The 55976-nt window shown below is 72.6% G+C and carries 58 protein-coding genes and 1 pseudogene (2 of these 59 cut by a window edge); 31 read left to right on the top strand and 28 right to left on the bottom strand.

All coding sequences use genetic code 11. The features are described from left to right. Positions 1 to 49: the beginning of a LysR family transcriptional regulator gene (locus ACXR2U_RS06100; protein ID WP_458824046.1), read on the bottom strand. The gene continues 878 nt to the left of window position 1, outside the view; 49 of the gene's 927 nt are visible here — the first part of the coding sequence; its start codon is at positions 47 to 49; its stop codon lies beyond the left edge, outside the window. A gap of 72 nt (positions 50 to 121) precedes the next feature. Here ACXR2U_RS06100 and ACXR2U_RS06095 point away from each other — a divergent pair, with 72 nt between their 5' ends. From ACXR2U_RS06095 to ACXR2U_RS06085, 3 genes are read left to right on the top strand one after another with little or no spacing between them, the layout of a single operon-like run. Beyond that, positions 122 to 1057: an EamA family transporter gene (locus ACXR2U_RS06095; protein ID WP_458824044.1), complete on the top strand. Its 936-nt coding sequence runs from the start codon at positions 122 to 124 to the stop codon at positions 1055 to 1057. After that, a complete protein-coding gene (locus tag ACXR2U_RS06090; RefSeq protein ID WP_458824042.1) occupies positions 1054 to 1353 on the top strand; it encodes an MGMT family protein in 300 nt (99 codons plus the stop codon). Before ACXR2U_RS06095 ends, ACXR2U_RS06090 begins: the two co-directional genes overlap by 4 nt. An 18-nt stretch (positions 1354 to 1371) precedes the next feature. Beyond that, positions 1372 to 3075: a dihydroxy-acid dehydratase gene (locus ACXR2U_RS06085; RefSeq protein ID WP_458824040.1), complete on the top strand. Its 1704-nt coding sequence runs from the start codon at positions 1372 to 1374 to the stop codon at positions 3073 to 3075. Between the two features lie 155 nt (positions 3076 to 3230). On the opposite strand, the gene ACXR2U_RS06080 is transcribed toward ACXR2U_RS06085, so the two are convergent. From ACXR2U_RS06080 to glpX, 5 genes and pseudogenes are all read right to left on the bottom strand, one after another. Further along, positions 3231 to 4088 carry a dihydrodipicolinate synthase family protein gene (locus ACXR2U_RS06080; protein WP_458824039.1) on the bottom strand — a complete coding sequence of 286 codons (858 nt, stop codon included), beginning with the start codon at positions 4086 to 4088 and terminating at the stop codon, positions 3231 to 3233. Between the two features lies 1 nt (position 4089). Then, positions 4090 to 5532, bottom strand: coding sequence for a class II fumarate hydratase (locus tag ACXR2U_RS06075; RefSeq protein ID WP_458824038.1), 1443 nt, complete (start codon positions 5530 to 5532; stop codon positions 4090 to 4092). Positions 5533 to 5536: 4 nt separating this feature from the next. After that, positions 5537 to 6436, bottom strand: coding sequence for a helix-turn-helix transcriptional regulator (locus ACXR2U_RS06070; RefSeq protein ID WP_458824037.1), 900 nt, complete (start codon positions 6434 to 6436; stop codon positions 5537 to 5539). A gap of 339 nt (positions 6437 to 6775) precedes the next feature. After that, a pseudogene (locus ACXR2U_RS06065) lies at positions 6776 to 7150 on the bottom strand (YbjQ family protein); the annotation flags it as partial. A gap of 67 nt (positions 7151 to 7217) precedes the next feature. Next, on the bottom strand, positions 7218 to 8246 hold the full coding sequence (glpX, locus tag ACXR2U_RS06060; RefSeq protein ID WP_458824036.1) for a class II fructose-bisphosphatase: 1029 nt from the start codon (positions 8244 to 8246) through the stop codon (positions 7218 to 7220). Between the two features lie 73 nt (positions 8247 to 8319). Between glpX and ACXR2U_RS06055 the strand changes: the two genes are divergently transcribed. Then, entirely contained in the window at positions 8320 to 9837 is a 1518-nt protein-coding gene (locus ACXR2U_RS06055; protein ID WP_458824035.1) for an amino acid permease, read from the top strand. Here ACXR2U_RS06055 and ACXR2U_RS06050 read toward each other — a convergent pair. Beyond that, the gene (locus ACXR2U_RS06050) at positions 9834 to 10559 is read right to left on the bottom strand and encodes a TetR/AcrR family transcriptional regulator (protein ID WP_458824034.1); all 726 of its coding nucleotides are present in this window, start codon (positions 10557 to 10559) and stop codon (positions 9834 to 9836) included. The genes ACXR2U_RS06055 and ACXR2U_RS06050 overlap by 4 nt on opposite strands. A gap of 93 nt (positions 10560 to 10652) precedes the next feature. Between ACXR2U_RS06050 and ACXR2U_RS06045 the strand changes: the two genes are divergently transcribed. After that, complete coding sequence (locus ACXR2U_RS06045; RefSeq protein ID WP_458824033.1) at positions 10653 to 11492, top strand: SDR family oxidoreductase; 840 nt, start codon at positions 10653 to 10655, stop codon at positions 11490 to 11492. A 74-nt stretch (positions 11493 to 11566) separates the two neighbouring features. Here the strand turns inward: ACXR2U_RS06045 and ACXR2U_RS06040 are convergent, their stop codons facing one another. Next, entirely contained in the window at positions 11567 to 11791 is a 225-nt protein-coding gene (locus ACXR2U_RS06040) for an exodeoxyribonuclease VII small subunit (protein ID WP_458824032.1), read from the bottom strand. 99 nt (positions 11792 to 11890) lie between these two features. Between ACXR2U_RS06040 and ACXR2U_RS06035 the strand changes: the two genes are divergently transcribed. After that, entirely contained in the window at positions 11891 to 12310 is a 420-nt protein-coding gene (locus ACXR2U_RS06035) for an SRPBCC family protein (RefSeq protein WP_458824030.1), read from the top strand. After that, entirely contained in the window at positions 12307 to 12741 is a 435-nt protein-coding gene (locus ACXR2U_RS06030) for a MarR family winged helix-turn-helix transcriptional regulator (protein WP_458824029.1), read from the top strand. Before ACXR2U_RS06035 ends, ACXR2U_RS06030 begins: the two co-directional genes overlap by 4 nt. A 30-nt stretch (positions 12742 to 12771) precedes the next feature. Here the strand turns inward: ACXR2U_RS06030 and ACXR2U_RS06025 are convergent, their stop codons facing one another. The 3 genes from ACXR2U_RS06025 to ACXR2U_RS06015 are packed head-to-tail and all read right to left on the bottom strand — an operon-like array spanning position 12772 to position 17214. Beyond that, entirely contained in the window at positions 12772 to 15138 is a 2367-nt protein-coding gene (locus tag ACXR2U_RS06025) for an ATP-binding cassette domain-containing protein (protein WP_458824028.1), read from the bottom strand. After that, positions 15135 to 16340: an exodeoxyribonuclease VII large subunit gene (gene xseA, locus ACXR2U_RS06020; RefSeq protein WP_458824027.1), complete on the bottom strand. Its 1206-nt coding sequence runs from the start codon at positions 16338 to 16340 to the stop codon at positions 15135 to 15137. Before xseA ends, ACXR2U_RS06025 begins: the two co-directional genes overlap by 4 nt. Positions 16341 to 16347: 7 nt before the next feature. Next, positions 16348 to 17214: a hypothetical protein gene (locus tag ACXR2U_RS06015; protein WP_458824026.1), complete on the bottom strand. Its 867-nt coding sequence runs from the start codon at positions 17212 to 17214 to the stop codon at positions 16348 to 16350. 107 nt (positions 17215 to 17321) lie between these two features. On the opposite strand from ACXR2U_RS06015, the gene ACXR2U_RS06010 reads away from it, so the two are divergent. Then, positions 17322 to 18275, top strand: a complete 954-nt coding sequence (locus tag ACXR2U_RS06010) for a 4-hydroxy-3-methylbut-2-enyl diphosphate reductase (RefSeq protein ID WP_458824062.1) — start codon at positions 17322 to 17324, stop codon at positions 18273 to 18275. A gap of 73 nt (positions 18276 to 18348) precedes the next feature. On the opposite strand, the gene ACXR2U_RS06005 is transcribed toward ACXR2U_RS06010, so the two are convergent. Together ACXR2U_RS06005 and ACXR2U_RS06000 are read right to left on the bottom strand one after the other, a co-directional pair. Continuing rightward, positions 18349 to 19128, bottom strand: coding sequence for a DUF6542 domain-containing protein (locus ACXR2U_RS06005; protein ID WP_458824025.1), 780 nt, complete (start codon positions 19126 to 19128; stop codon positions 18349 to 18351). Positions 19129 to 19218: 90 nt separating this feature from the next. After that, positions 19219 to 20337 (bottom strand): DNA recombination protein RmuC, encoded by a 1119-nt coding sequence (locus ACXR2U_RS06000; RefSeq protein WP_458824024.1) that lies wholly within the window; start codon positions 20335 to 20337, stop codon positions 19219 to 19221. Between the two features lie 130 nt (positions 20338 to 20467). Here ACXR2U_RS06000 and ACXR2U_RS05995 point away from each other — a divergent pair, with 130 nt between their 5' ends. From ACXR2U_RS05995 to ACXR2U_RS05985, 3 genes are all read left to right on the top strand, one after another. After that, the gene (locus ACXR2U_RS05995; protein ID WP_458824023.1) at positions 20468 to 21241 is read left to right on the top strand and encodes an SDR family NAD(P)-dependent oxidoreductase; all 774 of its coding nucleotides are present in this window, start codon (positions 20468 to 20470) and stop codon (positions 21239 to 21241) included. An 11-nt stretch (positions 21242 to 21252) separates the two neighbouring features. Beyond that, entirely contained in the window at positions 21253 to 22326 is a 1074-nt protein-coding gene (ychF, locus tag ACXR2U_RS05990) for a redox-regulated ATPase YchF (protein WP_458824022.1), read from the top strand. 272 nt (positions 22327 to 22598) lie between these two features. Continuing rightward, a complete protein-coding gene (locus ACXR2U_RS05985) occupies positions 22599 to 23000 on the top strand; it encodes a hypothetical protein (protein WP_458824021.1) in 402 nt (133 codons plus the stop codon). Between the two features lie 25 nt (positions 23001 to 23025). Here the strand turns inward: ACXR2U_RS05985 and ACXR2U_RS05980 are convergent, their stop codons facing one another. Together ACXR2U_RS05980 and ACXR2U_RS05975 are read right to left on the bottom strand one after the other, a co-directional pair. Continuing rightward, positions 23026 to 23610 carry a MarR family transcriptional regulator gene (locus tag ACXR2U_RS05980; RefSeq protein ID WP_458824020.1) on the bottom strand — a complete coding sequence of 195 codons (585 nt, stop codon included), beginning with the start codon at positions 23608 to 23610 and terminating at the stop codon, positions 23026 to 23028. A 122-nt stretch (positions 23611 to 23732) separates the two neighbouring features. Further along, positions 23733 to 24200 (bottom strand): Lrp/AsnC family transcriptional regulator, encoded by a 468-nt coding sequence (locus ACXR2U_RS05975; protein ID WP_458824019.1) that lies wholly within the window; start codon positions 24198 to 24200, stop codon positions 23733 to 23735. 66 nt (positions 24201 to 24266) lie between these two features. On the opposite strand from ACXR2U_RS05975, the gene ACXR2U_RS05970 reads away from it, so the two are divergent. After that, positions 24267 to 24788 carry a DUF2000 domain-containing protein gene (locus ACXR2U_RS05970; protein WP_458824018.1) on the top strand — a complete coding sequence of 174 codons (522 nt, stop codon included), beginning with the start codon at positions 24267 to 24269 and terminating at the stop codon, positions 24786 to 24788. On the opposite strand, the gene ACXR2U_RS05965 is transcribed toward ACXR2U_RS05970, so the two are convergent. Then, positions 24754 to 25197, bottom strand: a complete 444-nt coding sequence (locus tag ACXR2U_RS05965) for a hypothetical protein (RefSeq protein ID WP_458824017.1) — start codon at positions 25195 to 25197, stop codon at positions 24754 to 24756. The two genes, ACXR2U_RS05970 and ACXR2U_RS05965, sit on opposite strands and share 35 nt — an antisense overlap. Then, positions 25194 to 25430 (bottom strand): hypothetical protein, encoded by a 237-nt coding sequence (locus tag ACXR2U_RS05960; protein WP_458824016.1) that lies wholly within the window; start codon positions 25428 to 25430, stop codon positions 25194 to 25196. The genes ACXR2U_RS05965 and ACXR2U_RS05960 overlap by 4 nt, the downstream gene beginning before the upstream one ends. Positions 25431 to 25657: 227 nt before the next feature. Here ACXR2U_RS05960 and ACXR2U_RS05955 point away from each other — a divergent pair, with 227 nt between their 5' ends. Next, complete coding sequence (locus ACXR2U_RS05955) at positions 25658 to 26122, top strand: SRPBCC family protein (RefSeq protein WP_458824015.1); 465 nt, start codon at positions 25658 to 25660, stop codon at positions 26120 to 26122. Positions 26123 to 26137: 15 nt separating this feature from the next. On the opposite strand, the gene ACXR2U_RS05950 is transcribed toward ACXR2U_RS05955, so the two are convergent. Beyond that, positions 26138 to 27775 carry a copper resistance CopC/CopD family protein gene (locus ACXR2U_RS05950; protein WP_458824014.1) on the bottom strand — a complete coding sequence of 546 codons (1638 nt, stop codon included), beginning with the start codon at positions 27773 to 27775 and terminating at the stop codon, positions 26138 to 26140. Next, a complete protein-coding gene (locus ACXR2U_RS05945) occupies positions 27772 to 28467 on the bottom strand; it encodes a zf-HC2 domain-containing protein (protein ID WP_458824013.1) in 696 nt (231 codons plus the stop codon). The genes ACXR2U_RS05950 and ACXR2U_RS05945 overlap by 4 nt, the downstream gene beginning before the upstream one ends. Positions 28468 to 28601: 134 nt before the next feature. Here ACXR2U_RS05945 and ACXR2U_RS05940 point away from each other — a divergent pair, with 134 nt between their 5' ends. Continuing rightward, positions 28602 to 29141 carry a sigma-70 family RNA polymerase sigma factor gene (locus ACXR2U_RS05940; protein WP_458824061.1) on the top strand — a complete coding sequence of 180 codons (540 nt, stop codon included), beginning with the start codon at positions 28602 to 28604 and terminating at the stop codon, positions 29139 to 29141. 24 nt (positions 29142 to 29165) lie between these two features. Here the strand turns inward: ACXR2U_RS05940 and ACXR2U_RS05935 are convergent, their stop codons facing one another. The 3 genes from ACXR2U_RS05935 to ACXR2U_RS05925 are packed head-to-tail and all read right to left on the bottom strand — an operon-like array spanning position 29166 to position 33370. Next, a complete protein-coding gene (locus ACXR2U_RS05935) occupies positions 29166 to 30707 on the bottom strand; it encodes a fatty acyl-CoA synthetase (RefSeq protein ID WP_458824012.1) in 1542 nt (513 codons plus the stop codon). A 10-nt stretch (positions 30708 to 30717) separates the two neighbouring features. Beyond that, the gene (locus ACXR2U_RS05930) at positions 30718 to 32034 is read right to left on the bottom strand and encodes an MFS transporter (protein ID WP_458824011.1); all 1317 of its coding nucleotides are present in this window, start codon (positions 32032 to 32034) and stop codon (positions 30718 to 30720) included. 46 nt (positions 32035 to 32080) lie between these two features. Beyond that, positions 32081 to 33370 carry a D-arabinono-1,4-lactone oxidase gene (locus ACXR2U_RS05925; protein WP_458824010.1) on the bottom strand — a complete coding sequence of 430 codons (1290 nt, stop codon included), beginning with the start codon at positions 33368 to 33370 and terminating at the stop codon, positions 32081 to 32083. 91 nt (positions 33371 to 33461) lie between these two features. On the opposite strand from ACXR2U_RS05925, the gene ACXR2U_RS05920 reads away from it, so the two are divergent. Genes ACXR2U_RS05920 through ACXR2U_RS05910 form a run of 3 tightly spaced genes read left to right on the top strand, consistent with a single transcriptional unit; the run spans position 33462 to position 36429 of the window. After that, a complete protein-coding gene (locus tag ACXR2U_RS05920) occupies positions 33462 to 34061 on the top strand; it encodes a TetR/AcrR family transcriptional regulator (protein WP_458824009.1) in 600 nt (199 codons plus the stop codon). Next, a complete protein-coding gene (locus ACXR2U_RS05915; protein ID WP_458824008.1) occupies positions 34058 to 35257 on the top strand; it encodes an MFS transporter in 1200 nt (399 codons plus the stop codon). Before ACXR2U_RS05920 ends, ACXR2U_RS05915 begins: the two co-directional genes overlap by 4 nt. Further along, the gene (locus ACXR2U_RS05910) at positions 35254 to 36429 is read left to right on the top strand and encodes a type III PLP-dependent enzyme domain-containing protein (RefSeq protein ID WP_458824007.1); all 1176 of its coding nucleotides are present in this window, start codon (positions 35254 to 35256) and stop codon (positions 36427 to 36429) included. Before ACXR2U_RS05915 ends, ACXR2U_RS05910 begins: the two co-directional genes overlap by 4 nt. An 11-nt stretch (positions 36430 to 36440) precedes the next feature. On the opposite strand, the gene ACXR2U_RS05905 is transcribed toward ACXR2U_RS05910, so the two are convergent. Further along, on the bottom strand, positions 36441 to 36896 hold the full coding sequence (locus ACXR2U_RS05905) for a flavin reductase family protein (protein WP_458824060.1): 456 nt from the start codon (positions 36894 to 36896) through the stop codon (positions 36441 to 36443). An 87-nt stretch (positions 36897 to 36983) separates the two neighbouring features. Here ACXR2U_RS05905 and ACXR2U_RS05900 point away from each other — a divergent pair, with 87 nt between their 5' ends. Beyond that, complete coding sequence (locus ACXR2U_RS05900) at positions 36984 to 37475, top strand: hypothetical protein (RefSeq protein WP_458824006.1); 492 nt, start codon at positions 36984 to 36986, stop codon at positions 37473 to 37475. Positions 37476 to 37516: 41 nt separating this feature from the next. After that, positions 37517 to 39406, top strand: a complete 1890-nt coding sequence (gene typA, locus ACXR2U_RS05895; RefSeq protein WP_458824005.1) for a translational GTPase TypA — start codon at positions 37517 to 37519, stop codon at positions 39404 to 39406. 116 nt (positions 39407 to 39522) lie between these two features. Here the strand turns inward: typA and ACXR2U_RS05890 are convergent, their stop codons facing one another. Further along, complete coding sequence (locus ACXR2U_RS05890; protein ID WP_458824004.1) at positions 39523 to 40506, bottom strand: type IV toxin-antitoxin system AbiEi family antitoxin domain-containing protein; 984 nt, start codon at positions 40504 to 40506, stop codon at positions 39523 to 39525. A 257-nt stretch (positions 40507 to 40763) separates the two neighbouring features. On the opposite strand from ACXR2U_RS05890, the gene ACXR2U_RS05885 reads away from it, so the two are divergent. From ACXR2U_RS05885 to ACXR2U_RS05840, 10 genes are all read left to right on the top strand, one after another. Continuing rightward, positions 40764 to 41882: an aminotransferase class I/II-fold pyridoxal phosphate-dependent enzyme gene (locus ACXR2U_RS05885; RefSeq protein WP_458824058.1), complete on the top strand. Its 1119-nt coding sequence runs from the start codon at positions 40764 to 40766 to the stop codon at positions 41880 to 41882. 2 nt (positions 41883 to 41884) lie between these two features. Continuing rightward, positions 41885 to 42688, top strand: coding sequence for a nitrilase-related carbon-nitrogen hydrolase (locus ACXR2U_RS05880; RefSeq protein ID WP_458824003.1), 804 nt, complete (start codon positions 41885 to 41887; stop codon positions 42686 to 42688). A gap of 61 nt (positions 42689 to 42749) precedes the next feature. Then, a complete protein-coding gene (locus ACXR2U_RS05875; RefSeq protein ID WP_458824002.1) occupies positions 42750 to 43055 on the top strand; it encodes a hypothetical protein in 306 nt (101 codons plus the stop codon). A 298-nt stretch (positions 43056 to 43353) separates the two neighbouring features. Next, complete coding sequence (locus ACXR2U_RS05870) at positions 43354 to 44385, top strand: ABC transporter permease (RefSeq protein WP_458824057.1); 1032 nt, start codon at positions 43354 to 43356, stop codon at positions 44383 to 44385. 106 nt (positions 44386 to 44491) lie between these two features. Further along, the gene (locus tag ACXR2U_RS05865) at positions 44492 to 46234 is read left to right on the top strand and encodes an ABC transporter substrate-binding protein (protein WP_458824001.1); all 1743 of its coding nucleotides are present in this window, start codon (positions 44492 to 44494) and stop codon (positions 46232 to 46234) included. Positions 46235 to 46368: 134 nt separating this feature from the next. Then, entirely contained in the window at positions 46369 to 47379 is a 1011-nt protein-coding gene (locus ACXR2U_RS05860; protein WP_458824000.1) for an ABC transporter permease, read from the top strand. Between the two features lie 10 nt (positions 47380 to 47389). Next, positions 47390 to 48565, top strand: coding sequence for an ABC transporter ATP-binding protein (locus ACXR2U_RS05855; protein WP_458823999.1), 1176 nt, complete (start codon positions 47390 to 47392; stop codon positions 48563 to 48565). Next, positions 48562 to 49746, top strand: coding sequence for an ABC transporter ATP-binding protein (locus ACXR2U_RS05850; RefSeq protein WP_458823998.1), 1185 nt, complete (start codon positions 48562 to 48564; stop codon positions 49744 to 49746). The genes ACXR2U_RS05855 and ACXR2U_RS05850 overlap by 4 nt, the downstream gene beginning before the upstream one ends. Continuing rightward, the gene (gene mshB / locus ACXR2U_RS05845) at positions 49743 to 50624 is read left to right on the top strand and encodes an N-acetyl-1-D-myo-inositol-2-amino-2-deoxy-alpha-D-glucopyranoside deacetylase (RefSeq protein ID WP_458823997.1); all 882 of its coding nucleotides are present in this window, start codon (positions 49743 to 49745) and stop codon (positions 50622 to 50624) included. Before ACXR2U_RS05850 ends, mshB begins: the two co-directional genes overlap by 4 nt. Continuing rightward, on the top strand, positions 50621 to 51118 hold the full coding sequence (locus ACXR2U_RS05840; protein WP_458823996.1) for a hypothetical protein: 498 nt from the start codon (positions 50621 to 50623) through the stop codon (positions 51116 to 51118). Before mshB ends, ACXR2U_RS05840 begins: the two co-directional genes overlap by 4 nt. 9 nt (positions 51119 to 51127) lie before the next feature. Here ACXR2U_RS05840 and ACXR2U_RS05835 read toward each other — a convergent pair whose 3' ends face one another. Further along, positions 51128 to 52132, bottom strand: coding sequence for a GNAT family N-acetyltransferase (locus ACXR2U_RS05835; protein WP_458823995.1), 1005 nt, complete (start codon positions 52130 to 52132; stop codon positions 51128 to 51130). Between the two features lie 154 nt (positions 52133 to 52286). Between ACXR2U_RS05835 and fdxA the strand changes: the two genes are divergently transcribed. Continuing rightward, complete coding sequence (gene fdxA, locus ACXR2U_RS05830) at positions 52287 to 52613, top strand: ferredoxin (protein ID WP_458823994.1); 327 nt, start codon at positions 52287 to 52289, stop codon at positions 52611 to 52613. 23 nt (positions 52614 to 52636) lie between these two features. On the opposite strand, the gene ACXR2U_RS05825 is transcribed toward fdxA, so the two are convergent. Beyond that, positions 52637 to 53503 carry a hypothetical protein gene (locus ACXR2U_RS05825; protein WP_458823993.1) on the bottom strand — a complete coding sequence of 289 codons (867 nt, stop codon included), beginning with the start codon at positions 53501 to 53503 and terminating at the stop codon, positions 52637 to 52639. A 43-nt stretch (positions 53504 to 53546) separates the two neighbouring features. Beyond that, positions 53547 to 54536 (bottom strand): 2,3,4,5-tetrahydropyridine-2,6-dicarboxylate N-succinyltransferase, encoded by a 990-nt coding sequence (gene dapD, locus ACXR2U_RS05820; RefSeq protein ID WP_458823992.1) that lies wholly within the window; start codon positions 54534 to 54536, stop codon positions 53547 to 53549. A gap of 44 nt (positions 54537 to 54580) precedes the next feature. Between dapD and dapE the strand changes: the two genes are divergently transcribed. Beyond that, a complete protein-coding gene (dapE, locus tag ACXR2U_RS05815) occupies positions 54581 to 55672 on the top strand; it encodes a succinyl-diaminopimelate desuccinylase (RefSeq protein WP_458823991.1) in 1092 nt (363 codons plus the stop codon). 24 nt (positions 55673 to 55696) lie between these two features. Here dapE and wrbA read toward each other — a convergent pair whose 3' ends face one another. Continuing rightward, positions 55697 to 55976, bottom strand: partial view of an NAD(P)H:quinone oxidoreductase gene (gene wrbA, locus ACXR2U_RS05810; protein ID WP_458823990.1) — the end only. 341 nt of this gene lie beyond the right edge of the window; the window shows 280 of its 621 coding nt (coding positions 342-621); its start codon lies beyond the right edge, outside the window — the gene reads right to left on this strand; it ends in the stop codon at positions 55697 to 55699.

The following is a 55976-nucleotide window of genomic DNA, read 5'->3' as shown; positions in this document are numbered from 1 at the left end:
TGCCGGTGGCCACGACCTCCCGGACCGCTTCCAGTTGTCGTAGGTCCATGTAGCAACGCTACAACGTCGGTGCAGCAGACTTCGATGGATCTTCACGGACCGGTCGCGGAGACTGGACGCCGTGACCGCACGTGACCGCCTGCTCGCCCTGCTCGTGGCGGCTGTCTGGGGCCTGAACTTCCCGGCGACCCACCTGGCCCTCGAGCAGTTCCCGCCGTTCCTGCTCGTGGCGGTCCGCTTCGCCGTCATCGCGGTGCCGGTGCTGCTGTTCGTGCCCCGCCCGGACGTGCAGTGGCGCTGGCTGCTCGGCTACGGCGTCGGGTTCGGCGTGCTGCAGTTCGCGTTCCTCTACGCCGGCATGGCGGCCGGGATGCCGAGTGGCCTCGCGTCGCTCGTCCTGCAGTCGAGCGCCCCGTTCACGGTGCTGCTCGGCGCGGTGCTGCTCCGGGAGCGCATCACCCGGCGGCAGCTGATCGGCGTCGCGGTGGCCGTGGCCGCGATGGCTTCGATCGGCGCGTTGCGGGCCCAGAGCGCAGCGCTGCTCCCGGTCGTCCTGACCGTCCTGGGCGGTCTCGGCTGGGCGTTGGGCAACCTCGCGAACCGGCAGGCGCGCACCGACCGGCCGTTCGCGCTCATGCTCTGGATGTCGGTGGTCCCGCCGCTGCCGATGCTCGCGCTGTCGCTCGCGTTCGAGGGACCCGGCCGTGACGCCGACGCGTTCCGCACGCTGTTCACGGTGCACGCGCTGCCGGCGCTGGGCGGCCTGCTCTACATCGTGCTGGTGGCGACGCTGCTGGGCTCGGGGATCTGGACCTGGCTGCTCTCGCGCCACGCGTCCGGTCAGGTCGCGCCGTTCTCGATGGCCGTGCCCGTGGCGGGGTTCCTCGGGTCGTGGCTGGTGCTGGGCGAGCGGCCGGACCCGGCCGAGATCGTGCTCGGTGCGGTCGTCGTCACCGCCGTCGTGTGGGGCATGACGCCCCGCCGCGCCCGCCGAGCACCCGACCCTGCGAACCTCGGCGTCACCACGACGCCGGACCTCGCAGAATCGGTGCGGTGAGCGACCCGGTCACCGACTTCGACGAGGCCGTGCTCGACCTCGTCGAGCGCATCCCGCCCGGACGCGTGATGACGTACGGCGACATCGCGGCCCACCTGCAACGCGGCGGCGCGCGCGGTGTCGGAGGGGTGATGGCCCGCCACGGCGACGCCGTCGCCTGGTGGCGGGTGGTGCGGTCGACCGGCCTGTTGCCCGCCCACCTCATGATCGAGGCGCAGCGCCAGTGGCACCGGGAGGGGACGCCGCCCCGGCGCGGCGGTGTCGACCTCGAGACCGCACGGTGGGATCCGGGGTGACGCGCCTACGCTCCGACCGTGGTGCGCAGCAGCGGGTGGTACAGCGGCTCCGACCGTGACGCCTACATCCACCGCGCGTGGATGCGACGCGGCCTGCCCGAGCACGCGTTCGACGGCCGTCCGCACATCGCGATCGCCAACACCGCCTCGGACCTGACGCCGTGCAACGCCCACCTCGACGAGGTCGCCACCAGCGTCAAGCAGGGCGTGTACGAGGCGGGCGGGATCCCGCTGGACCTGCCGGTGGTCTCCCTCGGCGAGACGCTCGTACGCCCCACCGCCATGCTGTGGCGCAACCTCGCCGCGATGGCCACCGAGGAGATGCTGCGGGCCAACCCGATCGACGGCGTGGTGCTGCTCGGGGGGTGCGACAAGACCATCCCGATGCTGCTCATGGCGGCGGCATCGGTCGACCTGCCCGCGGTCGTCGTGCCGGGCGGTCCGATGCTCACCGGCACGTTCCGCGGGCAGCCGCTCGGGTGCGGGACAGACGTGTGGCGGCTGTCGGAGGAGGTCCGCGCCGGCACGTTGTCGCAGGAGCAGTTCATCCGCAGCGAGAGCTCGATGATCCGCAGCCGCGGCCACTGCAACACCATGGGCACGGCGTCGACCATGGGCCTGCTCGCCGAGGCGCTCGGGATGGTGTTCCCGGGTCTGGCCGGCACGCCGGCGCCCGACAGTCGACTGTTGCAGGGTGCACACGAGAGCGGCCGGCTCGCGGTCGAGCTCGTGGCGGCCGACCGCAAGCCCAGTGACGTCATGACGAAGGCCGCGTTCCACAACGCGATCGTGACCCTCGCCGCCATCGGCGGGTCCACCAACGCCGTCGTCCACCTGCTGGCGATCGCGGGCCGGTTAGGCGTGGACCTCACCCAGGACGACTTCGACCGGATCGGTTCGGGCGTGCCGCTGCTCGTCGACCTCCAGCCGGCGGGCCGGTTCCTCATGGAGGACTTCTTCCGCGCCGGCGGCCTGCACGCGGTGTGGCACGAGATCGCCGACCTGCTCGACCCCTCCGCCGTCACGGTCACCGGCGAGCGCCTCGTGGACGGCTTCCTCGACGCCCAGATCTGGGATCCCGACGTCATCCGCTCCCGGGCCGAGCCGCTGCTGCCCGAAGCCGGGATCGCCGTCCTGTACGGCAACCTCGCCCCCGACGGCGCGGTGGTCAAACCCGCGGCGGCGTCGGCGCACCTGCTCGAACACCGCGGCCGGGCCGTCGTGTTCGACTCGGTCGAGGACGTCCGCGCCCGCATCGACGACCCCGACCTCGACGTCGACGCCGACTCGGTGCTCATCCTGCGCGGCTGCGGGCCGAAGGGGTACCCGGGCATGCCCGAGGTCGCGAACCTGCCGCTGCCGCGCAAGCTGCTGGAGCAGGGTGTGCGCGACGTCGTGCGCATCTGCGACGGCCGGATGAGCGGTACCGCCTACGGCACCGTGGTCCTGCACGTCTCACCCGAGGCGGCCGCCGGCGGACCGCTGGCGAAGGTCCGCACCGGGGACGTCGTGGTCCTCGACATCGCGAACCGACGTCTCGACGTCGAGACACCCGGCTTCGAGGACCGCGAACCCGACCCCGCCACGGTCGCGGCCTTCGCCCGCCCCGAGCGGGGCTGGACGAAGCTCTACGTCGAGTCGGTCCAGCAGGCCGACACCGGCGCCGACCTCGACTTCCTCGTCGGCGGCAGCGGCCACGACGTCCCCCGCGAGTCCCACTGACCCGCTGATCCCCTCGCGTCGACGCGCCCCGACCACCACCGGCGAGTGGGCACCTCTCCCCGTGAGTGGGCAGGAATTTCGTGCCACTCGGCGGGGAAGGTGACCACTCGCCAGATCTCTCGGGCTGGTCAGTCGGGGCGCGTAGGTCGGGCGGGTCAGGCGGGGAAGAGCGCGGCGACGGCGGCGGGGTCGACCCGGGCGTCGGGGCCCTGGTGCATCCGGGAGCCGGTGGCGCGGTAGCCCTGGGCGTGGAGGGCGGCCTTGATGCCGGCGGGGGAGCCGTGCAGGACGTCCGCGACCGTCTGCACCCGGGCCGTGGCGGCGGCACGAGCGGTGTCGTCACCGGACTCCACAGCGGTGGCCAGGGCGGCGAAGGCGGCGGGGTCGGCCGCCGACATGCCCGACACCAGCCCACGGCCGCCAACACCCGCGACCGACACCATCTCGGTGTCGGCGCCGGACCACGCGGACGTGCCGGGCGGGAGTTCCGCGACGTACTCGCCGAAGCGCGCCGCGGCCCGGCCCGACAGCTTCGCCCCGGCGAGGCCGGTCCGGCGGGTGAGCTCGGCCAGCACCGCGGGGGCGAGGTCGACGCCGGTGCGGTCCGGGAACAGGTACGCGTAGACCTCGGCGTCACCTGCGGCGTCGACGATCGCACCGAAGTGGGCCAGCAGGTCACCGGCGTCGACGGCGAAGTAGTACGGCGGCAGCGCCGCGAGCCGCCGCACCCCGAGCGTCACCGCCTGCCGGGTCAGGGCCACCGCCTGCGAGGTCGCGGGGGACCCGACGTGCGCGACGACGGTGTCGGGTGTCCACGCCTGCAACGCCAACTCGAACAGCGCGATCCGCTCGGTGTCCTGCAACGCCGGGAACTCACCGGTGGTGCCGGCCACGAACACGCCGTCGACGTGCTCGCGCAGCGCCGTGTGCAACCGCGTCGTCTCACCGGGGTCGATCGCGCCGTCGGCTCCGAACAGCGTGGGGACGGCGGTGAGGACCTCAGGGCGGGTCACGTCACTTCGCCGCGTGGGTCATCGACATGACGTCGAGGACCTGGTCCAGCTGCTCCTCGGTGATCGCGCCGGACCCGACGTGTCCGCGCTCGATGGTGACGGCCTTGATCGTCTTGCGCTCGGCCAGTGCCTGCTTGGCGATCTTGGCGGCTTCGTCGTAGCCGACGTAGTGGTTGAGCGGCGTGACGATCGACGGCGAGGACTCGGCGTACTCGCGGCAGCGGTCGACGTTCGCCTCGATGCCGCTGATGCACTTGTCGGCGAAGACCCGCGACACCGTCGCGAGGATCCGGACCGACTCCAGCACGTTGCGGCTCATGACCGGCAGCATGACGTTGAGCTCGAAGTTGCCGGCGGCGCCGCTCCAGGCGACGGCGGCGTCGTTGCCGACGACCTGGGCCACGACCTGCATGACGGCCTCGCACAGGACCGGGTTGACCTTGCCGGGCATGATCGACGACCCCGGCTGCAGGTCGGGCAGCGCGATCTCCGAGAGCCCCGTGCGTGGACCGGAACCCATCCACCGGATGTCGTTGGCGATCTTGTTGAGGCCGACCGCGACGGTGCGCAGCTGACCCGACAGCTCGACCAGGCCGTCACGGGCGCCCTGGGCCTCGAAGTGGTCGACGGCCTCGGTGAGCGGCAGGCCGGTCTCGGCCGCGATGAGCGCGATGACCTCGGCGGCGAACCCCTCGGGCGCGTTGATGCCGGTGCCGACCGCGGTGCCGCCGAGCGGCAGTTCGGCCACGCGACCGAGCGACGACTGCAGCCGGTCGACCCCGCGCCGCACCTGGGTGGCGTAGCCCGCGAACTCCTGCCCGAGCGTGACGGGCGTGGCGTCCATGAGGTGGGTGCGGCCGGACTTCACGACGTCGGCGAACGCGGTGGACTTCGACTCCAGCGAGGCCGCGAGGTGCTGCAGGGCCGGGACGAGGTCGCGCAGGACGGCCCGGGTGGCGGCGATGTGGATGGCCGTCGGGAACTGGTCGTTGCTCGACAGCGGGTCGTTGACGTCGTCGTTCGGGTGCACGGTGGCGCCCTCACCGAGGGCCTTGGCCGCGAGGGTGGCGAGCACCTCGTTCATGTTCATGTTGCTCGACGTGCCGGACCCGGTCTGGAAGACGTCGATCGGGAACTGGTCGTCGTGGTCACCACGGGCGACGGCGGTGGCCGCCGCGGCGATGGCGTCGGCCTTGGCGGCGTCGAGCTTGCCGCGCTTGGCGCGGACCCGGGCGCCCGCGCCCTTGACCAGCGCGAGGCCCGCGATCAGCTCCCGCTCGATCGGCTGGCCGGAGATCGGGAAGTTCTCGACGGCCCGTTGGGTCTGCGCGCGCCAGAGGGCGTCGACGGGGACACGGACCTCACCCATCGAGTCCTTCTCGATGCGGAAGTCCGCGGGGCGGGACTGATCGGACCGGGAGCCGGGATCGGCGGAGGTGGACACGTCCCTAGACGTTAACGTCCACGCCCCCGGCCGGGCTGGTGACTCCGGTCTCGCCGGCGTCGGGAGCCGCGTCGAGGTAGGAGTCGGGCAGTGCGGCCAGCAGGCGGAACTGGTCCTCGGCCCCCGAGCCCGGGGTCGGCCCGAACACCAGCAACCGCTGGCCGGTGGCGGGGTCGACCGCCCAGCGGCAGTCGATGTGCAGGACCCCGACCTCTGGGTGCCGTAGCCGTTTGCGGTCGAACGACCGGACCCGGACGTGCTGCTCGTCCCACAGTCGCGCGAACTCCGGGCTGGCGGCCCGCAGGTCGCGGACGAGCTCCTCGACGTCAGGGTGGCCCCGCCGCCGTGACGCCGTGGCCCGCAGGTCGGCCACGTAGGTCCGGCTGACCTGGGCGTGGTCCTCGACCGGGTGACGCCACCGCGTGGTCGGGTCGGTGAACCACCGCCAGGTGGTGTTGCGGCCGCGGCCCGGGGCTCGCTGCGGGCCGATGAGCATCGTGCCGAGGCGGTTCTGGGCCAGCACCTCGCCGAGGTCGGTGATGATGCAGGCCGGGGTGTCGTCCAGGTGGTCGAGCAACGCCTGCAGGACGACGCTGGTGGACGCGTTCGACGGCGTGCGCTCGGGCACCGGCGCGCCGACCATGCGGTGCAGGTGGTCGGTCTCGTCCGGGTCGAGGTGCAGCGCCCGCGCCAGCGACGCCGCCACGCTCGCGGTCGGCGTCGACCCCCGCGCCTGCTCCAGCCGCTTGTAGTAGTCGGTGGAGATGCCGGCGCGCGAGGCGACCTCCTCCCGGCGCAGCCCGGTGACCCGGCGGCGGCCGTCGTCGACGACGTCGACGGGTTCGGCGGCCGCCCGGGCCCGGCGCAGGAACCCGGCGAGGCCCGGACGGTCGATGCTGCTCACCCGGTCGAGTGTCCGCTCCCCGACCGGGTGTGTGAGGGGGACGGTGAGTCCCCGGGTGGGCGCTGGGTGTGGTCCACGCCGTCCGGACCCGCCCCGGGCTCGCTAGGGCTGTCCGGGCTGCTGGCCGTACGGCTGCCCGTAGCCGGGCTGGGGCTGGCCGGCGTGACCGGGCTGACCCGGAGGGCCCTGCGGCGGCTGCCCGTAGGGCGGCTGCCCGTAGGGCGCGCCCTGTGCCGGCGGACCCTGGGGCGGTGGTCCCTGGGGCAGCTGGCCGCCACCCTGACCCGGACCCGCCGGGTCGAACGACTGCTGACCGGCGAGCGCCCGCGGCGCGCCACCGGGACCGGCCGGCTGGCCGTAGCCCAGCTCCGCGGCGGTCTGCTTGGCGGCGTCACTCACCGGGATCGCGACGACGGCCGTGCCGTACGCGCAGATCTCGGTCCAGACGTCGCCCATCTCGGAGGTGTCGAAGCGCATCGCGATGATCGCGTTGCCGCCGCGGGCGCGGGCGGACTCCAGCATGCGGCCCATGACCTCGTTGCGGCTCTCGATGAGCGCCTTGGTCATGCCGACGAGTTCACCGCCGAACATGGACTTGAAACCCGCGCCGATCTGGGAGAACGCGTTGCGGGAGCGGACGGTCAGCCCGAACACCTCACCGCAGACCCGCTGGATCTCCCAGCCCTCGATGTCGTTCGTCGTCACACAGAGCATGGGCCGATCCTCCCCGGTTCGGGGCCGCCCGGCACACCCGGGGCGTGTTCGGGTTCTGTCGGTGCGCTCAGTTCCGGTCGAAGTCGACCGAGGAGTAGGCGCGCAACTTGCCGAGCTGGTGGATGGAGTCGACGACCCGGATGGTGCCGGACTTGCTGCGCATGACGATCGACTGGGTCGCGACCGAGTCCGCGTAGTAGTGCACCCCGCGCAGGAGTTCGCCGTCGGTGACGCCCGTCGCGCAGAAGAAGATGTCGTCGCCGCGGACCAGGTCACGCGTGGTGAGCACGGCGTCGAGGTCGTGGCCGGCGTCGAGGGCCTTCTGCTTCTCGGCGTCGTCGGTCGGGGCGAGGCGGGCCTGGATCTCCCCGCCCATGCAGGTGAGCGCGCAGGCGGCGATGATCCCCTCGGGCGTGCCGCCGACGCCCATGAGCAGGTCGACACCGGTGCCCGGGCGGGCGGCCATGATCGCGCCGGCGACGTCGCCGTCGCTGATGAAGACGATGCGGGCGCCGGCGTCGCGGATCTCCTGGACCAGGCCTTCGTGCCGGGGCCGGTCGAGGACGCAGACGGTGACGTCGGAGTTGCTGCCGCGCTTGGCCTTGGCGACGGCGCTGATGTTCTCGGCGACCGGCGCGGTGATGTCGATGACGCCCGCGGCCTCGGAGCCGGTCGCGATCTTGTCCATGTAGAACACGGCGGACGGGTCGAACATGCTGCCGCGGGGGGCGACCGCGATGACCGCGACCGCGTTGGGCATCCCCTTGCTCATCAGCGTGGTGCCGTCGACCGGGTCGACCGCGACGTCGCACTCCGGGCCGGTGCCGTCGCCGACCTGCTCGCCGTTGTAGAGCATCGGCGCGTGGTCCTTCTCGCCCTCGCCGATGACGACCGTGCCGCGCATCGACACCGTCCCTATGAGGGTGCGCATCGCGTCGACGGCCGCGCCGTCGCCGCCGTTCTTGTCGCCCCGCCCGACCCAGCGCCCGGCGGCCATCGCCGCCGCCTCGGTGACACGGACGAGTTCGAGGGCGAGGTTGCGGTCGGGTGCCTCACGTGAGACGGCCAGGGCGGGGGGCAGCGCGCTCGAGTCCACGGACGCGATCCTCCCAGAACGCGCCGACGTCCGGGATGTGTGATCGGCGCCATTTTGGGCATAGACAACGCTCATGACGGCGATCTTCCGGACGAAGTCGATCGAGCAGAGCAAACGCGACGCCGCGGGCGACACCGGCGACGTCGGTGGGGAGTCGCTCAAGAAGAACCTCTCGGCGTTCGACCTCACCGTGTTCGGGGTCGGCGTCGTCATCGGGACCGGCATCTTCGTGCTCACCGGCCTGCAGGCCCACGAGAACGCCGGGCCCGGGATCGTCATCTCGTTCGTGCTCGCCGCCGTCGCGTGCGGGTTCGCCGCGCTCTGTTACGCCGAGTTCGCGGCCGCGGTGCCCGTGGCCGGGTCGGCGTACACCTTCAGCTACGCCACGCTCGGTGAGGTCGTCGCCTGGATCATCGGCTGGGACCTCGCGTTGGAACTGGCCCTCGGGGCCGCGGTCGTGGCCCGCGGGTGGTCCGGGTACTTCCAGACGTTGTTCGGCCTGCCGGACTCCATCGCCGGCGAGAGCGCCCCGGTCGACCTCATGGCCGTGCTGATCGTCGTGCTGGTGACGGTGTTCCTCTTCCTCGGGACCAAGCTCTCCGGTCGGCTGACCAGCATCCTGGTGATCATCAAGGTCGCGATCGTGTTGTTCGTCATCATCGCCGGGTTCTTCTTCGTCAAGGCGAGCAACTACACGCCGTTCATCCCGAAGTCGGTGCCGTCCGAGGGGGAGTCCGGGCTCAAGGCGCCGTTGCTGCAGGTCGCCACCGGCATCACCCCGAGCCACTTCGGGTTGTTCGGGGTCATCGCCGCGGCCTCGCTGGTGTTCTTCGCGTTCATCGGGTTCGACGTCGTGTCGACCGCGGCCGAGGAGACCAAGAAGCCGCAGCGTGACCTGCCCATCGGCATCATCGGCACGTTGATCATCTGCACCCTGCTCTACGTCGGCGTCTCGTTCGTCATCACCGGGATGGTCAACTACAGGGACGATGCGCTCGCGACGTCCGCACCGCTGGCCGAGGCGTTCAAGGTCGTGGGCGCGGACTGGGCGGCGCGCCTGGTGTCGATCGGTGGGATCTGCGGCATCACGACCGTGGTCATCGTGCTGATGCTGGGTCAGGCCCGCGTGCTGTTCGCGATGTCGCGCGACCGGCTGCTGCCGCCGGTCATCTCCAAGGTGCACCCCAAGTTCGGCACGCCGTACGTCACGACCGTCATCACCGGCGTCGTCGTGGCGCTGCTCGCCGCGTTCGTGCCGCTCGCCGAGCTGAGCGAGTTGGTCAACATCGGCACGCTGTTCGCCTTCGTGGTCGTGTCGATCGGCGTGATCGTGCTGCGCCGCAAGCAGCCGGACCTCGAGCGGCCGTTCCGCGTTCCGCTGGTGCCGCTCGTGCCGATCCTCGCGGTGCTCTCGTGCCTGTGGCTGATGATCAACCTTCCCACCGACACCTGGATCCGGTTCGCGATCTGGATGGCGGTCGGGATGGTCATCTACTTCACCTACGGCGTCCGCCACGCCCGCACCCGCGCGTCGGCGGACGCCGAGTCGGAGGAACGGGCCTCCGCGGCGTCGTCGGGGAAGTCGCTCTAGGCCCCGCTCCGGCGCGCGGCGACCACGCGGTCCAGCCAGTCGGCCAGCAGGCCGCGTTCGGCCGTGCTGAGCGGCGGCAGGTCCGCGACGGCCGCCCGCAGGCCCACCGCGGCGGTCCGGACCGGGTCGTCGGCCGAGGTCGGGGCGTCCACGAGGATCTGGGCGAGCACGGCGTCGAGCAGGGCGTCGGCGAGGCCCGGGTCGCGGCGGCCGGGCGGGGTCGCGACCAACGTCTGGACGACCCCGGTGCCGGCGGCGTGGATGAGGTCGGCGGCGCGTCGTTCGTCGACACGCAGACGGCCGGCCGCCGCGACCCGGTGCACCCGTTCGGCGAGCAGGTCCCACCCGAGCCGCACCGCGGGTGAGAGCGGGGCCCGCGCCGGGTCGTGGAGCAGGGCGAACACCGCGGGGTGCTCGAGCCCGAACCCGATCTGGTCGTTCCACCCGGTGCGCAGGTCGTCGACCGGGTCGACCCGCTCGGCGCGGGCGGCCTCGACCCGGGCGGCCTTCGCGGCGACGAACCGGGCGAGCTCGTGCTCGGCCACGGCGTCGAGCAGGCCGTCCTTGTCGCCGAACAACCGGTAGATCGCCGGAGCCTGCACGCCCGCGGCCTCGGCCACCCCGCGGGTGGTGACGGCCGCGGCCCCACCCTCGTGGAGCAGGCGGGCGGCGGCCTCGACGATCGCGGTGCGGGTGTCGGCGCGCTCGGCCAGCTCGGTCACGGATCAACGATAACGCCGAGTTGCTATCGCTGTGATTCCGGCGCTACCTTGGTCTCGTTATCGCTGTTACCACCACTGTCTAGGAGCTCACCCGTGATCGTCGTGACCGGAGCGACCGGAGCCCTGAACGGGGCCACCGTCGACCACCTGCTGGACCGGCTGCCGCCGTCCGACCTCGTCGTGGTGGCCCGCGACCCCGCCCGCGCCGAGCGCTTCGCTGCCCGGGGTGTGGAGGTGCGGAAGGGCAGCTACGAGGAGCCGGACGAGTTGGAGTCGGCGTTCCGCGGCGCCGACCAGGTGCTGCTGGTGTCGTCCAACGATCCCGGCGCCGACGCGGTGTCGTTGCACCGTGCAGCGATCGAGTCCGCGGTGGCGGCAGGTGCCGCGCGGATCCTCTACACCAGCCACCAGGGCGCCGCGCCGGACAGCCCGTTCGCACCGGCGAAGGTGCACGCCGCCACCGAGGACCTCCTCGCGGCATCCGGTGTGCCGTGGACCTCGCTGCGCAACGGGTTCTACCTCCACAGTCTGGACTGGCTGACCGGCCCGTGGCGCGAGACCGGCGTGGTCAGCGTGCCCGCCGACGGTCCGGTGTCGTGGACCTCCCGAGACGACGCCGCCGAAGCCGCCGCGCTGATCCTCACGGCCGAGACGCCGTACGAGGGTCCCGTGACCCTCACCGCTCCCGAGGCCCCCACGTTCGCAGAGGTCGCGGAGATCGCGGGTGAGGTCGTGGGTCGACCGGTGCGGTGTGAGGTCGTCGGGGCCGAGCCGTGGCTCGCGGAGCAGGACGCCGCGGGCAACGGCCGGGCGCGGTTGCTGCTCGGCATGTACGAGGCGGCCGCCGCCGGTCTGTTCGCCGGCACCGACCCGCTGCTCGGCGAGTTGCTCGGCCGCGCCCCTCGATCGGTGCGCGACCACCTGGCCGGCTGAGGTCGCGCGGGATCCGCTCCGGGTCCCGGTTCACCGTTGCAGGCGGCAACGGTGAGTTGATGCCGGAGGTGTCCTCAGTGGTCGTCGGTGTCGCCGGTGCCTGCGGCCAGTCGTTCCCGTGCCGCCTGCAACCAGGTCTCGCACAGCGCGGCGAGCGCCTCGCCCCGCTCCCACAGGGCGAGCGACTCCTCCAGGGACTGGCTGCCCGCCTCGAGCGCACGCACGATCTCGGCGAGCTCGGTGCGCGCCTGCTCGTAGCTGGTCGGCATGGGCGGTCCGCCGCCGGTCTTCTCGCTCATCGTCCGCGACCCTAGTCCGTGGGTCGCGGGGGCATGGTGTGGACGGATGGTATGTGCGCATATGATGTGCGCGCATACCTTCTGACGAGAGGACGCGTCATGTGGACCACGGAGTACTGCCGGGTGACCGCTGCCGACCCCGCGCGCGTCTGGGCTGTGCTCGCCGACGTCGACGGCTGGGGCGCGTGGAACGACGGCATCGACCACATCGAGCTGGACGCACCGCTCGGTGTCGGTGCGACCTTCCGGATGACCCCGCCCGGCGAGGAACCCCTCGTCAGCACGATCGCCGAGCTCGACCCCGGTCGGCGGCTCACCGACGTCACCGAGCTCGACGGCGTCGTCGTGCGGGTGGCGCACGACCTCGAACCCACCGACGACGGCCGCACGCGCGTCACCTACCGGGTCGAGGTGGCCGGGCCGTCCGACCCGGAGGTGGCCGAGCAGATCGGGCGGGCGGTCTCGGCGCACTTCCCCGACGTCCTGGCCGGCCTCGCGGCCGCCGCCGAGGCGGCGTGATCGAGCAACCCGAACGCAGCCCGGGGTTCCTGCTCTGGCGGCTCACCCTGCGGTGGCAGCGCGAGGTCACGGCCGCGCTGGAGCCGTTCGGACTCACCCACGTGCAGTTCGTGCTGCTGGCGAGCACGGCCCGGCTCAAAGACCACGACGTCACCCCGAGCCAGGCCGCGCTCGCCGCGCACGCCGGGACCGACGTCGCGATGACCTCCCAGGTGGTGCGGGCGCTCGAGGCCAAGGGCCTGCTGGCCCGCGAGGTCGACCCGCGCGACTCCCGCGCACGCGTGGTCCGGCTGACCCCCGCGGGCGCGGCCCTGGCCGGCCCGGCCGTCGACGCGGTCGAGGCTGTCGACCGGGCCCTGCTCGCCCCGCTGCCCCGCACCGTCGCCGCCGGCTTCACCGCCGGGCTGCGCCGCCTGGCCGCCCCGGACTGACGACCGGTGACGGTCGGCGCCCGACCCGGACTACCGGTTGCTGCTGCCGGACAGGTGGTCGCGCAGGAACGGAGCGGTGGCGCCGGTGCCACTGGCCGCGACCTGCTCGGGGGTGCCCGTGACGACGACCCGGCCGCCGTCGTCACCGGCACCCGGGCCGAGGTCGACGACGTGGTCCGCGACGGCGATGACGCCCAGGTCGTGCTCGGCGACGACCACGGTGTGACCGGCCTCGACCAGCGCCTGGAGTTGACGGACCAGCAACGTGACGTCGGCCGGGTGCAGGCCGGAGGTCGGCTCGTCGAACAGGTAGAGGGTGTGGCCGCGGCGGTTGCGCTGCAGCTCGGTCGCGAGCTTGATGCGCTGGGCCTCGCCGCCGGACAGCTCGGTCGCCGGTTGGCCCAGGCGCAGGTAGCCCAGGCCGACGTCGGCGAGGGCGGTGAGCGCCCGGGCCGCGGGCGGCAGGTCGGCCAGGCGGTCGACGGCCTCGGCGACCGTGAGGGCGAGGACGTCGGCGATCGTGAGGCCGTCGCGGCGGATCTCGAGGGTCTCGCTGTTGTAGCGGGCGCCGTGGCAGGTCGGGCACGGCGCGTAGGTCCCGGGCAGGAACAGCAGCTCGATGGCGACGAAGCCGTCGCCCTCGCAGGTCTCGCAGCGTCCGCCCGCGACGTTGAAGGAGAACCGGCCGGCGTCGTAGCCGCGCGCCACGGCGTCGTCGGTCGCGGCGAACGCGTGCCGGACGGCGTCGAACAGGCCGGTGTAGGTGGCGAGGTTCGACCGGGGCGTGCGCCCGATGGGGGTCTGGTCGACCACCACGACCCGGTCGCGGGCGGCCTCGCCGTGGTCGGCGAGCACCGCGAGCAGGCTGGACTTCCCTGATCCGGAGACACCGGTGAGCACGGTGAGGCGCGTCCGCGGTATCTCGACGTCGAGATGGTGCAGGTTGTGACGGGAGACGTCGTGCAGCCCGATGACGACGTCGGTGGCCGGGCGCGGCGCGGGCGTCGGTGGGCCGGCCAGCAGCGCGGCGGCGGTGGGGGAGCCCTCGACGGTGAGCAGGTCCGCGACCGTTCCACTGTGCAACACCCGGCCGCCGCGCGTCCCGGCTCCCGGTCCGATCTCGATGACGTGGTCGGCGCGTCGGACGAGCGCGAGGTCGTGCTCCACGACCAGCAGCGAGTTGCCGGCCTCCCGCAGGGCGTCGAGCACACCGGTCAGGGCCTCGGCGTCCCGCGGGTGCAGGCCGGCGCTGGGCTCGTCGAGGACGTAGACCACGCCGAACAACCCCGACCGCAGCTGGGTCGCGAGCCGGAGTCGCTGCAGCTCGCCCGCGGACAGCGTCGGGGTGGTGCGGGCCGTGGTGAGGTGGCCCAGGCCGAGCCGGACGAGGTCGTCGATGCGGGCGACGAGATCGCCCGCCAGCAGGCGGCGGACTGCGGCCTCGGCAGTGTCACCCGCGTCGCGCGCCAGCGGGCGGAGCACGTCGGCGAGTGACCGCAACGGGGTGCCGGCGACCTCGGCGATGTCGTGGCCCGCCACGGTGACGGCGAGCGCAGCGGCGTTGAGTCGCCGCCCGCCGCACATCGGGCAGGTCTCACTGTGCAGGAAGGTCTCGGCCCGGCGGCGCGCGGCGGTGCTCTTGGACTCGGCGAACGTCCGCAGCACCAACGGGGCGGCCGCGGTGTACGTGCCCTGGTACGGCCGCTGGATGCGGTGGGCCTCGCGCTCGGCGTGGACGGTGACGACCGGGTGCTCGTCGGTGAACAGGATCCAGTCGCGGTCGGCCTGCGGTAGCTCCCGCCACGGTCGGTCGACGTCGTGCCCGAGTGTGGCGAGGATGTCGCGCAGGTTCTTGCCCTGCCACGCACCGGGCCAGCTGGCGATGGCGCCCTCGCGGATCGACAGCGACGGGTCGGGCACCATCGACGCTTCCGTTGCCTCGTACACCGTTCCCACCCCGTGGCAGCGCGGGCACGCGCCGACGGTCGTGTTCGGCGAGAAGGCGTCGGAGTCGAGGCGGGGCGCGCCGTCGGGGTAGTCGCCGGTGCGCGAGAACAGCATCCGCAGGCTGTTGCTCAACGTGGTGACGGTGCCGACCGAACTGCGCGACGACGGCGTGCCGCGGCGCTGGTTGAGCGCGACCGCGGGCGGCAGACCGCTGATCTCGTCGACGTCGGGGGCGCCGACCTGGTCGATGAGCCGTCGGGCGTACGGAGCGACCGATTCCAGGTACCGACGCTGCGCCTCGGCGAAGACGGTCCCGAACGCCAGCGACGACTTGCCGGAACCGGAGACCCCGGTGACGACGACGAAGCGGTCGCGTGGGAACTCGACGTCGACGTCACGCAGGTTGTGCTCGCGCGCGCCGCGGACGCGGATCGTGCCGTCGCCGTTCACGGGGTGCGGCGGGCGGTGAACCGGCCGGCGGCGACCCGGACCGACAACTCGCCGACAGCCTCGGCGGGATCGCGGACCGCGACGCCGTCGGCGTTCTGGACGACGGCGTAGCCGCGTTCGAGGGTGGCCTGCGGGGACAGCGCGCGGATGCGGGCCGTCACGTGGCCGACGTCGGACGCGGCGGCCTCGACGAGCGCCAACGCCCGGCGCCGCGACCGGTCGCGGAGAGCGACGACGTCGGCGGCCGCGGTCGCGATCCGACGCTCTGTTGCTTGGTGCAACCGTTCCGGCAGTCCCGCGACCAGTTCGATCTCGCGCGCGACGCGGCGCCGGACCGCGCCCTGCAGCCGGTGGGTGAGCTCGTCGACCAGCTCGATCTCGGCCGCCAGGTCGGGGACGACGCGGCGGGCGGCGTCGGTGGGGGTCGACGCCGCGACGTCGGCGACCAGGTCGAGCAGCGGCCGGTCGGTCTCGTGACCGATGGCGCTCACCACCGGTGTGCGGGCGGCGGCCACGGCGCGCACCATCGCCTCGTTGCTGAACGGCAGCAGGTCCTCGACGCTGCCACCGCCCCGCGCCACGACGATGACCTCGACCTCGGGATCGGCGTCGAGCCGCTCCAGGGCTCCCACGACGTCGGTCACCGCCGCGACGCCCTGGGTCGCGACGTTCTCGATCCGGAACCGGGTGCCCGGTGCCCGCCGACCCACGTTCTCGACGACGTCACGCTCGGCCGCGCTCGCCCGGCCGGTCACGAGCCCGACGGTGTGCGGCCAGAACGGCAGCGGCCGTTTGAGCTCGACGGCGAACAACCCCTCGGCCGCGAGCAGCCGGCGCAGCTGCTCCAACCGGGCCAGCAGCTCACCCAGCCCGACGGGTCGGATCTCGCTGGCCCGCAGCGAGAGCTGACCGCGTTCGAGGTAGAAGTCCGGCCGAGCGCGCAGCACCAGCCGCGAGCCCTCCGCGACCGTGTCGGGCAGCGTCTGCCGTGAGCAGGTGACGGTGATCGAGATGTTGGCGTCGGTGTCGCGCAGGGTGAGGAACTGCGTGGGCACACCGGGGCGGCGGGTCAGCTGCGCGACCTGCCCCTCGATCCAGACCTCACCGAGCCGGGCGATCCAGCCGCCGATCTTCGCCGCGACCACCCGCAGGGGCAGCGGCTCCTCCGGCGTGCTCTCGAGCTTGCCGCCGGGGCGTGTCACCCCGGGGTCAGACCTCGTCCGGACGGTCGCTGCCGGGCTGGGTGTCGCTGACGTCGGGGTCGGTGCCCGCGGGCTCGGTCGACCGCTCGCGCACGACCGGGTCCGGCGTGCGGCCCGCGGCCTTGGCCACGGCGCGCTTCACGGCGGGGCTCGCCGGCAGACCACCGGTCGCACCCGCGAGGGTCGTCGGCGGGGCCTTCTTCGCGGCTTTCTTCGCGACCTTCCCCGCCGCCTTCCCCGCGACCTTCCCCGCCGCGGCCTTCTTCACCGGCGCGGCCGGCGCGGTCTTGCGAGAGGCCTTGGTGGCGACCTTGCGGGTGGCCTTGCGGGCGGGCTCGCGGGGCGCGGTCGAGCGGGGAGCGTCGTCGCCGATGACCTCGTCACCGCTGGGGTCCCGGGTGACGTCGAGCTCGTCGGCGGTGTCGGGAGCGCCGGGGGTGGGCCGCGGGCCGTCGCCCTGCTCGTAGCTGCCGTCGAGCAGGTCCAGCGAGCTGGCGGCGACCTCGTCCGCGACGCCCTCGAGGTCGTCGAGCGCCTGCAGTTCGGCCAACTCGTCCTCCGCGTCGGGCACGCGGTCGAACGCGGTGTTGCGGGCGGGGGTCGCCTCGGCGGTGGTGGTGTCGCCGTCGAACGTCGCCCAGGCGGGCGGTTCCTCCGGCGCCCCGCGGAACGCGCCGATCAGTTCGTCGCCCTTGTTGACGTAGGCGGCGTACTGCTGCTGGGCGCGCAACGACAGCTGGACCGCCTGCGAGGCGACCGCGACCGGGAGACCGGCGGCCTTCTGCGGCAGGTTCGTGACGGTGTCGCGAGCGGTGTCGACAGCGGTGAGGGCGATGCCGAGCGCCGCCCGCAGCGGCGTGGGGAGCGAGCTCATGGTCACAGCCTGCCTCACAGATCGCGCTCCGTACCATCGAGGTCGTGACCCACACAGCCGCCGCCGGTGCCGACGCCACGTCGACCCCCGCTGCGGCCCCCGCCGCCGTGCCCGCCCCGACCGGCCGCCGCATCCTGCTGGCCGAACCCCGCGGCTACTGCGCCGGTGTCGACCGTGCGGTGCAGACCGTCGAGCACGCCCTCGACCACTACGGCGCCCCGGTGTACGTCCGCAAGCAGATCGTGCACAACCTCTACGTCGTGCAGGCGCTCGAGGCCCGCGGCGCGGTGTTCGTCGAGGAGACCGACGAGGTGCCCGAGGGCGCCGTCGTCGTGTTCTCCGCCCACGGCGTGGCGCCGTCGGTGCACACCGAGGCCCAACAGCGGCAGCTGCGCACGATCGACGCCACCTGCCCGTTGGTCACGAAGGTCCACAACGAGGCCCGCCGGTTCGCCGCCGAGGACTACGACATCTTGCTGGTCGGGCACGAGGGGCACGAGGAGGTCGTCGGCACCACCGGCGAGGCTCCCGAGCACATCCACCTGGTCGACGGCCCCCACGACGTCGCGAACGTCGAGGTCCGCGATCCCGAGCGGGTCGTGTGGCTCTCGCAGACCACCCTCTCGGTCGACGAGACGCTCGAGACCGTCGACGCGCTGCGCCGCAAGTTCCCCGCGCTCGCGTCGCCGCCGAGCGACGACATCTGTTACGCCACGCAGAACCGGCAGGCGGCGGTCAAGCAGATCGCCCCCGATGTCGAGCTGTTCCTCGTGGTCGGGTCGACCAACTCCTCGAACTCGGTGCGCATGGTCGAGGTGGCGAAGGCCGCGGGCGCCGACGAGGCGTACCTGGTCGAGAACGCCGGGGGCATCGACCCCGCGTGGCTCGAGGGTGTCACCAGCATCGGGCTGTCGTCCGGTGCGTCGGTGCCGGAGATCCTCGTGCGTGAGGTGACCGAGTGGCTCGTCGAGCGCGGCTTCGGCGACGTCGTGCCGGTGCGGCACACCGAGGAGCGGTTGACCTTCGCGCTGCCGCGCGAGCTGCGGGTGCTCTCGCACTGACCTGAGCGGTGCGCGCGGTCGCGCCGCCTCCGCAGACGCACCACGGTCACCGGTTCGCCGGCACCCGGTCGGCTCAGCGGTGCAGGATCATGCGCACGCCGGCCACGATGAGCACGAGTGCGGTAGCGCCGGCGATCGCCGGGAACCCGTAGACCAGCCAGCTGGCCGCGGCGTCGGTGATCGCGGCGCGGTTCGACAGGCCGTCGGAGCGGACGTAGAGCAGGACGGCCGACGCGATGAAGTACACGAGCGGCGGTGCGACCACGACCGGGAACATCCCGGAACGACGCACCACGAGGATCGCCACGAGCGACCCGACGACCAGCCCGATCGAGAACGTGCCCTTGATGCCCGCACCGGCCAGGGCGTCGACGAGCCCGCCGATGCCGGTGATGACCAGCAGCACGACCAGCCCGGCCCAGCCGGGCAGGCCCCGCTGTTCGGTGGCGGGACGTTCGTCCGCGCTCTGACGTTCCTCGGCCTGCACGCCCGCGACCTGCCACGCCGGCGGTGCCATGAGCGGGATGGCCGTAGCGTCGGCACGCGCCGCCCGCCTCCCCGCCGCGCTCTCGGCCGCCAGCCGCTCGGACCGGCTGGGCCGGCCGGTGGGTCGCTCGGTCGGGGCCGCGCCGTCCGCGGACCGCTCGGCGGGAGGTGCCTGACGGGGTGCCGGCTGGTCGGGAGCGGAGTGCGCGGGGCGAGCGGTGACGGTCGCCGCGGGACCGCGACGGGAGGGATCAGGGCGGCGCTGCAGTCCCGGCGGCAGCGGCCGCTGCAGCGGGTTCGCGCCCGCGACGTCCGAGGACCGGGGATCCGCGTGCCGGGACGGCCCCGGAGGTCGCGATTCGGTCACGCCCCGACCGTACCGGTCGTCCGGACCGCGAGCCCGCGGGCGTGGGCGGCCCTTCAGGGTGTTCCCACCCACCCGATCCGGGCGGACCGCTCACGACACCCGCCCGAGGTCGGGCAGGGCGGGCGTCCGGGTCGTCGCCTCGACCTGCGCGGGCGCGGGGAGCACGGTCGCGTCGTCGTCGGGGTCGACCACCCCGAGGTCGCGCAAGCGGCGGGCGCTGACGAACACCCGGGACTCCAACGACGCGACCGCGCGGTTGTAGGACTCGACGGCGCCGGTGAGGCTGCGGCCGAGCTTGTCGACGTGCCCGCCGAGCGTCGTGAGCCGTTGGTAGAGGTCACGGCCGAGCTCGTGGACCTCGCGGGCGTCACGGGCCAGGGCCTCCTGACGCCAGGTGTAGGCGACGGTGCGCAACAGCGCGACCAGCGTGGAGGGGGTCGCGAGCACGACGCCCCGCCCGAAGGCGTGCTCCTGCAGGGTCGGATCGGCGCGCAGCGCGGCGTCGAGCACGGCGTCCGCCGGGACGAAGCAGACGACGAACTCCGGCGAGGGCGCGAACCGTTCCTGGTAGCGCTTGCCCGCGAGGGTGTCGACGTGGGTGCGCAGGTGACGGGCGTGGTCGCGCAGGCGCGCGTCACGGGTCCGTTCGTCCGGCGCCTCGAGGGCGTCGAGGTAGCCCGTGAGGGCGACCTTGGCGTCGACGACGACGTGTTTGCCGCCCACCAGGTGCACGACCATGTCCGGCCGCAGGACGGCAGCGCCGTCCTCACCCGGGGCGGTGCTGCTCACCTGCACGTCGAAGTCCACGTGACGCTGCATGCCGGCCGCCTCGACCGTGCGCTCGAGCTGGGTCTCGCCCCAGCGGCCCCGCACGTGCGGGGTGCGCAGCGCCGTGCGGAGGGTGGCGGTCTCGCGCCGCAGCTCCTCCGAGCTCGCCGCGATGCCCCGCAGCTGCGCGGTCAGACCCGCCTCGGTGCGGGCCCGGTCGTGCTCGAGCTGGTCGAGCTGGACGTCGAGCCGGGCCAGGCTGTCGGTGAGCGGGCCGACCATGCCCGCGACCGCGAGCTGGCGACGCTCCAGGTCCTGGGCGGTGCGGCTCGCGGCCTCGGCGCCGGTGCGTGGTGCCCGGGTGAGGAAGGCGCCGACGAGCACACCGAGCAGCAGCGCGGCCACGACGGCGAGGGCGACGACGAGCAACGGGACGTCCATGCCCGAGACGCTCGCAGAGGGGTCCGACAGTTTCCGTCAGGACGACGACCACGACGCCGTGTCGACCCGCGCTGATCAGGCGGCGAACGGCACCGTCGCCCCGCCGGGTCGGGGCCGTAGGGTCGGCCCCGTGGCACAGCTGGACGGGATCCGGGCGCTCGTGACAGGTGGGGCGTCGGGGATCGGCCTCGCCGTCGTGCGGGCCTTCGTCGCCGAGGGCGCGGCGGTCGCCGCCCTCGACCGCAGCGCGGAGCGGCCGGCCGACCTGCCCGACGGCGTCGTCCACCTCGTCGCCGACATCGCCGACGACGCCGCGGTGCGCGCCGCCGTCGACACCGCCGTCCGCGAGCTCGGCGGCCTCGACGTCGTCGTCAACAACGCGGGCATCGGTGCGCAGGGCGGCGTGGTCGACGCCTCGGACGAGGAGTGGCACCGGGTGCTCGACGTCAACGTCGTCGGCACGGCCCGGGTCTCGCGAGCGGCCTGGCCGCACCTGCAGCGCTCGCAGCGTGCGGCGATCGTGACGACCTCGTCGATCGTGGCCACGGCCGGGTTGCCGCAGCGCGCCGTCTACTCGGCCAGCAAGGGCGCGGTCTCGGCGCTGACCCGCGCCATGGCCGCGGACGGCATGCCCGACCGCATCAGGGTCAACGCCGTCAACCCGGGCACGGCCGACACCCCGTGGGTCCGGCGGTTGCTCGAGTCCGCCGACGCCCCCGACGCCGAACGGGCTGCCCTCGAGGCGCGACAGCCGCACGGCCGGCTGGTCGCCTCCGAGGAGGTCGCCGCCGCGGTCGTCTACCTCGCCTCGCCCGCCGCGGGGTCCACCACCGGCGTCGAACTGGCCGTCGACGGCGGGATGGGCGGTCTCCGGCTGCGTCCGGCCGGGAACCCCAACACCTAGACTGACAGCCCGTGGCTCTCACCATCGGCATCGTCGGACTGCCCAACGTCGGCAAGTCGACGCTCTTCAACGCCCTCACCCGTGCCGAGGTGCTCGCGGCGAACTACCCGTTCGCAACCATCGAGCCCAACCTCGGCGTCATCGGGGTGCCCGACCCCCGCCTCGACGTGCTGGCCGAGCTGTCGAGCTCGGCCAAGGTGGTCCCGGCCACCGTGTCGTTCGTCGACATCGCGGGCATCGTCCGCGGTGCCAACGAGGGGGAGGGCCTGGGCAACAAGTTCCTCGCCCACATCCGCGAGGCCGACGCGATCTGCCAGGTCGTCCGCGCCTTCAAGGACCCCGACGTCGTGCACGTCGACGGCAAGGTCTCCCCGAAGGACGACATCGAGACGATCTCGACCGAGTTGATCCTGGCCGACCTGCAGACGATCGAGAACGCGCTGCCGCGTCTGCAGAAGGAGGCGCGGACCGACAAGTCGAGGAACGACGTCGTGGTCGCGGCCCAGGTCGCGGCCGACGTCCTCGCCTCCGGCCGGACGATCGTGGCCGCGGGCCTCGACCGCGCGCCGCTGCGGGAGCTGTCGTTGATGACGGCCAAGCCGATCATCTACGTGTTCAACGTCGACCCCGACGAACTCGCCGACGACGCGTTCCTCGACTCGCTGCGTCAGCTCGTCGCCCCCGCGGACGCCGTCATCCTCGACGCCCAGACCGAGTCCGAGCTCGTCGAACTCGACGCCGCGGAGGCGAGGGAACTGCTGGAGTCGATGGGCCAGACCGAGTCCGGTCTGGACCAGCTGGCGCGGATCGGGTTCGACACCCTCGGTCTGCAGACCTTCCTCACGACCGGCCCCAAGGAGTCGCGGGCCTGGACCATCAAGAAGGGCGCCACGGCCCCGCAGGCCGCGGGTGTGATCCACACCGACTTCGAGCGCGGCTTCATCAAGGCCGAGGTCGTCTCGTACGACGACCTGGTCGAGGCGGGTTCGCTGCAGGCGGCCCGCGCGGCGGGCAAGGCCCGCATCGAGGGCAAGGACTACGTCATGCAGGACGGCGACGTCGTGGAGTTCCGCTTCAACGTGTAGCCCGCCGCGGTCGCTCGCTCCCGGCGTCACGACCGGGCGCTGCTCCGTCGAACCCCCACCGCTGCTGAGAGCTCCGCACCAGTTTGACCGTTACCCGCGGTATCCCGAGTACAACAGTTCACACGCAGATCACTCGGGATCGAAGGGTCTGTGCGGGAAGCCGACTCGACACCGAACAGCTGACCGGCTGGAAGGCCGTCGGCGCGGGGTGGGCCGAGTCGGACGTGCCGGGAGGCGACCGGGCGGGGGCCCGTGGGGAGGGGGTGGTCGGCGTGGAACTGCTCGACACGACCGGAGCGGCGGTGGACGCCGCCGCGCAGGCGCGCGCGGTGGCCGAGTCCAGGTTGCTGCTCACCGAACACTGGCGGCGGTGGTGCGCGGAGCGCGGTCTCGACGACGACGAGACCGCCGCCGCGGTGCCCTCGACCGAGGCGCCGGTGGTGTACCAGGTCGGCAGCTGCGAGGCCGACACCCAGTGGGTGGCGCTGATCCGGTTCGAGGTGACCGCGATCGGGCGACCGTGGCGCGGCATGGTCCGCGGCCCCTACGACGACCCGGTGTTCCGGGTGCAACGGGCGCCCACCGGTGTCGTGGCCCGCGGCGCGGGCGCGCGAGGTGTGCGGGGCCGGCTCGGTCGGGCCCGTCGTCACTGGGGCCACCAGACCTCACGGTGAGGGTGAGCCGGTCAGCCCCGGTGTGTCATCCCGCCCCCCACTCGATCGACGCCCCGCCGGAGCTGGGTGCCGGCGTCCCGGGGCCGGGGTCGGCGCCCAGGTCCTCGGTCGTCCACCCGCTCAGCACGGACGCGATGTCCTGCAGCTCCGCGAGGCGCGCCGGGCCGAGCACGCTCATCTCGATCTGCAGCTGTTCGGCGTACTGCCGGGTGCTGACCCGTTCGTGAGCCACGCCCTCGTCGGTCAGGGCGGCGAACACCACCCTCCGGTCGGCGCTGGAGCGCCGTCGGCACGCGAACCCCGCCTCGACCAGGCGGTCCACCAGTCGGGTGGTCTCGTCGGTCGTCAGCCCCAGCGACGCGGCGAGCTTCGGGACCGGCAGCATCCGCCGAGGTGCGGCCACCATCGCCGCCAGCGCTTCGTGCACCACCGCGGCGGGCGCCTCGCCGGCACTCACGGTGCACGCCAGTCGGCCGTCGACGGCGTTCATCGCCGCGCGGATCCGCTGCCAGGTCCGGATCCAGGCGAGGTCGGTGCGTCGGCGGTGCCCCTCGGGGTCGTCGGCGTCGGGCGGGGCGGCGTGAGGGGCGGGGCGACCGGGAGTGGGCACGGGGGGCTCCTTCGAGGGAGGAGCCCATCCTCGTCCACTTCACGCAGATTTAGCAAGATGCTCGGCGCCCGAACTTCTCGTCTCGAGCGTGTCACGGGCGCGGGTGGACCGGTGTTGTCGCCTCAGGTCGCCGGGTCGACACGGTCGTTGCGGAGGTGTTCGTAGACCACCGAGGTCCGCACGTCGGCGATCTCGGTGCGCTGGGTGAGCCGGTCGATGACGAACGCGTACAGGCTGTCGTTGTCGGGAACCGCGACGTGGACGAGGAAGTCCTCGTTGCCCGAGGTCACGAACACGCCGAGCACCTCGGGCAGCGCCCGGACCCACTCGCGGAACGCCTCGATGACCCGGCGCGACGGCGGCCGGATGCGCACGGCGATGACCGCCTGGACCGGACGCCCGATGGCGCCGAGGTCGACGTCGAGGACCGCGCCACGGATCACGCCGCGGTCGTGCAGGGCCCGGGTGCGCTCCGACGCCGTGCTGGCCGAGACGCCTACGGTGGCGGCGACGTCGCGGTTGGTCCGCCGTGGATCGTCCTGCAGGGCGGCCAGGATCGCCCGGTCGACGGCGTCGAGGTGCGTCGTCATCGCTGTTCCGCCGTACGACGTACGGACTTCGACCCGTTAGGCACGAGTTCTGTATAGCGTCGCGCCGTGACCTCCGCACCTGCGCCGTCCACCGTGGGCTTCGCGCCCGACGAGATCGACACCGCCAACCCGACCCGCGCCGCCCGGCTCAAGTGGGTCGTGGTCGTCGACGGGTCGCTGCCCGCGGGCATCGCCGTCAACGCCGCGGTGTGCGTCGCCGCCGCGACCCAGGACGGCGTCGACGGGTTGCTCGGTCCCGACGCCGTCGACCCCGACGGCGGCGTGCACCCCGGGCTGCCCTGGGCCGGGTGCAGCGTGCTCGCCGCCGACGCCGCGACGCTCGCGGACCTGCGCACCCGCGCCCTGGCGGGCGGGGGTGTGTTCGTCGCGGACATGCCCGAGGCCGCGCAGACCACGCGCGTCTACGACGAGTACCGCGACGCCGTGGCCTCGACCGCCGCCACCGACCTGCGGCTCTACGCCGTCAGCCTGGTCGGGCCGAAGAACCGCGTCGCGAAACTCGTGAAGGGGCTGGAACTGCTGGGTGGGCCCGTCAGCGCCGAACCAGGCGTTGCCGCACCCGCCTGACGACCGTCGCCCGCAGCCGCTGCCACGCCGACGCCAACACCGGGCGGGCGCTGGGCCCGACCGCCGACCACGCGCCGAGGTCGAGGTGCTCGGTCCCGGTCAGGAACCGGGTGGCCCGGCCGGTACGAGCCCGCGCGCCGAGGGTGACCAGTCGACCGGCCGGGCCGACGACCGTCACGGTCACGCCGCTCGCGGCGAGGACGTCCGCCGCCCGCCGCACCGCACCCCGGACCGACGCCCGTGGGAGACCCGCCGGCAGCGCGGTGGAGCTCAGCACCGCCGCCACCGCGGCCGGGTCGGAGACCTCGACCCGGAGGTGGTCACCGTCGCCCGTGACCGCAACCGGACGACCGTCGATCTCGAGGCGCAGATCGGCCTGGACGGTCGTCCGGTTCGTCGGGAGCGTCACCGGTCGGAGACGCCCTCGGCGGTCGTGATGCGCAGCGTCCCGTTCAGCTTCCACGTCGCCCGCGGGGAGTCCGCGCCGGTCTCGCGGGGGACCTCGACGGTCATGTCGACGAACTCGTAGTTGATCGCGGCGCCCTTGCCGGTGAGGTAGGCCCACATCTCCTTGCCGAGGTCGGCGAACGAGGTGGTGCCGTGCTCCTTGATGTCGCGCGATCCGGTGGCGAGGTCTGCCATCTGGTGTCTCCCTGCGTGCGTCCGACCGAGGGTCGGTGGATCCGGTCCGGGATCCGGCGGGTGCCGGCAGGCAGATGTGGGCCTACCCGCTTCCAGGCTGCGTCGGACACCCTGTTTGAACGCGTTCAAGGCCGGGTATCGACCCTCTGGTTGCCGGAAACACGCTGGCAGGCGTCCGGCAACCACCCACACGTCGCCGCGGCCCCGAGCCCGGCATGATCGACGGCATGGACGCCCGCCGCCACGAAGAGACCGTGGTCGTCGCCCGCGACGCCGACGATCTGTACCACCTGGTGACCGACATCGCCCGCACGGGCGAGTGGAGCCCGATCTGCCAGACCTGCTGGTGGGACGACCCCGAGCGGGGTGCGGTGGTCGGTGCCACGTTCACCGGCCGGAACGTCACCCCCGACCGCACCTGGGAGACCCGCAGCCGGGTCGTCGCGGCCGAACCCGGGCGCGAGTTCGCCTGGGTCGTCGCCGACGGCTGGGTGCGGTGGGGCTACCGGTTTGCACCCGCCGAGGGCGGGACGGCCGTGACCGAGACCTGGGAGTTCACGCCGGCGGGTCTCACCGGCTTCGCGACGAAGTACGGCGAGGACGCACCCGCCCAGATCGAGAACCGCACCGACGCCGCGCGCACCGGGATCCCGGCCACCCTCGCGGCGATCAAGACCATCGCCGAGCGTTGAACGGGACGGACGCCGCTACGCCAGGTCGATCGTGACGTCGGCGACCACGGCGTCGAACTGTGACGCCCGCACCCGCAGGGTGAACGTCCACGGTCCGCTGACCGGGAGCACCACACCGGACGCGGTGAACAGTGGGCCGCCCTGCCACTCGAGGTCGACCTCGACCGGGCCGATGCCCCGCTTCTGCTGCAGGGCCGAGATCGAGACGTCCTCGACCTCGGTCGTCCCCGCCAGGCGCACCGAGATCCCCACCGCACCCCGCCGCGCGGGTGTGACGGTCACGGTCGCCGACTGCGACCCCCCGAGCGAGGCGGTCGTCGACGCCGGCCGGGTGGCGATCTCGGCGGCGTAAGCGGTCCGGGCCGGCGGTTCGGAGATCAGGACCGACGTCACCGCGAGCACACCCGCCATGACGACGGCCTCGACGACCAGTCCCCGCCGGACCGCCCGCACCGGCTCGTCGGTACGCAGCCACCACCGGGCCAGGGCACCGAGCCCGACCAGCACGAGGAACAGCGCGGACTTGACGATGACCAGGCGTCCGTAGGTGGTGTCGGTGAGCGCCGAGAACGACGACGTCTCCAGCCAGGCCTGGACGACCCCCGTGACCGCCACGACCACGACGCACCACACCGCGACCCGTGACAGCCGCCGCACCAGCACCGCGGCGGCGGGGTCGCCGTTCGGGACGACGACCGCGAGCAGCACGACCACCCCGCCGACCCAGGTGGTGACGGCGAGCAGGTGCAGCACGGTGCTCGGGAAGCTCAGCCAGACCGGCGGGCGCACCCGGGCGTGGCCGGCGGCCGCGAGCGCCCCGAGTGCGACGACCCACAGGACGGCGGCGGCACCGATGACCCGCTGCTGTGCAGGGTGCAACGGTTCGGTCATGCGCTCGATGCGGCGGGCCAACGTCAACACCCCGAGCAGGGCGACGATCACGACGAGCTGGGCGATCCCGAACGCCGAGCGCACGGTGTCGGCCAGCAGTGACCAGGGGGAGTCGGTGCTCCCCGCGCCCGCCACGTACGGCCCGTGCAGCAGCACCTGGATCACGCTGCCGGCCAGCGCGAGCAGCAGGCCACCCCGCACGACCACCCGCACGCGGCGGCTGTCCAGCACCCCGGCCCGGCGGCTGATCACCAGCCAGGCGCCCCCGGCGACCCCGAAGCCGATGAACCCGATGGCGGCGCCGGCGTCGAGGAAACCCTCGACCAGCGGGGAGGTCCCGGAGCCGACGTCGGTGGGCGAGACCGGCGTCCCGCCCGCGACCGTGAACGCGACCGTGCCCGAGACCGGGTGCCCGTCCGCCGAGACCACGCGGAAGCTGACCAGGTAGCCGGCCGAGCGGGGCAGCCCACTCTTCAGCGGGGCCTCGACGGTCCGGCCGTCGCCGCTCACCGTGGCCTTGCCGGACTCGACCTCCCCGCCGTTCCCGTCGACCACCTTGACGAAGCCCGGATCGAGCGTGACGGCCTCGTCGAAGGAGATCGACACGGTCGTCGGGGTCGTGGGGACGTCCGCGCCGTCGGCCGGGTTCGAGCCGGTGACGGTCGCGTGCGCCGCGGCGTCGGGCGCGCCGACCAGAGCCGTCAGCACCACCACGGCGAAGGCCGCGAGCAGCACGCACCAGCGGCGGGTCGCGGTCCTCACGCCACGTCGCGCGGGCGACGGTCCAACCGTGCCGACCACGTCCGCAGTGCCGACGACTCCTGCGCCGGGTCCGCGACGGCCGGGTCGACAGGGACACGTCCCGGCGGTCGCTTCGTTGCACGGTGCAACGCCAGGAGCAGGACCGCGCCGACCGCGACGGCCGCGTGGGTGGTGAGCCGCTCGAGCCCGACCCCGCCGTCGAGCAGATCGGCCACCGAGAGCGCCGCCAGGGCGACGACGAACGTCCCGATCGCGGCGAGGGCACCGCCGACCCGGGCCGGGCGTGCGGCGACCAGCAGCAGGGCGGCGGCCACGGCGAGGTTCCAGGCGCCCGCCTCGTGCGAGGCGTGGGCGGACATCGACATGCCGAGATCGTCGTGGAACAGCGAGGGCACGGCCACCGCGAGTTGGGCGACGCCGACGACCGCGAGCAGCCACCGCAGCACGGTCACCCGCCGGTGGGAACGCAGCGCGGGTCGCGCCACCGCGGCCAGGACCCGGTCGGCCAGATCGGCGGGGGCGCCGTCGGCCTCGCGCAGGCGCGCCCGGCGGGTGATGAGCTCGACGTCGCGTTGCCAGGCCCGGCAGTCCGCACAGGTCACGCGGTGCTCGTCGAGCGTCGCGGCGGGCGCGCCGGCCGGTTCGCCGTCCAGCGTCGCGGACGCGGCGTCCCGGTACTCCTCACACCTCACGCGGGTCCGGTCGCCCCGCCGCCCCGTTCGGTTCCCGGGCGCGGGGGGATGTGACCCGCGCCTCGCCCGGACCGTGGGTGGTTACCCTTCGGCTCGTGCCGACTCCCGCGCGCCGCCGCGCCACGCGCGAGGACGTGACGCCGTGGGACGCCGCGTCCGACCCGGTGACGACGGCGGCGCTGGCCGCCCGCGGGGGCAGCACCGCCGCGGCCGAGACCTTCGTGCGGTCCACCCAGGACGACGTGTGGCGGCTGTGCCGCTACCTCGGCCCCGCCGGTCAGGTCGACGACCTGGCGCAGGAGACGTACGCCCGGGCGTTCGCCGGGCTGCGCGGGTACGCGGGCCGCGCTCCCGCCCGCTCGTGGCTGCTGGGCATCGCCCGGCACGTCTGCGCCGACGCCGTCGGCGCGGCCGTCCGGGACCGAGGTCGCCGGGGTGGGCAGCAGCCGGACGAGGCGCCCTCGGCGGCCGCCCCGGACCACGCGGGCGCCGTGCACCTCGACCTGCTGCTCGGGGCTCTCGAACCCGAGCGGCGCGAGGCGTTCGTCCTCACCCAGGTGCTCGGGTTCGGCTACGCCGACGCGGCCGCGGTGTGCGGCTGCCCGGTCGGCACCATCCGATCCCGGGTCGCCCGCGCCCGCGACGACCTCCGGGCCGCGACGCTCGCCGACTGACCCCGGGAGCCGCGCGCCGTTCCGTCAGCCGGCCGCGGTGACGCGCGGGTCGGTCCGCAGCACCCGCTTGAGCAACTTCCCCGAGCCGTTGCGGGGGAGTTCCTCGACGAACAACACCCGCTTGGGCCGCTTGAAGGCGGCCAGCCGCGAGCGGGTGTGCTCGATGAGCGCGTCCTCGTCGGCCGTCTGACCGTCGCGGAGGACGACGAAGGCCGTCACGGCCTCGATCCACCGCTCGTGCGGGGTGCCGATCACCGCGACCTCGGCGACGGCCGGGTGGGTGTAGAGCGCGTCCTCGACCTCGCGGGAGGCCACGAGGACACCGCCGGTGTTGATGACGTCCTTGATCCGGTCGACCACGGTCACGTAGCCCTCGGCGTCCTTCACCACCATGTCGCCGGAGTGGAACCAGCCGTCGCGGAACGCGGCCTCGGTCTCCTCGGGCTTGTTCCAGTAGCCCTGGCACAGCTGCGGCGAGCGGTACAGCAGCTCACCGGCCGTGCCGGGGCCGACCTCGGCGCCGTCCTCGTCGACGATGCGGGTCTCGACGAACAGCACCTCGCGGCCGCACGACGCCGGCCGGTCGGTGTGCTCGGCGGGCTGCAGGACGGTCGCGAGCGGGCCGATCTCCGACTGGCCGAAACAGTTGTAGAGACCGGCGTCCGGACACCGTTCCTGCAACCGGTGCACGGTCGTCGCGGGCATGATCGACGCGCCGTAGCAGGCCTTGCGCAGCCCGGAGAGGTCGCGCGTCGCGAAGTCGGGGTGGTTGGTCAGCGGCACCCAGACGGTCGGGGCGAGGAACAGCTGGTGGATGCCGTCGGCCTCGACGCGCCGCAGGATCTCGGGCACGTCGGGGGCCGGCATGAGGTGGTTCTCGGCGCCGACCATGAGGTACGGCAACAGGAACACGTGCATCTGCGCCGAGTGGTAGAGCGGCATCGGGTGCAGCGGGACGTCGTCCTCGTGCAGCGACATCGCCACGATGCTCGACACGTACTCGTGCAGCAGCGCGCGGTGGGTCATGATCGCGCCCTTCGGACGCGACGTGGTGCCGGACGTGTAGAGCAGCTGGACGACGTCGGTCTCGCGCACCTCGACGTCCGGCGCGTCGACGTCACCGGTCGAGGCGTGGGCGAGCAGGGCGTCGTCGTCACCGTGCAGACCCAGCAGCGGCGTCGCGGGCGGCACCACGGGTGCGACGGTCTCGCGCAGATCGGGATCGGCCAGCACCAGGCTCGCGCCGCAGTCCTCGACCAGGTACCGCAGTTCCTCGCCGAACAACGCGTAGTTGATCGGCACGTGGACCAGCCCGGCGCGGGCGCACCCGAGGTAGGCCAGCAGGTACGCGTCGGAGTTGCGGCCGTAGGTGGCGACCCGGTCGCCCGGCGAGAGGCCCTGCCCGAGCAGCCAGACGGCGGTGCGGGTCACGGCATCGTCGAGTTCGGCGTACGTCCAGGACCGCTCGACCCCGGGGCCGGCCCGGAACGTCAACGCGGTGCGGGCGGGATGACGGCCGGCGCTGCGCCGGACGACGTCGTCGACGGTGCTGGAGGTGACGTCCATCCGCCCGTCTCTACCGTTCGGGGACGCCCGCGTCCAGTTCCGGGTGGTGGAGCGGCCGCAGGCTGATCCAGCGCACGCTCACCAACCCGAACAGCACGATGAGGGCGGACAGGCCGAACACGAGACCCCACGTGGCGTGGTCGACCAGCGCGCCGACGATCGGTGGCGCCACGATCCCGGCGAGGCCGAAGCCGGTGTTCATCAGGCCGCTCGCCGTGCCGCTGTGCTGCGGTGCGATGTCCATGGGGATGGTCCAGAGCGGCGAGTTGCACAGTTCGAGGAAGAAGAACGCGATCCCGAGGCAGACGGTGATGGCGACGGCGTCGGACAGGAAGATCACCGGCGTCACGAACACGGCGGTGCCCCCGAGCCCGATGACCAGTCCGGTCTTCCGGCTGCGCCCGATGTTGGCGGTCCGGACCAGCAGGCGGTCGACGAGCATGCCGCCGAGCCAGTCGCCCGCCACCCCGCCGATCAGCGTCGCCATGGTGAACAGTGCCGACTTCTGCAGGTCCAGCCCGAACCGGTCGGAGAAGAACGACGGCATCCACGTGAGGTACAGCCAGAGCATCCAGCCGTAGCAGAAGTCGGTCAGGGTGACCGGGAGGATGCGGGGGACCAGCCGCCGCCACGGCACCTTCTCGGTGGCCTTGCTGGTGTCGGGGGTGTCGGCGAGTTCGCGCAGTTCGGTGTCGTGGACGTGCGGGTGGTCGCGCGGGCGGTCCCGGAAGTAGACCAGCCAGATGATCCCCCAGATCATCCCGGCGGCGCCCGCGACGATGAACGACCCGCGCCAGCCCAACGGTTCGAACGCGATGAGGGCCGACACGATGACCGGGGCGAGCGCGTTGGAGCCGCGGGAGGCGGCGTGGACGATGCCCTGGCCGAAGCCACGGCGGTCGACCGGCAACCAGGTCGACATCGCGCGGGTGGCGGTGGGGAACGCGGTGCCCTCGGCGACTCCGAGCAGGAACCGGACGACCAGCAGCGCGATCAGGCCGTTGACCAGGCCGGTGAGGACGGTGAGCATCCCGCACGCCACCGAGACGATCACCAGGGTCCGTCGGGCGCCGCCCTTGTCACCGAGGAACCCGCCGAAGCCCTGCAGCAACGCATAGGGCAGGGCGAACGCCGAGATGGCGAGGCCGAACTGGAAGTCCGAGAGCCCGAGGTCGGCCTTGAGCCCGTTCGGGCCCGCGGTGGAGATGTTGACCCGGTCGAAGTACAGGATCGCGTAGAGCGCGCACAGCAGCAGCAGGACGTTCCCGCGCACCCGGTGACGCAGTGGGGTCGGCGTGTCGGTGGTCGACACGGAACTGGCGGTCACGGATGTCGAGTGTGCCCAGCGGTGGCCCCTCGCACGCGTTCGGCGCTCAGTGACCCGGGACGCCCAGCACCCGGTCCAGGTGCTCGTTGGTGAAGCGGCGGTCGGGGTCGAGGCGGTCGCGGACGGTGAGGAAGTCGCCGAACCGCGGGTAGAGCCGAGCGAAGTCGTCGGCGACCAGGGAGTGCAGCTTGCCCCAGTGCGGCCGGCCGTCGTGGTCGCGCAGGACCGCCTCGACGGCGGTGAACCACGGGGCGTGGTCGCGACGGGCGTACTGGTGGAACGCGACGTAGACGTTGGCGCGCTCGTGGCCGGTGGACAGCCACACGTCGTCGGGGGCGGCGACCCGCACCTCGACGGGGAACGCCACCCGTTCGCCGCTGCGGTCCAGCCAGGCCTGCGCCGCGGTGAGCACGGGTTCGAGGGCGGCGCGGGGGATCGCGTACTCGGTCTCCCGGAACACCACCCGGCGCGGTGAACAGAAGACCCGGTGCGAGGTGTCGACGTACTCGCGGGCCGACAGCGCGCGGGCCGCGAACCGGTTCAGGCGGGGGATGATCGCCGGCGCCCGGGTGGCGATGCGGTTCGCCTGCTCGAACACGGAGTTCGACATGAGTTCGTCGTCGAACCAGGCGCGTGCACGGTGCAACGGTCGGGGCGGGCCGTCGACCCGGTCGTTGGTCTTGGTCAGCACCCGCCGGGTGTGCGGGAACCAGTAGAACTCGGCGTGGTCGTGGCTGCCGACCCATTCGTCGAAGCCCTCGAGGGTCTCGTCGAGCCCGGCCGGGCGTTCGACGGCGCGCAGCAGGAACGACGGCTCGCAGCGGAACGTCACGGCGGTGGTGATCCCGAGCGCGCCGAGGCCGACCCGGGCGGCCTGGAACTCGTCGCCCTCGGTGAGGTGGCGGACGGTGCCGTCGGCGGTCAGCAGGTCCAGGCCGACCACCATCGCGGCGAGGCCGGTGAACCGGGCGCCGGTGCCGTGCGTGCCGGTGGCGATGGCCCCGGCCACGCTCTGGGCGTCGATGTCACCGAGGTTCGGCAGGGCGAGGCCCTGCTCCGCGAGCAGGCGGTTGGCCTCGGCGATGGTCGTGCCTGCGAGCAGCGTCGCGGTGCACCGCGCGTGGTCGACGTCGACCAGGCCCGAGAGCCGGTCGAGGTGCACGAGCACGCCGTCGGTCACGCCGATGGGTGTGAACGAGTGGCCGGACCCGATGGCCTTGATCCGGCCCGTCGTTCCGGTGACCACGGCTCGCAGTTCCTCGATGTCGGCCGGCCACACCGTCCGCATGGGGCTGGCGTGGGCGGTACCCGCCCAGTTCTGCCACGTAGCCGCCATGGGAGAGGAGTTTCATCTGGACGCGCGTCCAGTGTCAACCATTCGGCCCACCGTCTTGACCCATCGGGCCGGCAGGGAAAGGATTCGCGACGTGCCCGACCGCCTGCGGATGTCCGAGCGCCGTGACGCTCTCGTCGCCGCCGCGCTCGCGCTGGCCGAACGCGAGGGCCTCGCGGCCGTCACCGTGCGCGAGGTGGCGCGGGAGGCGGACGTCTCGACCGGTGTCGTGCACTACTGCTTCACCGACAAGGACGACCTGCTGGCCGCGATGGCGGCGCGGTTGGTGCGGGAGTTGCGGGCGGCCGCGACCGTCTCGGTCGGCGGCGGGAAGCTCGAGGACGTCCTGCTCAGCGGCATCCGCAGCCTCTGGCGCACGTTGGAGCGGTCCGGCGACCGGCAGCTGCTGACGTACGAGATCACCCTGATGGCGCTGCGGCAGGAGCCGCTGCGGGACGCGGCCCGCCGGCAGTACGAGGAGTCTCACGCCGCGGTGCGTGATTTCCTCGTCGCAGCCGAAGGTTCCACGGGACGGCGGTGGCGGGTGCCGGTCGACCAGGTCGCCGCCTTCGTCCTGGCCCAACTCGACGGCGTCGTGCTGCGGTGGTTGGTCGACCGTGACACCCGGACCGCGCGTCGCGGCCTCGAGACCCTCGCGCGGTTGGTCGTCGGGCTCGCGGAACCCGCGCCGTGACGGCCGTGCGAGCGGTCGTCGTCGCGCCGCACTGGCGATCGGCGCGCTGGGCGACCTCGGCCGCGTTCGGGGCCCAGGGGCTGCTGTTCGCGGTGCTGCTCACGCACCTGCCGCAGTTCAAGGACCGGTGGGGGATCGGCGACACCACCGTGTCGTTGCTGGTGCTCGTGGTGTCACTGCTCGCAGGGGCCGGCAGCGTCGGCGCGGAGACGTTGGCCCGCCGCGCCTCGAGCGCGGTCGCGCTCCGGATCGGGCTGGCCACGATCGTCGTCGCGTCGGTCGCTGTGGCCCTGGCACCCGACCTGCCGGTGTTCGTCGCGGGTTTCGCGCTCTACGGGCTCGGCCTCGGGGCGGTCGACGCCGGGTCCAACATGCAGGCGGTCGCGGTGCAGCACGGCTACGGCCGCAGCATCCTGACCTCGTTCCACGCGGTGTGGTCGGCAGCGGGCATCCTCGGGGCGCTGTGGGTCGCGCTCTCGGAGCGGATCGACCTGCCGTTGAGCGCCTCGGTGCTCGCCGGATCGGTGGCCGTCGCCGTACTGGCGGTGGTCTCGGGCCGATCGCTGGCGTCGGGCCGATCGCTGCATGATGCAACCGTGCCCGGTGACGCCCCGCTCACCGTGCCGTGGCGTCCGGTGCTGTTGCTCGGTGCGGCGATGGCCTGCTTCTACGTCGCCGACGGCGCCACCTCGAACTGGTCGGCCATCTACCTCCACGACACGCTCGGCGCGACCGACACCGTCGCCGCCTTCGCCTACGCCGCCTACCAGGCGACCTCGGTGCTGGCCCGGCTCGGCGGCGACCACGTGGTGCGTCGCGCCGGGATCGTCGCCACCGTGCGGCTGGCGGCGGTGGTCGGGACGCTCGGACTGCTGGTCGTCGTCGTCGCCCCCGGGCCGCTCGTGGCCATCGTCGGTTTCGGCGTCGTCGGTGTGGCTCTGCCCGTCGTCGCGCCGCTGTGCTTCTCCGCGGCCGGGGCCCTGGCGCCGGGCGGCGCGGACGCCGTCGTCGCCCGAGTGAACGTCTTCAACTACCTCGGCGCGGTCGTGGGCGGGGTGTCGGTCGGGTTGATCGGCGCCGGCTCGCTGCGCGTCGGTTTCGTCCTGCCCCTGGTGCTCGCCGCGGTGCTGCTCGGGCTCGCGCGGGCCTTCGCCACCCGACCCGTAGGGGTCGACCGAGGAGATGTGGTCACGTGAACGCTCCGGTCCGGACACCGTTGCACCCGGTGCGCGTCGAAGGCGACGCGGTCGAGGCGGTCGCGGCGGCCTGCGAGGGGCTCGACGGGCCCGTCCTGGCGCTGCACGTGCCGACGTTGCGGCGCAACGCCGCCGACCTGGTCCGCCGCGCGGGCGGCACACCGATCCGCATCGCGTCGAAGTCGGTGCGGGTGCGGTGGGTCCTGTCCGACGTCCTCGGCCGCACCGGGGTGCAGGGGGTCATGGGCTACTCGCCGCGTGAGGCGCGCTGGTTGGTCGACCACGGGATCGAGGATGTCCTGCTCGGGTACCCGTCGGTCGACCGCGCCGGCCTGGCATCGTTGCATGGTGCACCGGTCACGCTGATGGTCGACGACGTCGCGCAGTTGGACTTCGCGCCGCCGGGCGCCTCGGTCTGCCTCGACGTCGACGCCTCGCTGCGGCTGGGACGGGTCCACCTCGGGGTGCGTCGATCACCCCTGCGGACGCCCGAGCAGGTGGCCGCGCTCGCGGGTCGGGTCGCGGCGCGCGGATTCCGGGTGCGGGGCGTCATGTTCTACGAGGCGCAGGTCGCGGGGCTGCCCGACACCTCTGCGGCCGTCCGGCTGGTCAAGCGGCTGTCGTTGCGCGATCTCGCCATCCGCCGGGCCGCGGTGGTGCGGGCGGTCACCGCCGAGGTCGGCCCGCTCGACCTGGTCAACTCCGGCGGCAGCGGCTCGGTGGCCGCCAGCGCGTCGGACCCGGTGGTCACCGAGGTCACCGCGGGCTCCGGGCTCTACGTCCCGACCCTGTTCGACGGCTACCGCAGCTTCCGGCCCGACCCGTCGCTGTTCTTCGCCCTGCCGGTGGTGCGGCGACCGACCCCGGGCGTCGTCACCGCGGCCTACGGGGGCTACGTCGCGTCCGGGCCGCCGGGGAGCAGTCGGGTGCCGACCCCGGTGTGGCCGCGCGGGCTGGGGCTGCTGCGCGCCGAGGCCGCGGGCGAGGTGCAGACCCCGCTGCGCGGTGGGAGCGGGCTGCACGTCGGTGACGCCGTCTGGTTCCGGGCCGCCAAGGCGGGGGAGGTGTGCGAGCGGTTCGACGCCGTGCACCTGGTCGACGACACCCCGGACGGCCCGGCCGTCGTCGACGTGGTGCCGACCTACCGGGGCGAGGGGCGGACCTTCGGCTGAGGCCGGAGGTCTCAGGTTGGCAGCTGGGCGTACGTGCCGCGGTGGAAGGCGAGCGGGCCGACCTCGCTGACCGCGCCGAGGTGCTCGACGTGCCCCGCGACGATCGTGTGGTCACCGCCGTCGTACTCGCGCCAGAGCGTGCAGTCGATCCACGCCACCACCCCGTTGAGCTGCGGCGAGCCCAGCGGGGAGGCCGACCAGGCGACGCCGTCGAACCGGTCGCCGGGCCCGGCGAACCGGGCCGAGAGGTCGGCCTGGCCCTGGGCGAGGACGTTGACGCAGAACCGCCCGATGTCGCGGATCCGCGGCCAGGTGCTCGAGGTCCGCGCCGGGAAGATGGCGATGAGCGGGGGTTCGAGTGACAGTGACGAGAACGACTGGCAGGTGAAACCGACCGGTTCGCCGTCGTCGTCCATCGCGGTGACGACCGTGACCCCCGAGAGGAAGTGGCCGAGCACGGTCCGCATGACGTCGGGGCGCACCTCGTCCGGGCATTCGGTCACGCCCTGAGCGTAGGACGCCCGCAACCCCTGACCCCCGGTACCCTGGGCGGTGTGACCTCGTTCGCCGCGCCCGCACCACGGGCGGCCACCGGCGGACCCCGCGACCCCTCCGGCCTCGCCCGGCTGGCCGCGGTGGTGTTCTGGATCGTCCTCCCGGCGTTGTGCGTGACCGGCATCGTCCTGGGCGTCGCGACCTGGACCGAGCACGCGCACCGCCAGGTGCCGGGGATCCCCGGCACGTTCCTCGTCGACAACCGCAGTTGCGGCGGCACCGTCTGCCTCGCGACCGGCACCTTCACCTCCACCGACGGCAACCTCGTCATCGGTCCGCTCACCGGCGTCGCCGGTTGGACCCAGGACAGCGCGCACACGGTCGTCTACGACCCGTCGACTCCCGACGTCATCGTCCCGTTGCCCACCCGCTGGAACCCGACGGCGGCCATCGCGTCGCTGACGGGTGCGACGGTGCTCCTGCTCGCCTGGGGTTGGCTCGCCTTCGGAGGCCGTCGGCCCCACCCCGCTCCCGGTCCGGCACTCGCCTGACCGTCACGCGTTCCACCTCTCCACGCTCGAAAGGCCCCTTCATGACCGGCTCCACCGCGTCCCGCGACGATCTGCGCAACGTCGCGATCGTCGCCCACGTCGACCACGGCAAGACCACCCTGGTCGACGCGATGCTCTGGCAGTCCGGTGCGTTCACCGCGCACCAGGAGGAGTCCGGCGACGTCAACGAGCGCGTCATGGATTCGATGGACCTCGAGCGCGAGAAGGGCATCACGATCCTCGCGAAGAACACGGCCGTCGAGCACAAGATGGCGTCCGGCCAGGTCGTCACCGTCAACATCATCGACACCCCGGGCCACGCCGACTTCGGCGGCGAGGTCGAGCGCGGGCTCTCCATGGTCGACGGCGTCGTGCTGCTCGTCGACGCCTCCGAGGGCCCCCTGCCGCAGACCCGTTTCGTGCTGCGCAAGGCGCTCGAGGCCAAGCTCCCCGTCATCCTCGTGATCAACAAGACCGACCGACCCGACGCCCGCATCGCCGAGGTCGTCGACGAGGCCTACGAGCTGTTCCTCGACCTCGACGCCGACGAGCACCAGATCGAGTTCCCGATCGTTTACGCCTCGGCCAAGAACGGGAAGGCGTCGCTGACCCGTCCCGAGGACGGCGGCATCCCGGACTCGCCCGACCTCGAACCGCTGTTCGAGACGCTGATGACGGCCATCCCGGCGCCGGTGTACACCGAGGGCGCGGCGCTGCAGGCGCACGTCACCAACCTCGACTCCTCGCCGTACCTCGGCCGGCTCGCGCTCTGTCGCGTGCACAACGGCACGATCACCAAGGGCCAGCAGGCCGCGTGGTGCCGCGCCGACGGCACGATCGAGCGGGTCAAGATCACCGAGCTGCTCATGACCCAGGCGCTCGAGCGCGTGCCCGCCGAATCGGCCGGCCCCGGCGACATCATCGCCATCGCCGGCATCCCGGACATCACCATCGGCGAGACCCTCGCCGACGTCGAGAACCCCGTGCCGTTGCCGGTCATCACCATCGACGAGCCGTCCATCTCGATGACCGTCGGCATCAACACCTCGCCCCTCGCCGGCCAGAGCGGCAAGAAGCTCACCGCCCGCCTGGTGAAGAACCGCCTCGACGCCGAGCTCGTCGGCAACGTGTCGATCCGGGTCGAGCCGACCGAGCGTCCGGACACCTGGGAGGTCCAGGGCCGCGGCGAGTTGCAGCTGGCGATCCTCGTCGAGCTCATGCGGCGCGAGGGCTTCGAGCTCACGGTCGGCAAGCCGCAGGTCGTCACCAAGCTGGTCGACGGCAAGGTGCACGAACCGATGGAGCGGATGACCATCGACGCGCCGTCGGAGTACCAGGGCGTGCTCATCCAGCTGCTGGCGCTGCGCAAGGGCCGGCTGGAGCAGATGACCGACCACGGCACCGGCTGGATCCGGATGGAGTACATCGTCCCCGCCCGCGGGCTCATCGGCTTCCGCACCGAGTTCCTCACCGAGACCCGCGGCACCGGCCTGCTGCACCACATCCACGAGGGCTACGCGCCCTGGCACGGGGAGCTGCGCACCCGCTCCTCGGGCTCGCTGGTCGCCGACCGCAAGGGCCCGACCACCGGCTACGCCCTGGCGAACCTGCAGGAGCGCGGCACGATGTTCGTCGGCCCCGGCACCGAGGTGTACGAGGGCATGATCGTCGGCGAGAACTCCCGCGCCGACGACATGGACGTGAACCCCACGAAGGAGAAGAAGCTCACGAACGTGCGGGCCTCGTCCTCCGACGTGCTGATCCCGCTCATCCCGCACCGTCAGCTCTCGCTGGAGCAGTGCCTGGAGTTCTGCCGCGAGGACGAGTGCGTCGAGGTCACCCCCGACATCGTCCGGATCCGCAAGGTCCACCTCTCGGCCCAGGACCGCGAGAAGGCCCGCGGCCGCGCCCGCGCCGCCTCGAAGGGCTGACGCGGGCGGTCCGGCCGGGCTCAGAAGGTCCCCGGCTGAGGGCGGGACCACCAGCGCACCACCGCAAGGTCGTGGTTGGTGGTCTGAGCGTCGCTCCGTGACGATCTGCGCGACGCTCAGACCACCTTCCGCGGCGGCAGGTGCTGCCACGGACGCTGCACCGCCCGCCAGCGACGCGGGCCGGTCTTCACGGCGCCGCGGGCAAAGGCGCGCTCGATACGGGCCCGGACCACGTCGAACGGCTCCAGGTCGTCCCAGACCCACCGGGCGATCTCGAGGCCGAGGTCCCGCAACGCGTCCTCGCGCAGCTTCTCCGCGGTGAGGCTGCGGAAGCCGTCGTACTTGCCCAGGCCGTCGGCCTCACCGATCACCCCGAACTCCGGCCAGTAGAAGTCGGCCCGACCGACCAGGCGTCCCGAGAGGGTGAGGATGTCGACCTGCGTCAACGGCGCGGGCAGGCCGGCGACCGCCATCCGGTGACGGCTCCGCGACTCGAGCACGCTCTCCGAGCGCGCGTCCGCGAACTCCACCGCGGATCGCGCCCGGTCGACGCGCGGCCGTCCCCGCGCCTGTCGTACCGCGTGGTCCAGCCGCTCACGCGCGCCCAGACGCGTCCGCAACGCGGAGTCGGCCACGACGACACCTGCCTCGACGCCGAACTCGCGCGCGACGTCGACGACGGTGCGCCCCGGCGCGGTCACCAGCAGGTCGACACCCAGGACAGCCGTCGCCGAGGGTGGCAGGTCGGCCCGGTGGGCGTGGACGCCCTCGATCGCGCTGACCGCCGTTCCGCTGTGGGTCACGCACGGGTGCGGCTCGGGTGCCCAACTGTCGATCCGGGCCAGGCGGGCGGCGGCGAGATGGCTGACGTGGACGCCGTGGTTCGCCACGGCCGCGCCCACCGCGCGCTGGGCGAGCAACTCGGTGGGCCGACCAGGGCCGTCGAGCGGCGGCACCGCGAAGACGCCCGGCCGCAGCCGGATCAGGCGGCCAGCTCGTACGGCGTGCCGCAACGCCGACGGCGTCCAGCCCTCCGCCTGCGCCTCGGCCACCGTGAACACCCCGCACCTCCACACGGCGGGGCTCGGAACGGGTCGCATCCGCCCAGGCTCTCGGAGATCCGCACATCGACCGTTCCGTCATCCACAGGCGCCGGCGTCGTCCACAGATCGGGAGTGGGGCTTGCCAACGGCCCATGCGTCCGGATGGTGGTCGAGGCGTCGCGCCAGCCGTCCGATGATGACGCTCGGACCACCATCCGCGGGCGCGGCGGGATCGCCGAGCCTGTCCAGCGGCGGGGGAGCGGGGTTAAGGTCGGCGGGTGCGGTTGGACGTGGGGACCACGATCTTCGCGGAGATGTCGGCGCTCGCGGTGGCGACCGGGTCAATCAACCTCGGTCAGGGGTTCCCGGACACCGACGGGCCGCGGCAGCTGCTCGAGGACGCCGTGGCGGCGATCCGGTCGGGGGAGCACAACCAGTACCCGCCGGGGCCGGGGATCCCGGAGCTGCGGCGGGCGGTGGCGGCGCACCAGTGGCACCACTACGGCCTCGAGGTCGACCCCGACACCGGCACGCTCGTGACCGCGGGCGCGACCGAGGCAATCGCGTCGGCCGTGTTGGGGCTCACCGACCCGGGCGACGAGGTCGTGATGTTCGAGCCGTACTACGACTCCTACGCCGCGACCGTCACCCTCGCCGGGTGCACCCGGAAGGTCGTGACGCTGCGCCCGCAACCGGCCGCGGCGGGCGCACCCACCCACTGGACGTTCGACCCCGACGAGCTGCTCGCTGCGGTCACGCCGCGCACCCGGCTCATCCTGCTCAACACCCCGCACAACCCGACGGGGATGGTGTTCAATGACGCCGAGCTCGAGCAGGTCGCCGATGTTGCACGCAGCAACGATCTGGTCGTCGTGAGCGACGAGGTCTACGAACACCTGGTGTTCGACGGCCGGCACCGGCCGATCGCGACGCTCGACGGCATGGCCGAACGCACGTTGACGATCGGCAGCGCGGGCAAGACCTTCAGCGTCACCGGGTGGAAGATCGGGTGGGCCACGGGTCCGGCCCATCTCGTCACTCCGACGCGAGGGGTCAAGCAGTTCCTCACGTACGTCAACGGCGGCCCGTTCCAGCCGGCCGTCGCGCACGCGCTCGAGACCACCACCGACCACGACTACGCGGCCGTGGCGGCGGATCTGGCCGCTCGACGCGACCTGTTCTGTGACGGTCTGCCGGACGTCATGCGCCCGCAGGCGACGTACTTCGCGACGGTCGACGTCCACCGCAGCGGGGTCGAACACTGCCGCGAACTGCCCGAGCGCGCCGGTGTCGTGGCCATCCCGTCGAGCGTGTTCTACGACAGCGACGAAGGAGACTCGTACGTGCGGTTTGCCTTCTGCAAACGTCCCGAGGTGCTGCAGGAAGCCCGACGACGACTGGGAGAACTCGTGTCGACCGGTGGTGCGGCGTGAAGGTGGCGGCAGTCCAACACGACATCGTGTGGGAGGACCCGAAGGCGACGACCACCGCGCTCGCCGACCCGGTCGCACAGGCGGCCGGGGGCGGCGCCCGGCTGGTCGTGCTGTCCGAGATGTTCGCGACCGGCTTCTCGATGGCGCCCGAACGCATCGCCGAGCCCGAGGACGGCTTCATCGCGACCTGGATGCGCGAGCAGGCCGCGGCGAACCGTTGCTGGGTGCTCGGATCCATCGCCCAGACCGCGAGCGGCGGGAACGTCGGTCACGACAAACCCGCGAACGTCGCGGTCCTCGCCGGACCGGACGGGGAGGTGCACCGCTACGCCAAGATCCACCCGTTCAGCTACGGAGGCGAGGACGAGCACTACCGGGCGGGCGACCGCACGCTGACCGTCGACGTCGAGGGCACGCGGGTCTCGGTGTTCGTCTGTTACGACCTCCGTTTCCCTGACGTCTTCTACGCCGTGGCCGACCAGACCGACCTCTACGTCGTCCCGGCGAACTGGCCGGCCGTCCGACAGGAACCCTGGCGGGCGTTGCTCCGTGCCCGCGCCATCGAGAACATGGCCTACGTCGTCGGGGTGAACCGGGTCGGCACCGCACCGGGCGCGAAGCGTGACGTCGCGTACGGCGGCGCCAGCGTGATCGTGGACCCGGTCGGCACCCGGCTCGTCGAGGCCCGTGACGTCGCCACCACCCTGGTCGCCGAGGTGGACCCGGCGGTCGTGGCCGCCGCACGCGAACGCTTCGGCTTCCTCGCCGACCGCACGACGGCGTGGACCACCACCCCGCCCGCGTGAGCGGCGCGTGAGACGCCCCGAGCCGGGGTTCGCGCGGTTCCCACGGCATCCGGTGCTGCGCGTGAACGACCTGATCCCGCCCTCGGTGCACGTCGCGGACGTCCACGCCGCACTTGCCGTCCGCGGGGTGCCGGTGGGCGACCGCGACGTTCCCGTGGGCCCCACGGTGCGCGCGCTGGTCGTGCCGACCTCGGCCGGCACGCTCGTCACGCTCGAACGTCGTGGCACGTGGACATCGCCCCGTCCGGTGGTCCTGGGGCGCCTCAGCCGGCTGTCCGCGGAGATCGCCCACGACCTCCGCGCGAAGGCCGGAACCCCGGACGAACCCGGACAGAACCGGGCAGTCGGACGGCATCTCACGGGGTGACGAAACGGTCACGATAGGGATACGAAGTATCCCCGGCCGGTGTCGGCCGACGTCCGAGGAATAACCTCTTGCGGTCCCTGGCGTACGGCTGTCGTGGTCCGCGAAAGTCTCTCGAGACCACCGGAACCAGGGCATCGCGAGCCCCCCGGCCGCCCGTCGTCAGACCGTCCACCGAAGGAGTAGCCGCACCGATGACACCGCCCCTCGACCGTCGCGAGACCGCACTGCCCGGAGCCCCGGGTCTGTCGGGCGACGGGCGTCGGCCCGGCTCCGGTGAAGGCGACGTCGCCGCGTGAACATGCCACTGGGCGCCATCGACGCCACCGAGGAAGCCAGCGCCACCGAGATCGAGGACACCGGCGGCACCATGGGCGGTGCGCCGGACGGCGGCAAGGACAAGGTCGCCGGCCGCTCGCCGACCCAGCTCGCGTGGGCGCGGCTCAAGCGCGACAAGGTCGGCTTCACAGCACTGGTCCTCGTCATCGTCTTCACGGTCGCGGCGATCCTCTCGCCGATCCTGCGTGCGGCGGGGGTCCTCGACCCGTACACGTTCCACCCGGACCTCATCAAGGGCTTCGGCTCGATGCCGACCGGCGCCTTCGGCGGTGCGTCGTGGGGTCACCCGTTCGGCGTCGAACCGCAGACCGGTCGCGACGTCCTCTCGCGGGTCGTGCTGGGCATCGCCTTCTCGCTGATGATCTCGACCGGCGCGATCATCCTGAGCTCGGTGATCGGCATGGCCGTCGGCATCGTGTCGGGCTACATGGGCGGGGCGACCGACTTCTGGCTCGGCCGGATCATGGACATCGTCCTGAGCTTCCCGCAGCTGCTGATGCTGTTGGCGCTCTCGGCGGTGCTGAAGGACCGGATCACCTCGCTCGGGGTGCCGTCCGGCACGCCGACCGACGCGGTCTACCTCATCTTCGTGCTGGGCTTCTTCGGCTGGCCGTACCTCGCGCGCATCATCCGCGGGCAGGTGCTGACGATGCGCAGCCGCGAGTTCGTCGAGGCCGCGCAGAGCCTCGGCGCGACCCGGCGCCGCATCTGGATCAAGGAGATGCTGCCGAACCTGTGGGCGCCGCTCATCGTGTTCGTGTCGCTGCAGCTCCCGCTCAACATCGGCGCGGAGGCGGCGCTGTCGTTCCTCGGCGTCGGTCTGCAGTCGCCGACCCCGAGCCTCGGCAACATCCTCAACGACTCGGTGTCGTACTCGACGGTCGACCCGGCGTACTTCTACCTGCCGGGCATCGTGCTCGTGCTGGTCGTGCTGTCGTTCAACCTCCTCGGTGACGGCCTGCGCGACGCCCTCGACCCGAAGTCGACGCGGTGACCGTGTCGATCCGGATGGTCGACGCCCCCTCTACTCATGGCGGGACACCCGTCCCGTTCTGATGGGTCGCCACAAGCGGCCCCCGATCAACACGAAAGGTTGCATGGTGAGAAACAGGACTCGCCTCGGCACCGCCGTCCTCGTGGCGGGCCTCGGTGTCTCGGTGCTGAGCGCATGCGGTTCGGGCGGTGGTGGCGGGAACGGTGACAGCTCGTCGGCGTCCTCGGACAAGAAGGGCGGCACGCTCTTCTACACGACCGGTACCCGCAACGTGGAGCACTGGGACCCGCAGCGCGTGTACATCGGCCGTGACATCGCGAACTCGTCGCGCCTCTTCACCCGCACCCTGGTGCAGTACGGCACCGGTGCCGGCCCGGAGAGCAACGAGCTGCACCCCGACCTCGCCACCGACACCGGCACGGCGTCGGACGGCAACAAGACGTGGACCTTCACGCTGAAGGACAACGTCAAGTGGCAGGACGGCTCGGTCGTGAGCTGCGACGACGTCAAGTACGGCATCTCCCGTACCTTCGCCGTCGACGTCATCACCGGTGGCCCGAACTACGCCATCCAGTTCCTCGACATCCCGACCGCCTCGGACGGCTCCAGCGCGTACAAGGGCCCGTACACCAAGGTCGGCCAGGCGGACTACGACAAGGCCGTCACCTGCGACGGCCAGAAGCTCACCTTCAAGCTGAAGAAGTCGGTCCCCGACTTCAACTTCGCCACCACGCTGCCGGCCTTCGCGCCGTACAAGGCCTCGCAGGACAAGGCGGCGCAGAGCAACTTCGCCGTCTTCTCCGACGGCCCGTACATGCTCGACGGCACCTGGACCGAGGGCAAGGGCGGCACGTTCGTCCGCAACCCCAACTACGACCCGTCGACCGACGACACGTCGATCCGCAAGGCGCTCCCGGACAAGATCACCTTCCTCGAGGGCCTCGCCACCGAGACGGTGTTCGACCGTCTGCTCGCCGACAGCGGTGACGACCAGTACCTGGTCACCGACCGCGTCGCGCCGCCCGCGTACCTCGCGCGCGTCGCGCAGCAGAAGGACCGGTTCACCTCGCCGGCGTCGCCGTTCGTCGACTACCTGCTGCCGAACTTCAAGACCGTCACCAACCCGTTGGTGCGTCAGGCCATCGCCGTCGCGACCGACCGTTCGGGCTACATCACCGCCGAGGGTGGCGAGGCTGTCGCCAAGCCCGCCTACGGCCTGGTGCTCCCGGACATCGGCGAGGCCGGTGGCTACAAGCAGTTCAAGGCGTACGACGTCCCCGACACGGGTGACCCGGACAAGGCGAAGGCCCTGCTCCAGCAGGCCGGCGTCAAGATCCCCTACCCGCTGCGTCTCACCTACAGCGGTGGCACCCCGACCTCGGACAAGCAGGCGGCGGCGCTGAAGGCGGCCTACGACAAGGCCGGCTTCAACGTCACCCTCAACGGTCTGGCCGACACGTACTACAGCGTCATCCAGAGCCCGGAGAACGCGCAGACGTACGACCTGACCTGGGCCGGCTGGGGTGCTGACTGGCCGAACGCCTCGACGGTCATCCCGCCGCTGTTCGACAGCCGCGTGAACCTGTCGGCGCAGTCGAACGGCCAGGACTACGGCTACTACGACAGCGACGAGACCAACGCCAAGATCGACGAGGCGTACGCCACCTCGGACGACGCGGCGCGTGCCAAGATCTGGGGCGACCTGGACGAGTCCTTGGCCAAGGAGGTCGCGTACATCCCGCTCGACAACCCGGCGTTCCCGCGTCTGCACGGGTCGAAGGTCACCAACTACGTCGAGTCCGCCTCGACCAACGGTTACCCGGACCTCGGGCAGCTCGGCGCTGCGTGACGTCCTAGTCACCTAGCAGGGCACCACCGTTCCACCCGGGCGGCGGGTGGCCGACACCTCGTCGGTCACCCGCCGCCCGTGGCGCCCCACCGTCCCGCAGAGAGGGGTCCGCCCGGCGATCCCGGGCCTCCAGCATGTTCTTCTACGTCATCCGTCGCCTGATCGGCGCCGTTCTGCTGCTCATCGTCATGAGCCTCGTGACGTTCCTGCTCTTCTACGCCACGCCCACGGACCCCGCTCGCCTCACCTGCGGCAAGAACTGCACCGCCGCGGGCATCGAGAACAACCGCAAGTACCTGGGCCTCGACAAGTCGTTGCCCCAGCAGTACGTCGACTTCGTCGGTGGCTTCGTCCACGCGCGACAGTTCCCCGACAACGCCGAGCTCAAGAAGGCGCGCCCGGACCTCATCGTCACGTGCGACGCGCCCTGCCTCGGCTACTCGCCGCTGCGCAACAGCCTCATCTGGACCTACCTCAAGCCCCGCATCCCGGTGACGATCTTCCTGTCGCTCGGGGCGTTCGTCCTCTGGATCATCGGCGGCGTCCTGTTGGGGATCGCGGCCGCCTTGAGACGCGGCAAGTTCACCGACCGCGGCATCGTGTCCGCGTCGCTGATCGCCTACTCGTTCCCGACGTTCTTCCTGTCACTGCTGCTGTTGCAACTGGTCGTGTTCCAGTTCAAGTGGCTACCGACACCGACCTACGTGTCTCCCACCCAGAACTTCGCGCAGTTCCTCGAGGGCTTGATACTCCCGTGTCTGACCCTCGCGCTGGTCTACGCCGCGGGCTACGTCCGGATCACCAGGACGTACATGCTCGAGACCATGAACGAGGACTACCTGCGCACCGCGAGAGCGAAGGGGCTCAAACGCCCCCGCATCGTCTTCAAGCACACGTTCCGTGCGGCGCTGACCCCGATCGTGACCATCGCCGGGCTCGACCTCGGCGTCCTGCTCGCCGGCGCGCCGATCACGGAGTCGATCTTCGGCTACCAGGGGGTCGGCAACGCGGCGGTGCTCGCGGCTCGGCAGTTCGACCTGCCGGTCACCACGATCATCGTGCTGCTGTCGGCGGCGTTCGTCATCGTGGCTAACCTCGTGGTCGACGTGCTGTACGGCTTCATCGACCCGCGCGTCAGGTACTGAGAGGCGACCTGTGACGACCAGCCCCGCAGGGGTGAGCGAGATCGAGATCGCGCGCGAGACGCGGCCCTTCCTCGACGTCCGCGACCTGCACACCACGTTCCCGACCGAGGACGGCCTCGTCCACTCCGTCGACGGCGTCTCGTTCTCGCTGGAGGCGGGCCGCACGCTCGCGATCGTCGGCGAGTCCGGCTCCGGCAAGTCCGTGACGATGTCGACGGTCATGGGCCTCTACCGCGGCACCCGCGCGCAGATCACCGGTGAGGTGTGGCTCGACGGCACCGAACTGCTCAGCGCCGACGACGAGACCGTGCGCCGCCGTCGGGGCTCGACGATGGCCATGATCTTCCAGGACCCGCTCTCCGCGCTGCACCCGTACTACACGGTCGGGAACCAGATCAGCGAGGGCTACCTGATCCACAACAAGGGCGTCTCGAAGAAGCAGGCCCGCGAGCACACCATCTCCATGCTCGAACGGGTCGGCATCCCCAACGCCCGTGGCCGGGTCGACGCCTACCCGCACGAGTTCTCGGGCGGTATGCGCCAGCGCGTCATGATCGCGATGGCCCTGGTCAACTCGCCCAAGCTGCTCATCGCCGACGAACCGACCACCGCGCTCGACGTCACGGTGCAGGCGCAGATCCTCGAACTCATGAAGGACCTGCAGCGCGAGTTCGACTCCGCGATCGTCATGATCACCCACGACCTCGGTGTCGTGGCCGAGATCGCCGACGACGTCCTGGTCATGTACGGCGGCAAGCCGGTCGAGACCGGCGCGGCCGGCGAGGTGTTCCACCGCGCCGCCCACCCGTACACGTTCGGTCTGCTGAAGTCGATGCCCCGCATCGACCGTGGCCGCGCCGAACGGCTCGACCCGATCCCCGGCAACCCGCCGTCGTTGATCAACCTGCCGGGCGGCTGCGCGTTCAACCCGCGGTGCGAGTTCAAGCACGTGGTCGGCAGCGACACCTGCGAGACCGTGCGCCCCGACCTGCACCTCGTCGAGACCGGCCACCGGGCGCGCTGCCACCTCACCAACGAGCAGCGCAACGAGGTCATGGGGTCGGACTTCGACCCGGCCGCCGAGGACAAGACGGCCATCCCGTCGTCGGCGTCCGGGGCGTCCGCTCCGAGCGGCACCGGCACGGGCAACGGCACGGTCGACACCACGAAGGGACTGCAGGCGTGAGCCCCGCAGAAGGCACGACTCCGCTGCTCGAGGTCACCGAGCTGCGCAAGTACTTCCCGCAGTTCACCCAGACGCTCATCAAGCGCAAGAGCGCTCCGGTCCGGGCGGTCGACGGTCTGACGTTCTCGCTCGGCGCGGGGGAGACCCTCGGCCTGGTGGGCGAGTCGGGTTGTGGCAAGTCCACGGCCGGGCGCACGGTGCTGCGGCTGCTCGAACCGACCAGCGGCAGCATCGCCATCGACGGCGAGGACATCACGAAGGCGGGTTCGAGCCGGCTACGGCGGATGCGCCGCGAGATGCAGATGGTGTTCCAGGACCCCATCGGCTCGCTCAACCCGCGCCACCCCGTCGGCTCGATCATCGGTGCGCCGTTCACCATCCAGGGCGTCAAGCCCGACGGTGGCATCCGCAAGGCCGTCCAGGGCCTCATGGAGCGCGTCGGGTTGAACCCCGAGCACTACAACCGGTACCCGCACGAGTTCTCCGGCGGTCAGCGCCAGCGCATCGGCATCGCCCGGGCGATCGCCCTGCAGCCCAAGCTCATCGTCTGTGACGAGCCGGTCTCGGCCCTGGACGTGTCGATCCAGGCGCAGGTCGTCAACCTGCTCGAGGACCTGCAGAACGAGTACGGGCTGGCCTACATCTTCATCGCCCACGACCTGTCCGTCGTGCGGCACATCTCCGACCGGGTCGCGGTCATGTACCTCGGCAAGATGGTCGAGCTCGCCGACCGCGACACGCTCTACGCCGAGCCGATGCACCCGTACACGCAGGCGCTGCTGTCGGCCGTGCCGGTGCCGGACCCGTCGATGGAGAGCCGGCGGGAGAAGATCCTGCTCACCGGTGACCTCCCCAGCCCGATCAACCCGCCGAGCGGGTGCGTGTTCCACACCCGGTGCCCGAAGTTCCGCACCGAGCTCAGCGAGGACCAGAAGAAGCGCTGCACCACCGAGGACCCGGCGCTCACCACCCACGAGGGTTCGCGCGCCGGTCACGTCGCCGCCTGCCACTACGCGGCGATCAAGCACGACATCGCCGTCACCGCGCCCGCGGCGATGGTGCCGTCGACCTCGTCCGGGGCGCACCTCGCGCACGGTGGCGAGCACGCGGCGCCGGGCGAGCACGAGGCCCCATTCGGTCTCCGCAAGGGACCGTCCGACGGGGGCACCCCGGCCGGGTGAACGGCGAGCGGCGGCTGCTCCTCGTGCACGCCCACCCGGACGACGAGAGCATCACGACCGGGGCGACCATCGCGTCGTCCCGGGCCGCGGGGGTGGCGGTCACGGTCGTCACGTGCACGTTGGGCGAGGAGGGTGAGGTCACCGACCCCGCCCTCGAGGGCCTGCGGGCGCACCGCGCCGACCAGCTCGGCGGCTACCGCGTGTGGGAGCTGCGCGCGGCGTTGGCCGCGCTCGGCGACCCGCACCACGAGTTCCTCGGCGGCCTCGGCACGTACCGCGACTCGGGCATGGCCGGCGACCCGGCGAACGCCCATCCCCAGGCGTTCTCACGGGTGCTGCACGACGACGCCGACCTGGCCCGCGCCACCGCCGCGATGAGCGCCGTCCTGGAACGCGCCCGGCCGCAGGTCGTGGTCACGTACCCACCCGACGGCGGGTACGGGCATCCGGACCACGTGGCCGCGCGCACCGTCACGCTGGCCGCCGTCGACCGCGTGGTCGCCGCGGGCCGTCCGGCGCCGGTCGTGCTGGAGACGGTCGTGCCGCGACGCCGGGCCGAGGCCGGGCACGCCGCGGCCGTCAACGCGAGCACCCGCCTGGCCGCGATCGGGATGCGACCCGCCGCCTCGGTCGACGACTGGGCCTACGTGGTGCCCGACGACGACGTGGACATCCGGATCGACGCCGGCCGGTATCTCGACGCCAAGACATCGGCGTTGGCGGCGCACGCCAGCCAGGAACTGGTGGTCCCGCCGTTCTACGCGCTCACCAACGGCGTCGCCCTGCCGCTCGACGCGATCGAGCACTACCGCTACGCCGACCGGTCGCTGGGCGGTCGGGGGATCGGCACCGACCTGTTCGCCGCGGTGTCGGCGTGAGCGCGCCCCGCCGGCCGCGGCCGGGTCCGGGCCTGCCGGCCGATCCCGCGCCTGTGCCGGCCGACCCTGTGCCGACCGACCCTGTGCCGGCCGACCCCGCCCCGGTCGTCGACGTCGAGGCCGAACCCCCGCTGCCGGGGGCGTTGACCGCGCTCGGCATCGTCGGGGTCGTCGTGGTCGCGGCCCTGGGCGCGCTGGTCAGTGTGCTGCTCACCCCGGCCCGGATCGGCACCACGCTCGTGCCGTTCGCGGTCGTGGTGGCGGTCGCCCTCAACATCGCGTTGCCGGTGCTCGCGTGCCGACTGTCCGGCTCGAGGGGCGTCGCCGCCCTGCCGGTGCTGGTGTTCTTCGTCGCCGGGTGGGCGCTGTCGATCAGCCCGGGTGGTGACGTCCTGCTCGCGGGCGGGTCCGACGGCCAGACCGCGATCAGCTACGCGACGCTGCTCGGTGGGGTCCTCATCGGCGCGGTGACGGCCGTGCGCACCCGCCCCTGACCCTCGCGATCAACGTCCCAGGGGTGTCGGGTCGTGGCGGTACCGGTAGTCGTGGTGGTGCCAGTAGCCCGACGACAGGTACAGCCGGATGGCGGGCTGGTTGCCCGAGGCCACCTGCAGGTACGAGCGCGTCGCGCCCTGCTCGGCGCCCCACTCCCACAGTGAGCGCAGCACGGTGCGGGCGAGACCGCGGCCACGCACGTCCGGGGCGACGTCGAGACCGGTGATCCCGAGCCACCGCGTGCCGGGGCGGCCGTCGCGGCCCACCGGGGCGTCGTCGACCACCGCACGGCCGATCGCGACGACGTCGTCGCCGGAGAGCACCGAGGCGAACGCCACCCGGTCGTGCCGCTTGAGGATCGCCTGCATCACCGGATCGCCGGCCGTGGCGCCGCCGCGGTGGACGGCGAACCACCGGTCGTCCGGATCGTTGCTCAGGGCAACCACGGCTGTCGGGGCCGGAGCCGCGGCGAGCAGGGTGTCCACCCGCGCGACCAGCACGTGGACGTCGTCGGCGATGTCGGCGGTGAGCCCGCAGTACTCCTCGAGCCCGCCGTCGAGCAGCGACCGCGCCGGTAACGGCACCGTGATCCCCAGCGGCAGTCCGCGCTCGGCGTACCAGGCGCGAGTGTCGGCGACGGCTTCGGCGAGGGGCCGCTTCGGGGTGCGCAACGCCAGCGCGGTGTTGGCGCGGCCGGTCACGCCGTGGTCCGCACGCAGCAGCCAGCCGTCGACCGACTCCTCGACCTCCTCGGCCTGCCAGCCCCGCGCGGTCGTCAGTTCGAGCGCGAGGACGTCGGGCGTACTCGGTTCGACCAGTCGGGCGGCGACCACGGCCTCGAGGTCGACCTCGGTGCGCCCGGCGGCGGTCTCGACCACCGCGTGGACGGGGTCGAGACCGACGAGGTCACCGAGGGCGTCGGCGAGGTGGGCGTCCCCGCCGTCGGCGTCGCGGAGCGGGCGGCGCAGGACGACGCGACGGCCGAGCCAGCGGGGGTCGACGGCGACGGGCATGCACCGAGCGTAGGGACGGCGGCCCGCGATCCGATCAGGGCCGCCCGGCGCGGTCGATTAGGGCACCCTGCGCGGGGACAACGCCCGGGGCGGACGGTAACGTCGCCGCAGACCTGGACCAGTCCGTCAGCACCGTCCTGGAGGGTGAACTGAAGTGACGTACGTGATCGCCGAGCCGTGTGTCGACCTCAAGGACAAGGCGTGCATCGAGGAATGCCCCGTCGACTGCATCTACGAGGGCGACCGGATGCTCTACATCCAGCCCGACGAGTGCGTCGACTGTGGCGCCTGCGAGCCGGTGTGCCCGGTCGAGGCGATCTTCTACGAGGACGACCTGCCCGACAAGTGGCGTGACTACACCCAGGCGAACGTCGAGTTCTTCGACGAGCTCGGCTCGCCCGGCGGTGCCGCGAAGGTCGGCGCCGTCGCGAAGGACGCCGCCCTCATCGCGGCGCTCCCGCCCCAAGAGCACGACGAGTAGAGCCGCCCGACCTGGAGCGGCGATCAGAGCGCGGCGAGCGTCGCGCGCACACCGTCGACCGCGGGGGTTCCCTCCGCGGTGGCCCACCCGCCCGTGCGGGTCCAGGTCCGGCCGCCGGTGCTCACCGACTCCAGACCCAGCCGGTCGCCGTTCGCGACGAACCACGCGGCCGTCGTCCAGCTCGCACCCGGCACCGTCACGGTCGCGCTGTCGACCGTCGGGTTCGTCACGGGCAGCGCGGCCAGCACCTGCGCCGCGACCGTCGACGCCGGCGCCACCTCGGTCGGCGCGGGGTAACGGCAGGTGAGCCCGGCGGGCGTGGTGCCGTCCAGGGCGTCGGCGATCGTCTTGCCCTCCGCCTCGTGCTCGGCGTAGTACGAGCCGTCCACCGAGATCTGCACGGCCTGGATGACCTCGGCCGCGGGCTCGGTCTCCCAGCCCGGCACCTTCACCACGGCGTCGAGGAAGCGACCGGCGGCGACGGTGGGATCCGACAGTTCCGCCGCGGTGCCCCAGCCCTGCGAGGGTCGCTGCTGCAGCACGCCGACCGAGTCGCGGTCGCCCTGTCCTGCGGGGATGTTGCGCAGCTTGCTCTCCTGGATGGCCGCCGTGACGAGCAGCGTCGACGCCCGCGCGGGCAACTGCCGGGTGACGACGACCGAGACCAGGTCGGCCGCGACCGCCGCCTGGTCGGTGGAGATCTCGTAGTTGCCGGCCGTGCACCCGGGGTCGATGCGGGCCACGAGCGAACCGTCGTCCCACCAGGTCTTGATCCCGACCACGGCCACGGCGACCAGCACGGCGACGGTGCCGAGCACCACCGCGGTGCGGACGAACCGGCGCCGGCGGGGCGCGGGCCGGGGTGGGGCGGGTGGGGTCATCGTGGCCATCGGGGAGCAGTCTGCCGCGGCCGCCTGTGCGCGGGCGGGAACCTCAGTTGTGGGCGTGCAGCGCGTCGTTGAGGGCGATGCCCTGCCCGACCCGGTCGCGGACCTCGAGGGCGCCGCTGACGCTGTTGCGGATGAACAGCAGGTTGTCCGAGCCGGACAGCTCGACGGCCTTGACGATCCGGCCGTCCGGCAGCGTGACCTTCGACCCGGCGGTGACGTACGTGCCGGCCTCGACGACGCAGTTGTCGCCGAGGCTGATGCCCAGGCCCGCGTTGGCGCCCAGCAGGCATCCCTTGCCGATGCGGACGGTCTGCTTGCCGCCGCCCGAGAGCGTGCCCATGATCGAGGCGCCGCCGCCGATGTCGGAGCCCTCGTCGACCGTGACGCCTGCCGAGATCCGACCCTCGACCATCGACGCGCCGAGGGTCCCGGCGTTGTAGTTGACGAAACCCTCGTGCATGACGGTGGTCCCCTCGGCCAGGTGCGCGCCGAGGCGGACGCGGGAGGCGTCGGCGATGCGGACGCCGGCCGGCACGACGTAGTCGAGCATGCGCGGGAACTTGTCGATGCCGAGCACCTCGGGCGCACTGCCCGTGCGGCGCCAGGTGGCGCGCATGGCCTCGAAGCCGTCGACCGGGCACGGACCCGCCGTCGTCCAGACCACGTTCGGCAGCACCGCGAAGATGCCGGACAGGTCGACGTCGTTCGGGCGGACCAGCCGGTGCGAGAGCAGGTGCAGGCGCAGGTAGGCGTCGGAGGTGTTGGCGGGCGGGGTGTCGAGGTCGATCTCGACCCGCACCACGTCGAGGCGCACGCCGCGGTTCATGTCCTGACCGGTCAGCGGGGTCAGCAGGCGCACGGCCGCCGACACCTCGGCGTCGGTGTCGTCGACCGGCCCGAGCTGCGGACGGGGGAACCAGGTGTCCAGGGTGACGCCGTCGGCGGTCGTGGCGAGGCCGTAACCGCTCGCGATCCGGCCGGTCGGCGGGGTGGCGTCGGCGGTCGGGGAATCGTCCTGGGCGGCGTGCGTCACGGGCCCCGAGGGTACTGGGTGGGCCGGTTGGCTACGGTCGGCCGATGCCGCAGCCGCTGGACCCGACCGCCGACGGCGTCGCCCTCACGGCCGCCCTGGTCGACGTCTGGTCGGTGTCCGGCACGGAGCGGGAACTGGCCGACCTGGTCGAGCAGGCCTTGCGTGGTCTGGGTGGTGCGCTCGCGGTCGAACGCGACGGTGACGTCGTCCTCGCCCGCACCGAGACCGGTGCGGCCACGCGCGTCGCGCTCGCGGGCCACCTGGACACCGTGCCGGTGGCGGACAACTTCCCCTCGCGGCTCGAGGGTGACCGGCTGTGGGGATGCGGGTCGACCGACATGAAGTCGGGCCTGGCCGTGATGCTGCGGATCGCCGCGGCCGTCGCGCGCGGCGAGCTGCGGCCGGCGTGCGACCTGACCTGGGTCTTCTACGACGGCGAGGAGGTCGAGGCGGCCCGCAACGGCCTCGGCCGGCTGGCGCGGGAGCGGCCGAAGGTGCTGGCCGCCGACGCCGCGGTGCTGCTCGAGGGCACCGACGGCCTGGTCGAGGCGGGTTGCCAGGGGACGCTGCGGGCGGTCGCGACGGCGTCGGGACACCGGGCGCACTCGGCGCGGTCGTGGAAGGGCGTCAACGCGATCCACCGGCTGGCCCCGGTGCTCGACCGGCTGGCGGCCTACGAGGCGCGGGTGGTCGAGATCGACGGCTGCACCTACCGCGAGGGGATGAACGCGGTGCGCGTGGAGGGTGGGGTGGCGGGCAACGTCGTGCCGGACGCAGCGACGCTGACGGTGAACCACCGCTTCGCGCCCGACCGGACGGTGGAGCGGGCGTCGTCGCACCTGCTCGAGACCTGCAGCGCGCCCGGGGTGACGGTGGAGATCGTGGACGCCGCGCCCGCGGCGCCACCCGGGCTGACCCACCCGTTCGCCCGGGCGCTGGTGGCGGCGACGCCCGCCCCGCCCCGCGCGAAGCTGGGCTGGACGGACGTCGCGCGGTTCACCGAGCTGGGGATCCCGGCGGTGAACTTCGGCCCCGGGGACCCGGAACTCGCCCACACCCGCGAGGAGTACGTGACGACGTCCCGGATCGCCGAGGTCGAGCACGCGCTCACGCGCGTGCTCGCGGCCGGCTTCTGAGTCAGGAGCGGCCGGTCGCTCCGGTCAGCTGCCGGCGATCAGCTTCGCGCCGACGCTGATCGCGCGCTCGGTCTCGTGCCGGACCGCCTGGCGGGTGGTGTCGTCGACCGGCTTGTCGCCCTGGCCCGCGACGTGGCTCGCCCCGTACGGGTTGCCGTCGACGAACTTGCTCGGGTGGGTGTAGCCCGGGGGCACGATGATGCCGCCGAAGTGGATGACGTTGTTGTACAGCGTCAGCAGGGTCGACTCCTGGCCGCCGTGGGCGGTCGAGGAGCTGGTGAACCCGGCGTAGACCTTGTCGGCG

Source organism: Jatrophihabitans sp. YIM 134969, assembly GCF_054456675.1.
This window is presented reverse-complemented; position numbering and strand designations above follow the sequence as displayed.

Bases quoted from the DNA above. Each gene is read 5' to 3' on its own strand.
- ACXR2U_RS06055 (WP_458824035.1), top strand. From the start codon at position 8,320: ATGACGGCGATCTTCCGGACGAAGTCGATCGAGCAGAGCAAACGCGAC.
- ACXR2U_RS06040 (WP_458824032.1), bottom strand. From the start codon at position 11,791: ATGAGCGAGAAGACCGGCGGCGGACCGCCCATGCCGACCAGCTACGAG.
- ACXR2U_RS06035 (WP_458824030.1), top strand. From the start codon at position 11,891: ATGTGGACCACGGAGTACTGCCGGGTGACCGCTGCCGACCCCGCGCGC.
- ACXR2U_RS06015 (WP_458824026.1), bottom strand. From the start codon at position 17,214: ATGAGCTCGCTCCCCACGCCGCTGCGGGCGGCGCTCGGCATCGCCCTC.
- ACXR2U_RS06000 (WP_458824024.1), bottom strand. From the start codon at position 20,337: ATGGACGTCCCGTTGCTCGTCGTCGCCCTCGCCGTCGTGGCCGCGCTG.
- ACXR2U_RS05975 (WP_458824019.1), bottom strand. From the start codon at position 24,200: ATGACGACGCACCTCGACGCCGTCGACCGGGCGATCCTGGCCGCCCTG.
- ACXR2U_RS05960 (WP_458824016.1), bottom strand. From the start codon at position 25,430: ATGGCAGACCTCGCCACCGGATCGCGCGACATCAAGGAGCACGGCACC.
- ACXR2U_RS05955 (WP_458824015.1), top strand. From the start codon at position 25,658: ATGGACGCCCGCCGCCACGAAGAGACCGTGGTCGTCGCCCGCGACGCC.
- ACXR2U_RS05935 (WP_458824012.1), bottom strand. From the start codon at position 30,707: ATGGACGTCACCTCCAGCACCGTCGACGACGTCGTCCGGCGCAGCGCC.
- ACXR2U_RS05925 (WP_458824010.1), bottom strand. From the start codon at position 33,370: ATGGCGGCTACGTGGCAGAACTGGGCGGGTACCGCCCACGCCAGCCCC.
- ACXR2U_RS05905 (WP_458824060.1), bottom strand. From the start codon at position 36,896: ATGCGGACCGTGCTCGGCCACTTCCTCTCGGGGGTCACGGTCGTCACC.
- typA (WP_458824005.1), top strand. From the start codon at position 37,517: ATGACCGGCTCCACCGCGTCCCGCGACGATCTGCGCAACGTCGCGATC.
- ACXR2U_RS05890 (WP_458824004.1), bottom strand. From the start codon at position 40,506: ATGCGACCCGTTCCGAGCCCCGCCGTGTGGAGGTGCGGGGTGTTCACG.
- ACXR2U_RS05885 (WP_458824058.1), top strand. From the start codon at position 40,764: ATGTCGGCGCTCGCGGTGGCGACCGGGTCAATCAACCTCGGTCAGGGG.
- ACXR2U_RS05870 (WP_458824057.1), top strand. From the start codon at position 43,354: ATGCCACTGGGCGCCATCGACGCCACCGAGGAAGCCAGCGCCACCGAG.
- ACXR2U_RS05860 (WP_458824000.1), top strand. From the start codon at position 46,369: ATGTTCTTCTACGTCATCCGTCGCCTGATCGGCGCCGTTCTGCTGCTC.
- ACXR2U_RS05835 (WP_458823995.1), bottom strand. From the start codon at position 52,132: ATGCCCGTCGCCGTCGACCCCCGCTGGCTCGGCCGTCGCGTCGTCCTG.
- ACXR2U_RS05825 (WP_458823993.1), bottom strand. From the start codon at position 53,503: ATGGCCACGATGACCCCACCCGCCCCACCCCGGCCCGCGCCCCGCCGG.
- dapE (WP_458823991.1), top strand. From the start codon at position 54,581: ATGCCGCAGCCGCTGGACCCGACCGCCGACGGCGTCGCCCTCACGGCC.